This window comes from Hungatella effluvii, from assembly GCF_003201875.1.
GTDB lineage: Bacteria > Bacillota > Clostridia > Lachnospirales > Lachnospiraceae > Hungatella > Hungatella effluvii.
Genome location: NZ_QJKD01000001.1, coordinates 621,634 through 679,304, shown reverse-complemented (window position 1 = coordinate 679,304; position 57,671 = coordinate 621,634). Strand labels below are relative to the sequence as shown.

Annotated in this window: 58 protein-coding genes, 1 CRISPR repeat array and 1 riboswitch (1 of these 60 running past the window's edge); of the genes, 56 read left to right on the top strand and 2 right to left on the bottom strand. The window is 49.9% G+C overall.

The features are described from left to right. From DFR60_RS02875 to DFR60_RS02670, 39 genes are all read left to right on the top strand, one after another. On the top strand, window positions 1–1,381 hold the 3' portion of the coding sequence (locus DFR60_RS02875) for an ABC transporter substrate-binding protein (protein WP_110321530.1). It extends 278 nt beyond the left edge of the window; 1,381 of the gene's 1,659 nt are visible here — the last part of the coding sequence; its start codon lies beyond the left edge, outside the window; the stop codon is at window positions 1,379–1,381. Between the two features lie 12 nt (window positions 1,382–1,393). After that, window positions 1,394–2,362, top strand: a complete 969-nt coding sequence (locus tag DFR60_RS02870; protein WP_110321529.1) for an ABC transporter permease — start codon at window positions 1,394–1,396, stop codon at window positions 2,360–2,362. A 3-nt stretch (window positions 2,363–2,365) separates the two neighbouring features. Further along, window positions 2,366–3,220 carry an ABC transporter permease gene (locus tag DFR60_RS02865; protein WP_207729859.1) on the top strand — a complete coding sequence of 285 codons (855 nt, stop codon included), beginning with the start codon at window positions 2,366–2,368 and terminating at the stop codon, window positions 3,218–3,220. Then, window positions 3,220–4,221, top strand: a complete 1,002-nt coding sequence (locus DFR60_RS02860) for an ABC transporter ATP-binding protein (RefSeq protein ID WP_110321528.1) — start codon at window positions 3,220–3,222, stop codon at window positions 4,219–4,221. The genes DFR60_RS02865 and DFR60_RS02860 overlap by 1 nt, the downstream gene beginning before the upstream one ends. Further along, window positions 4,218–5,216 (top strand): ABC transporter ATP-binding protein, encoded by a 999-nt coding sequence (locus DFR60_RS02855; protein WP_341457901.1) that lies wholly within the window; start codon window positions 4,218–4,220, stop codon window positions 5,214–5,216. The genes DFR60_RS02860 and DFR60_RS02855 overlap by 4 nt, the downstream gene beginning before the upstream one ends. Before the next feature lie 42 nt (window positions 5,217–5,258). After that, complete coding sequence (locus DFR60_RS02850) at window positions 5,259–6,212, top strand: isocitrate lyase/PEP mutase family protein (RefSeq protein WP_110321526.1); 954 nt, start codon at window positions 5,259–5,261, stop codon at window positions 6,210–6,212. A gap of 193 nt (window positions 6,213–6,405) precedes the next feature. Then, the gene (locus DFR60_RS02845; protein ID WP_110321525.1) at window positions 6,406–7,695 is read left to right on the top strand and encodes an RNA-binding domain-containing protein; all 1,290 of its coding nucleotides are present in this window, start codon (window positions 6,406–6,408) and stop codon (window positions 7,693–7,695) included. 277 nt (window positions 7,696–7,972) lie between these two features. Next, window positions 7,973–8,082, top strand: a riboswitch (TPP riboswitch). A 78-nt stretch (window positions 8,083–8,160) separates the two neighbouring features. Then, complete coding sequence (thiM, locus tag DFR60_RS02835; RefSeq protein WP_110321622.1) at window positions 8,161–8,985, top strand: hydroxyethylthiazole kinase; 825 nt, start codon at window positions 8,161–8,163, stop codon at window positions 8,983–8,985. After that, window positions 8,969–9,631 carry a thiamine phosphate synthase gene (gene thiE / locus DFR60_RS02830; protein WP_110321524.1) on the top strand — a complete coding sequence of 221 codons (663 nt, stop codon included), beginning with the start codon at window positions 8,969–8,971 and terminating at the stop codon, window positions 9,629–9,631. Before thiM ends, thiE begins: the two co-directional genes overlap by 17 nt. Window positions 9,632–9,667: 36 nt before the next feature. After that, window positions 9,668–10,333, top strand: a complete 666-nt coding sequence (locus tag DFR60_RS02825; protein WP_110321523.1) for an HAD family hydrolase — start codon at window positions 9,668–9,670, stop codon at window positions 10,331–10,333. A 129-nt stretch (window positions 10,334–10,462) separates the two neighbouring features. Further along, the gene (gene thiD, locus DFR60_RS02820) at window positions 10,463–11,266 is read left to right on the top strand and encodes a bifunctional hydroxymethylpyrimidine kinase/phosphomethylpyrimidine kinase (RefSeq protein WP_110321522.1); all 804 of its coding nucleotides are present in this window, start codon (window positions 10,463–10,465) and stop codon (window positions 11,264–11,266) included. Beyond that, window positions 11,256–12,464 carry a putative hydroxymethylpyrimidine transporter CytX gene (gene cytX, locus DFR60_RS02815; protein ID WP_110321521.1) on the top strand — a complete coding sequence of 403 codons (1,209 nt, stop codon included), beginning with the start codon at window positions 11,256–11,258 and terminating at the stop codon, window positions 12,462–12,464. Before thiD ends, cytX begins: the two co-directional genes overlap by 11 nt. 383 nt (window positions 12,465–12,847) lie before the next feature. Then, window positions 12,848–14,302 (top strand): SLC13 family permease, encoded by a 1,455-nt coding sequence (locus DFR60_RS02810; RefSeq protein ID WP_110321520.1) that lies wholly within the window; start codon window positions 12,848–12,850, stop codon window positions 14,300–14,302. Between the two features lie 31 nt (window positions 14,303–14,333). Next, window positions 14,334–14,585, top strand: coding sequence for a 4Fe-4S dicluster domain-containing protein (locus DFR60_RS02805; protein ID WP_055659759.1), 252 nt, complete (start codon window positions 14,334–14,336; stop codon window positions 14,583–14,585). After that, window positions 14,578–16,239, top strand: a complete 1,662-nt coding sequence (locus tag DFR60_RS02800; RefSeq protein WP_110321519.1) for an FAD-dependent oxidoreductase — start codon at window positions 14,578–14,580, stop codon at window positions 16,237–16,239. Before DFR60_RS02805 ends, DFR60_RS02800 begins: the two co-directional genes overlap by 8 nt. A gap of 13 nt (window positions 16,240–16,252) precedes the next feature. Then, complete coding sequence (locus DFR60_RS02795) at window positions 16,253–17,557, top strand: L-serine ammonia-lyase, iron-sulfur-dependent, subunit alpha (protein ID WP_167437490.1); 1,305 nt, start codon at window positions 16,253–16,255, stop codon at window positions 17,555–17,557. A gap of 29 nt (window positions 17,558–17,586) precedes the next feature. Beyond that, a complete protein-coding gene (locus tag DFR60_RS02790; RefSeq protein ID WP_110321517.1) occupies window positions 17,587–18,627 on the top strand; it encodes an NAD/NADP octopine/nopaline dehydrogenase family protein in 1,041 nt (346 codons plus the stop codon). A gap of 118 nt (window positions 18,628–18,745) precedes the next feature. Beyond that, the gene (locus DFR60_RS02785) at window positions 18,746–19,681 is read left to right on the top strand and encodes a LysR family transcriptional regulator (protein ID WP_167437489.1); all 936 of its coding nucleotides are present in this window, start codon (window positions 18,746–18,748) and stop codon (window positions 19,679–19,681) included. Between the two features lie 254 nt (window positions 19,682–19,935). Next, the gene (locus DFR60_RS02780) at window positions 19,936–20,730 is read left to right on the top strand and encodes a class I SAM-dependent methyltransferase (protein ID WP_110321515.1); all 795 of its coding nucleotides are present in this window, start codon (window positions 19,936–19,938) and stop codon (window positions 20,728–20,730) included. A gap of 261 nt (window positions 20,731–20,991) precedes the next feature. Further along, window positions 20,992–21,525, top strand: coding sequence for an RNA polymerase sigma factor (locus tag DFR60_RS02775; RefSeq protein WP_110321514.1), 534 nt, complete (start codon window positions 20,992–20,994; stop codon window positions 21,523–21,525). Continuing rightward, window positions 21,522–22,301: a hypothetical protein gene (locus DFR60_RS02770; protein WP_110321513.1), complete on the top strand. Its 780-nt coding sequence runs from the start codon at window positions 21,522–21,524 to the stop codon at window positions 22,299–22,301. The genes DFR60_RS02775 and DFR60_RS02770 overlap by 4 nt, the downstream gene beginning before the upstream one ends. Beyond that, window positions 22,286–23,155 carry an ABC transporter ATP-binding protein gene (locus tag DFR60_RS02765; protein ID WP_110321512.1) on the top strand — a complete coding sequence of 290 codons (870 nt, stop codon included), beginning with the start codon at window positions 22,286–22,288 and terminating at the stop codon, window positions 23,153–23,155. Before DFR60_RS02770 ends, DFR60_RS02765 begins: the two co-directional genes overlap by 16 nt. Beyond that, window positions 23,152–24,234, top strand: a complete 1,083-nt coding sequence (locus DFR60_RS02760) for an ABC-2 transporter permease (protein ID WP_243004963.1) — start codon at window positions 23,152–23,154, stop codon at window positions 24,232–24,234. Before DFR60_RS02765 ends, DFR60_RS02760 begins: the two co-directional genes overlap by 4 nt. A 178-nt stretch (window positions 24,235–24,412) precedes the next feature. After that, entirely contained in the window at window positions 24,413–25,351 is a 939-nt protein-coding gene (locus DFR60_RS02755; RefSeq protein WP_110321511.1) for a M14 family metallopeptidase, read from the top strand. Then, complete coding sequence (locus tag DFR60_RS02750) at window positions 25,348–26,283, top strand: M14 family metallopeptidase (RefSeq protein WP_110321510.1); 936 nt, start codon at window positions 25,348–25,350, stop codon at window positions 26,281–26,283. The genes DFR60_RS02755 and DFR60_RS02750 overlap by 4 nt, the downstream gene beginning before the upstream one ends. 276 nt (window positions 26,284–26,559) lie before the next feature. After that, window positions 26,560–27,555, top strand: coding sequence for an ROK family protein (locus tag DFR60_RS02745; protein ID WP_110321509.1), 996 nt, complete (start codon window positions 26,560–26,562; stop codon window positions 27,553–27,555). Between the two features lie 24 nt (window positions 27,556–27,579). Then, entirely contained in the window at window positions 27,580–28,191 is a 612-nt protein-coding gene (locus DFR60_RS02740; RefSeq protein ID WP_110321508.1) for a sugar O-acetyltransferase, read from the top strand. Window positions 28,192–28,314: 123 nt separating this feature from the next. Beyond that, window positions 28,315–28,866 carry a hypothetical protein gene (locus tag DFR60_RS02735; RefSeq protein ID WP_110321507.1) on the top strand — a complete coding sequence of 184 codons (552 nt, stop codon included), beginning with the start codon at window positions 28,315–28,317 and terminating at the stop codon, window positions 28,864–28,866. 154 nt (window positions 28,867–29,020) lie between these two features. Then, window positions 29,021–30,229, top strand: coding sequence for a phosphoenolpyruvate hydrolase family protein (locus tag DFR60_RS02730; RefSeq protein WP_110321506.1), 1,209 nt, complete (start codon window positions 29,021–29,023; stop codon window positions 30,227–30,229). Then, complete coding sequence (locus DFR60_RS02725; protein ID WP_110321505.1) at window positions 30,216–31,073, top strand: alpha/beta fold hydrolase; 858 nt, start codon at window positions 30,216–30,218, stop codon at window positions 31,071–31,073. Before DFR60_RS02730 ends, DFR60_RS02725 begins: the two co-directional genes overlap by 14 nt. A 47-nt stretch (window positions 31,074–31,120) precedes the next feature. After that, complete coding sequence (locus tag DFR60_RS02720) at window positions 31,121–31,450, top strand: YqfO family protein (RefSeq protein WP_110321504.1); 330 nt, start codon at window positions 31,121–31,123, stop codon at window positions 31,448–31,450. Between the two features lie 42 nt (window positions 31,451–31,492). Then, window positions 31,493–31,798, top strand: a complete 306-nt coding sequence (locus tag DFR60_RS02715) for a hypothetical protein (protein WP_110321503.1) — start codon at window positions 31,493–31,495, stop codon at window positions 31,796–31,798. Window positions 31,799–31,904: 106 nt separating this feature from the next. Beyond that, the gene (locus tag DFR60_RS02705; RefSeq protein WP_110321502.1) at window positions 31,905–32,360 is read left to right on the top strand and encodes a GNAT family N-acetyltransferase; all 456 of its coding nucleotides are present in this window, start codon (window positions 31,905–31,907) and stop codon (window positions 32,358–32,360) included. 385 nt (window positions 32,361–32,745) lie between these two features. Then, window positions 32,746–33,969 (top strand): Tm-1-like ATP-binding domain-containing protein, encoded by a 1,224-nt coding sequence (locus DFR60_RS02700; protein WP_110321501.1) that lies wholly within the window; start codon window positions 32,746–32,748, stop codon window positions 33,967–33,969. Between the two features lie 19 nt (window positions 33,970–33,988). Beyond that, complete coding sequence (locus DFR60_RS02695) at window positions 33,989–34,819, top strand: phosphoenolpyruvate hydrolase family protein (protein WP_110321500.1); 831 nt, start codon at window positions 33,989–33,991, stop codon at window positions 34,817–34,819. A 68-nt stretch (window positions 34,820–34,887) separates the two neighbouring features. Beyond that, complete coding sequence (locus DFR60_RS02690; protein WP_055659806.1) at window positions 34,888–36,300, top strand: SLC13 family permease; 1,413 nt, start codon at window positions 34,888–34,890, stop codon at window positions 36,298–36,300. 10 nt (window positions 36,301–36,310) lie between these two features. Then, on the top strand, window positions 36,311–37,252 hold the full coding sequence (locus tag DFR60_RS02685; protein WP_110321499.1) for an NAD(P)/FAD-dependent oxidoreductase: 942 nt from the start codon (window positions 36,311–36,313) through the stop codon (window positions 37,250–37,252). A gap of 21 nt (window positions 37,253–37,273) precedes the next feature. Then, window positions 37,274–39,148, top strand: coding sequence for an aryl-sulfate sulfotransferase (locus DFR60_RS02680; RefSeq protein ID WP_110321498.1), 1,875 nt, complete (start codon window positions 37,274–37,276; stop codon window positions 39,146–39,148). Window positions 39,149–39,472: 324 nt separating this feature from the next. Then, complete coding sequence (locus DFR60_RS02670; protein ID WP_110321496.1) at window positions 39,473–39,991, top strand: flavin reductase; 519 nt, start codon at window positions 39,473–39,475, stop codon at window positions 39,989–39,991. Window positions 39,992–40,199: 208 nt separating this feature from the next. Beyond that, window positions 40,200–41,835: a CRISPR direct-repeat array (repeat unit 33 nt; unit sequence GTCACCTTCTGCGAGGAAGGTGTGGATTGAAAT). A 121-nt stretch (window positions 41,836–41,956) separates the two neighbouring features. Here the strand turns inward: DFR60_RS02670 and DFR60_RS02665 are convergent. Continuing rightward, entirely contained in the window at window positions 41,957–43,468 is a 1,512-nt protein-coding gene (locus DFR60_RS02665) for a DUF4454 domain-containing protein (RefSeq protein ID WP_110321495.1), read from the bottom strand. A gap of 176 nt (window positions 43,469–43,644) precedes the next feature. Between DFR60_RS02665 and spoIIIAA the strand changes: the two genes are divergently transcribed. The 13 genes from spoIIIAA (at window position 43,645) to DFR60_RS02600 (ending at window position 53,929) form a co-directional block, all read left to right on the top strand. Beyond that, window positions 43,645–44,649 carry a stage III sporulation protein AA gene (gene spoIIIAA / locus DFR60_RS02660; RefSeq protein ID WP_207659482.1) on the top strand — a complete coding sequence of 335 codons (1,005 nt, stop codon included), beginning with the start codon at window positions 43,645–43,647 and terminating at the stop codon, window positions 44,647–44,649. Further along, window positions 44,642–45,172 carry a stage III sporulation protein AB gene (locus DFR60_RS02655; protein WP_002601072.1) on the top strand — a complete coding sequence of 177 codons (531 nt, stop codon included), beginning with the start codon at window positions 44,642–44,644 and terminating at the stop codon, window positions 45,170–45,172. The genes spoIIIAA and DFR60_RS02655 overlap by 8 nt, the downstream gene beginning before the upstream one ends. Before the next feature lie 38 nt (window positions 45,173–45,210). Further along, window positions 45,211–45,405 (top strand): stage III sporulation protein AC, encoded by a 195-nt coding sequence (gene spoIIIAC / locus DFR60_RS02650; RefSeq protein WP_002601071.1) that lies wholly within the window; start codon window positions 45,211–45,213, stop codon window positions 45,403–45,405. Between the two features lie 13 nt (window positions 45,406–45,418). After that, window positions 45,419–45,805: a stage III sporulation AC/AD family protein gene (locus DFR60_RS02645; protein ID WP_002601070.1), complete on the top strand. Its 387-nt coding sequence runs from the start codon at window positions 45,419–45,421 to the stop codon at window positions 45,803–45,805. Further along, window positions 45,802–47,046 carry a stage III sporulation protein AE gene (locus DFR60_RS02640; protein ID WP_110321493.1) on the top strand — a complete coding sequence of 415 codons (1,245 nt, stop codon included), beginning with the start codon at window positions 45,802–45,804 and terminating at the stop codon, window positions 47,044–47,046. The genes DFR60_RS02645 and DFR60_RS02640 overlap by 4 nt, the downstream gene beginning before the upstream one ends. Window positions 47,047–47,051: 5 nt before the next feature. Beyond that, a complete protein-coding gene (locus tag DFR60_RS02635) occupies window positions 47,052–47,750 on the top strand; it encodes a stage III sporulation protein AF (RefSeq protein WP_110321492.1) in 699 nt (232 codons plus the stop codon). Beyond that, a complete protein-coding gene (locus DFR60_RS02630) occupies window positions 47,704–48,327 on the top strand; it encodes a SpoIIIAG-related protein (protein ID WP_110321491.1) in 624 nt (207 codons plus the stop codon). Before DFR60_RS02635 ends, DFR60_RS02630 begins: the two co-directional genes overlap by 47 nt. Window positions 48,328–48,343: 16 nt before the next feature. Beyond that, on the top strand, window positions 48,344–49,207 hold the full coding sequence (locus tag DFR60_RS02625; RefSeq protein WP_207659481.1) for a SpoIIIAH-like family protein: 864 nt from the start codon (window positions 48,344–48,346) through the stop codon (window positions 49,205–49,207). A 344-nt stretch (window positions 49,208–49,551) separates the two neighbouring features. Then, window positions 49,552–50,592, top strand: coding sequence for an ABC transporter permease (locus DFR60_RS02620; protein ID WP_110321490.1), 1,041 nt, complete (start codon window positions 49,552–49,554; stop codon window positions 50,590–50,592). Next, window positions 50,589–51,575 carry an iron chelate uptake ABC transporter family permease subunit gene (locus DFR60_RS02615; protein WP_110321489.1) on the top strand — a complete coding sequence of 329 codons (987 nt, stop codon included), beginning with the start codon at window positions 50,589–50,591 and terminating at the stop codon, window positions 51,573–51,575. The genes DFR60_RS02620 and DFR60_RS02615 overlap by 4 nt, the downstream gene beginning before the upstream one ends. Window positions 51,576–51,609: 34 nt before the next feature. Further along, window positions 51,610–52,362 (top strand): iron ABC transporter ATP-binding protein, encoded by a 753-nt coding sequence (locus DFR60_RS02610; RefSeq protein ID WP_110321488.1) that lies wholly within the window; start codon window positions 51,610–51,612, stop codon window positions 52,360–52,362. A 22-nt stretch (window positions 52,363–52,384) separates the two neighbouring features. Then, complete coding sequence (locus tag DFR60_RS02605; RefSeq protein WP_110321487.1) at window positions 52,385–53,455, top strand: siderophore ABC transporter substrate-binding protein; 1,071 nt, start codon at window positions 52,385–52,387, stop codon at window positions 53,453–53,455. 87 nt (window positions 53,456–53,542) lie between these two features. Continuing rightward, complete coding sequence (locus tag DFR60_RS02600; protein ID WP_002601061.1) at window positions 53,543–53,929, top strand: Asp23/Gls24 family envelope stress response protein; 387 nt, start codon at window positions 53,543–53,545, stop codon at window positions 53,927–53,929. A 70-nt stretch (window positions 53,930–53,999) separates the two neighbouring features. On the opposite strand, the gene DFR60_RS02595 is transcribed toward DFR60_RS02600, so the two are convergent. After that, window positions 54,000–54,869, bottom strand: a complete 870-nt coding sequence (locus tag DFR60_RS02595; protein WP_167437488.1) for a LysR family transcriptional regulator — start codon at window positions 54,867–54,869, stop codon at window positions 54,000–54,002. 167 nt (window positions 54,870–55,036) lie between these two features. Here DFR60_RS02595 and DFR60_RS02590 point away from each other — a divergent pair, with 167 nt between their 5' ends. From DFR60_RS02590 to DFR60_RS31210, 4 genes are all read left to right on the top strand, one after another. Next, a complete protein-coding gene (locus DFR60_RS02590; protein WP_110321485.1) occupies window positions 55,037–55,612 on the top strand; it encodes a UbiX family flavin prenyltransferase in 576 nt (191 codons plus the stop codon). Beyond that, window positions 55,605–56,000 carry a prenylated flavin chaperone LpdD gene (lpdD, locus tag DFR60_RS02585; RefSeq protein ID WP_243004962.1) on the top strand — a complete coding sequence of 132 codons (396 nt, stop codon included), beginning with the start codon at window positions 55,605–55,607 and terminating at the stop codon, window positions 55,998–56,000. Before DFR60_RS02590 ends, lpdD begins: the two co-directional genes overlap by 8 nt. Then, window positions 55,993–57,462, top strand: a complete 1,470-nt coding sequence (locus DFR60_RS02580; protein ID WP_110321484.1) for a UbiD family decarboxylase — start codon at window positions 55,993–55,995, stop codon at window positions 57,460–57,462. Before lpdD ends, DFR60_RS02580 begins: the two co-directional genes overlap by 8 nt. A 99-nt stretch (window positions 57,463–57,561) precedes the next feature. Beyond that, on the top strand, window positions 57,562–57,671 hold a 110-nt coding region (locus DFR60_RS31210), incomplete at its 3' end, for a DUF6783 domain-containing protein (RefSeq protein ID WP_341457906.1).

The following is a 57,671-nucleotide window of genomic DNA, read 5'->3' as shown; positions in this document are numbered from 1 at the left end:
GGGATTGGTTTATGAACCGCTGATTAAACTGGATGATGCAGGAAATCCGGTTGGTTATTTAGCCAAATCTCTGGAAGGAGATAAGGAGAATCTTACTTATACTGTAACACTTCGTGATGATGTGTATTTTTCAGATGGCTCACACCTGGATGCAGATGTTCTGTTATGGAACTTCGAGAATTTCAAGGAAAAATCCCAGACTTCCAGCACTCATTTTGGAAGCGTCGATTCATTTGAAAAAACAGGTGATTATACGGTAGTCATTCATTTGAATGAGTGGAACAGCCAGATACCGTATTCTTTAAACAGTGTACCAGGGCTTATGTATTCAAAGAAAGCGTTTGACGAGAACGGTGAAGAATGGTGTATGCAGAATCCGGTAGGAACCGGTCCTTATGTACTTGACAAGTGGGTAAATGACGATTCCAAGACCTTTAAGAAAAACGAGAACTATTGGAATAAAGATGCGACTGTATATTTAGATAGTGTAGAAACGAAGGTTATTGCCGATGAGATGAGTGCTCAGGCGGCGCTGTTAAATGGGGATATCAACGCATATTTCGGTGGAAGCACCTCTTTCCAGAACACCATGATGAAGGCCGGATTTGAAAGAGCGGCAAATAAGATGAATTACCGTATTTATTTCCTGATCTTTGCCAGTGATGTGGAAGGTTCTCCGTTAGCGGACGTAAAAGTGAGACAGGCAATCAGCTATGCTATTGATTCTCAGAGTATTGCTGAAAACGTTGATTTTGGCATTACCTTTGTGTCAAAGGAATATGCGGTAGAGGGAACTCCTTTCTATAATGACGCAGTCAAAGGATATGGATATGATGCAGTGAAGGCAAAGGAACTTCTTAAGGAAGCAGGTTATGAAAATGGGTTTACAACAACGGTTTACGCGGGAGTGGATCAGGCGCTGACCAGCTATCTTGTAGCAATCCAGGGATATTTAAAGGAAGTCGGAATTACGCTTAATATTGAAGAGCAGGAAACGGCAATCTGGACCTCCAAGGGAATTTACGATATTGACGAGGGTATGATTCTCGCAGGCCATGGATTTGGCGCGAACTTAGTTAATCAGCAGGTTTCCAACTTCTCCAAACGAGCAAGGGAAGGCGTTGGGATGCTGAAGGAATGCAAGCTGCATCCGGATGATTTAGACAATGCGATCATGAGTGCTTTGCAGGCATCTGATACGGCGGAGATGTTAAAATACGAGTTCCAGGCTCAGGAAATGATTATCGACGACTACTGTCTGGGCTATCCGGTGGTTATGAGTGAGGCGTATGTGACCATGATGAACAAGGATCTGGTAGATGCCCACTGCTTCGCCAATAATGATAACTTCCCGGATTTTACGGGTATTTACTTTAAATAAAGGAGACAGACAATGAACTCTTACATTACGTTTATTGTCAAGAAGGTTTTGTTGTCGATTGTTACCGTATTTGCCATTTCCATATTTGCTTTTCTAATCATGCAGATGACGCCCGGCGATCCGGTTCGTGCCATGCTGGGCGCGGAGGCTGATGAAGCGATTGTAGAGGCAACACGAACGGAACTCAATTTAGACAAGCCTCTTGTCGTACAGTATACACTCTGGCTGAGAAATGCACTTCGCGGTGATTTTGGGACTTCGCTTGTGCTGAATCAGGATATTGGAGAGATTCTGGCAACCCGCATCCCGGTCACATTGTCACTGACGATTCCAGCACTGATTATTTCACTGGTTCTGGGAATTCTGATCGGTGTGTTGTGTGCGGTGCACCGTGGCTCTGCCCTGGACCAGATCATGACGGTTCTAATGACCACGATGAATGGAATTCCGGTGTTCTGGATTGGTATCATGATGATGTACTTTTTCGGAGTAAAACTGGGATGGCTTCCGTTAATGGGATATACAAGCCCCTTTGAGGATTTTGGACAATATGTGGCAAAGGCAGTCATGCCTGTCACCATCATGGCTTTTGGGCCGCTGTCTTCCATTGCGAGGCAGGTCCGGACAAATATGCTGGAGGTAATAAACCAGGATTACATACGGACGGCCCGAGCCAACGGGCTGTCTGAAAGTTCAGTCAAATATAAACATGCCCTGAAGAATTCACTGATTCCGGTTATTACGTTGATTGCGCTTCAGGTTCGGTCACTGGTAGGCGGTTCTCTTCTGGGAGAGCAGGTATTTTCCATTGCGGGCATGGGACGTCTGATCATGGTATCAGTTATGAATAAGGATTACCTCGTCGTACAGGCAACAGTTTTTGTGATTTCACTTTTTGTAGTGGTCTGTAATCTGATATTGGATATTTCTTATGGCCTGGTAGATCCGAGAATCCGGTTAACCGGTGGAAAGGGGAGATAACGCTTGAAGAATACGAAAATAAAATCATTCTTAAGAACCTTTTTCAGCCGGGGAATCATCATCAAGATTTCCGTAGTGATTGCATTTGTATTCATTGCCGGCGCAGTGTTTGCTCCTGTGATTGGCCGCTACGATCCGAATGCTATCGAGTTGAACAATGCGCTTAAAGCATCAGGGAACGGCCATATTTTTGGTACTGACGCCTACGGGCGAGATGTTTTTACAAGACTTCTGTATGGCGCCAGAATTTCCCTGCTGGCCAGCGTGTTTTCCTGTCTTGCTGCGGCCATCATCGGAATGTTGCTTGGGCTGTTGGCAGGTTATTATGAAAAGGCGGCAGCGCTTATTATTATGAGGTATGTGGATATTCAGCTTTCTATTCCACCACTTCTGTTTACTATTGTCATCGGCCTGGTCGCCGGCCACGGATTGGGGGGGCTGATATTTGCTATCAGTTTTGGTCTGATTCCGGGATTTACAAGGCTTATGTATGGAATCGTGCTTTCTATTAAGGAAAGTGATTACATCGTAGCGCTTCGGCTGGCCGATATAAAGAGCTACAAGATTATATTAAAGCATTTGCTGCCAAACAGTTTTCCTTCCATGATTGTCATGTTTGCCACAAATTTAGGCTCTGCCATCATGCTGGAATCTACGCTGAGCTTTCTGGGAATCGGTATTCAGATGCCGACGGCTTCCTGGGGAAATATGGTGTCGGACGGATATTCTTACCTGTTCACCAACCCTATGCTGGCACTGCTTCCCGGTGTCTGTATCACGCTGATCGTGGTGGCCTTTAACATTATTGGTGACGGCTTAAGAGATGCGCTGGATCCTAGATTAAGGGGGAAACTGTGATGGAAGAGAACAGATTATTGGATGTAAAAGATTTAAAAGTATCTTTTTTTACTCCTTCCGGTGAGGTCAAAGCGGTCGGGGGTGTATCGTACCATGTGGACAGAGAAGAGGTCATTGCTATCGTAGGAGAGTCCGGATGCGGAAAATCCGTCACGCAGATGTCCGTAATGCAGATGATTCCTGATCCACCGGGGAAAATCCTGGGAGGAGAGGTTTGGTTTGAAGGCAAGAATCTGCTGGAGTACAAACCAAAATCAAAAGATATGAGATCGGTCCGGGGGGCACAGATATCCATGATCTTTCAGGAACCAATGACCGCGCTGAATCCTGTTTTTACAGTCGGAAACCAGCTCTCAGAGGTGATCCGCACTCATATGAAGGTCAGTAAAAAAGAAGCATGGAAGATCGGGATACAGTCTTTGGAAGCCGTAGGAATCCCGGACCCTGAAGAACGAATGAAAAACTATCCGTTTGAAATGAGCGGAGGAATGCGCCAGCGTGTGCTGATTGCGATTGCAGTGGCATGCAGGTCCAAGCTGATTATTGCGGATGAACCGACGACTGCTCTGGATGTGACGACGCAGGCTCAGGTAATGGAACTGCTGCTTAATGTTGTAAAACAGTATAAGACGTCTCTGATTGTTGTTACCCATAATCTGGGACTGGTATCCCGCTATGCGAAGCGAATTTACGTTATGTATGCGGGACGGGTTGTGGAATGCGGAACAACGGAGGACTTGCTCACCAGGCCGAGACATCCGTATACCATGGGGCTTCTTAAGGCAGTTCCAAGGCTGGACGATGACAAGGAGCAGGATCTGATACCGATTCACGGTGCGCCGCCCAACCTTGCAAAGCTGCCGGAAGGCTGTTGTTTTATGCCGCGATGCCCCTATGCATGTGATAAATGCAAAAATTCAAACTATCCGGAATTTAAGGAAGTGGGGGAGCGTGGACATTTTGCAGCATGCCATCTGGATATAAAGGAGGGCGGGGAGTGAGTAGAGAGATGAAAAAAGAGCCGATCCTTAAAGTAGAACATTTGAAGATGTATTTCCCGCTTACGAAAGGTTTTATGAAAAAAACTGGCGGCGTGGTAAAAGCCGTTGATGATATCTCCTTTTCTGTGGAAAAGGGAAAAACCCTGGGAATTGTGGGAGAGTCGGGGTGTGGTAAGACGACTACCGGCAAATGTATTTTACAGATTAACAAGCCCACAGAGGGGAAAATCCTCTATGAGGGACAGGATTTAATCACTATGGACCGGAGTCATCTAAAGGATTGCAGAAGAGATATTCAAATGATATTTCAGGATCCGTTTGGCTCGCTGGATCCACGGCAGAAGGCATTTTCCATTATCCGGGAGGTGCTGGTGGAAGAGGGCGGCTATCACGGAGCCGATGAGGTCAAGAATAAGGTGAATGAACTTCTGGTAAAGGTTGGTCTGTCAGAGGAGATGGGGGAGCGGTATCCCCACGAGATGAGCGGCGGGCAGAGACAGCGTCTGGGTATTGCGAGGGCGTTGGCCTGTGATCCTAAAATTATTATCTGCGATGAGCCGGTATCAGCTTTGGACGTCTCCATTCAGGCGCAGATTATCAACCTGTTTAAAGAATTGCAACGGGAAATGGGATTGACGTATATTTTTGTTGCCCACGATCTGGCTGTGGTCCGCCATATCGCTGACGTGATAGCGGTTATGTATCTGGGGCGGATAATGGAAATGATGGAAGCTGTTGAACTCTATAAAAATCCAATGCATCCATATTCGCAGGCGCTTTTGTCCGCGATTCCAATCGTGGATTACTATGAGGAACAGAAGAGGGAACGTATTCTGCTGAAGGGGGAGGTACCGAGTCCGATTCACGCACCTTCCGGCTGCCCGTTCCATCCGAGATGCCCTTATGCCTCTGAAAAGTGCAGGACAACACCTCCTGATCTCAAGGATGTGGGGAACGGTCACTATGTGGCATGTTATCATGTGGATAAAAACTGATTTAGGAAACTATAAATTAACAGAAGAAAAAGGAGAAGGATTATGTCAGCAAAAAAATCAATCAGACAGCTGTTGGAAGCAAAGGAATTTATCTGGGCACCGTGTATTTATGACTGCGTTTCTGCCCGTGTGGTGGAGAAGTGCGGCTACAATGCGTGCCTGATCAGCAGCTGTGAGCTGGAATTTGCCATGAATGGTATTCCTGCCGGGCTGTACAATTGGGAAGAGTATATCTGGGCTACGGAGCGTATTGCAGGTTCTACAACACTTCCGGTCATCGTGGATGGAGAAAACGGCGGTGGAACACCACTGGCGGTTTATCGCAACTGCAAGCGACTGGCGGAGGCCGGAGCCATGGCAATCTCGATTGAGGATACACTTTCCGGTGGGGTAGCGGTTGACTATTTTTATGGACATGGCCGTGGATATATGGATAGAGAGCTTTGGGCCGCCAATGTTCACGCCGCGGTAGATGCGGTTAAGGGAACCGACTGCATGATTATTGCCCGTACGGACTGCAAGGGCGGCGGTGCTGCACAGACGGGGGCGATCGCTGACAATCCATTCTGCCTGGGACTGGAAGAAGCAATTCTTCGTGCGAAGATGGGGGTGGAAGCAGGAGCAGAAATTACCATGATCCAGAATATCTGCCATGCTGGCTGTGAAGAAGAGTGCAGGAGAATTGCCAGAGAAGTTCCGGGCTACCATTTCTATCCGGACGTACACGCTACAAACGGAGTTCCGGACGCGACCCTGGAACAGATGGAGGAATGGGGATTCCAGCTTGTATCCAATCATGCTGCCATGAAGGGTGCGACAAAGGGCATGATGGAATACTTCAGTGAGAACTTTAAAAATAAAAATACAGTTTATACAGAAAATGATGAGTTCTACGATATGGGCCATATCTTTACGCCGTTCAAGATGGAGGACTGGATCGAGAGAGATAAGAAATACATCGCTTATGAAGCGGAGTTGAGAGAGAAAAACAAATAGAGTGGAGCAGTTAGGGCTTCAGGCAGAGTTTCACTTTGCCTGAGGCCTTTTTAAATAGCACATGGTGAAGAAACGATTACATTTATGATGTAAATACAAAAAGTAGACGAATTACGATAATTATCGCGATTTATCGCGATTGAAATCGCGATTTGATCGTGATATAATAAGAAAAAAGCATGGAAGGTGTATAATGGTTTTTTCAGAAAGCAGTCGATTGGAATTGAAGGAAATAATAAATAATGATTTCAAAAAAGAGATCATCGCTTTTGCTAATACGGATGGAGGAGAAATATATGTAGGAGTGGCGAAAGATGGAACTGTCGTTGGAGTAGAAAACAGTGAGAGAGACATGGAACGAATCAGCAGTATGATCCATGATGGCATTCATCCAGATCTTATTCCGTTTACAACGATAGAAACGATAAAAATTGACGCGAAACAAATGATCCATGTTACTGTTTCACGAGGTGGAAGACCTCCGTATCACCTTACCGACAAAGGTTTGAAGCCCAGTGGTGTTTATGTCAGGCATGGCGTAGTTTCTGTACCAGCGAGTGAAGAAATGATACGCGATATGATACGTCAGAGTGATGGGCTCACATATGACCATGTGCGTTCCATAAATCAGGATTTAACCTTTCAATTTGCAGAAAATTATTTTAAAGAAAAAAAAGTATCTTTTACAGAGGAGAATAAACGTACTTTGGGCCTGATAGATTCTGACGGATATTATACCAACACGGCACTGCTTTTATCGGATCAGTGCGAACACAGTATAAAATGCGCGGTATTTGAAGGAATGGATAAAACCAGATTTAAAACACGAAAGGAATTTTACGGCTCTGTATTTAAACAACTGGAAAATGTTTATGAATATATTAGTTTAATTAATAATGTCCATGCTGATTTTATTGGATTGGAACGGGTGGAGCACTTTGATTATCCTGAATATGCCATTCGTGAAGCGCTGCTGAATGCGATTGTGCACCGGGACTATGATTATTCTGGCAGTATTATCATTAATATATTTGATGACAGGATTGAGTTTGTATCAATTGGAGGCCTGGTAAAGGGAATTACACTGGCGGATATTCTGCACGGTGTATCCCAATCGAGAAATATGGTGTTGGCAAATATTTTTTACCGTCTGAAACTGGTGGAGAGTTATGGTACTGGGATACAGAGAATTATGCAAAGCTATAGCGAGAATTCTTCCCCCAGTTTTTTGGTGGAGGCGTCTTCTTTTGTAACAATCCTTCCGAATCAAAATTACAATGTACAAACCATAAGTGATATGGGGGCGGAAGATAAAGTATTGAGGCTGCTGCGTGAGAAAAAAGAAATAAACCGAAAGGATGTGGAAGAACTACTGAATTGTTCTGGATTTCCTGCGAGGAAGGTCCTTAAATCCCTGCTGAATCAGAACAAAATTGAGGTAATTGGCAATGCAAGAGCTACCAGATATATATTAAAAAAATAAATGTTTTGTCATGGCTTCAGGCAAATTTCACTTTGCCTGAAGCCTTTTTAATAACGCCTCCCGAAGAATCTGTGAGAAATTAAGACCGGCATTCGATGACGCTTTATTCAGCCATTCGGGAATCGTCAGCGTCTTCTTAACGACCTTGCTGCGGTGCTTTTTTTGATATTCAATGGTGTCCCACAGAATGTAATATGAAAATCAATCAGTAATATTCGAGAGATGTGTCAAATATTTTATACTTGAATTAATCTCCAATCGTAGTATAATGTACCTGTAATCAAAAACGGGGTGCTCGCTGAAAGCGGGCTGAGAGTAGGCTGTTTTGCCTTGACCCATTAACCTGATTTGGATAATGCCAACGTAGGGAACATAGAAAAGCATGTATTTTATGCTGCAATGATACCTGTGGGTGTTATTGCAGCTTTTTTTATAGTCCTTACCAAAGAAGAGAAGGAGAATATCATGTTAAAAGAATGTCTGGAAAATGTCAGAAAGAAGTCGCCGCTGGTTCATAACATCACAAATTACGTCACGGTAAACGACGTAGCCAACATCCTGCTGGCCTGCGGAGCAAGTCCGATTATGGCGGATGACAGGAACGATGTGGAGGACATCACCACAATCTGCGGCGGTTTAAACATTAATATCGGCACGCTGAATCAAAATACGGTTCCGTCCATGCTGCTGGCCGGAAAAAAAGCCAATGAGCTGGGCCATCAGGTCCTGCTGGATCCGGTTGGAGCGGGAGCGGGTACATTTCGGACCGAGACGGCTTTAAATCTGATGAAGGAAGTACGCTTCGATGTGATCCGCGGAAATATTTCCGAGATCAAGACACTGGCCAGAGGCTTCGGACGCACGAAAGGCGTCGATGCGGATGCGGCAGACGCTGTAACGGAGGACAATCTTTCCAGGGCTGTCACATTTGTGAAGGAAATGGCGGCTGGCCTTGGCTGCATCATCGCGGTTACCGGTGCGATTGATCTGGTATCTGACGGAAACAGCACTTACGTGATCCGCAACGGCCGGCCGGAAATGGGTCAGATTACCGGAACCGGCTGTCAGCTTTCCGGGCTTATGACCGCATATATGACGGCAAACCCGGACAATCGTCTGGAGGCAGCGGCAGCAGCTGTCTGCGCCATGGGACTTGCGGGGGAGATCGGATGGAGCCATCTGGAAAGCTATGAGGGAAATGCCACATACCGGAACCGGATTATTGACGCGATTTACCGGATGGATGGCGATACACTGGAGAAAGGAGCCAGGTATGAAATTAGACAGTAACAGCCTGCTAAACAGCAGCAGCCTTCTGCTGTATGCAGTAACAGACAGAAGCTGGCTGGGAGAGGAGACTCTGTACAGTCAGGTGGAAAAGGCGCTGAAGGGCGGCGCCACAATGATTCAGTTAAGAGAAAAGGATCTGTCGGAAGAGGCATTTCTGGATGAAGCCAGGTCCATCAAGGAGCTGTGCGGGCGTTATGGAGTGCCGTTTTTAGTCAACGACAGCGTAGAGATCGCAGCAGCCGTGGACGCAGATGGCGTCCATGTAGGGCAGAGTGATATGGAGGCCGGAGATGTCCGCCGGAGACTTGGAGAAGGAAAGATTATCGGTGTGTCGGCTCAGACCGTGGAACAGGCGCTTCTGGCGGAGAAGCACGGAGCCGATTACCTGGGGGTAGGAGCCGTATTCCACACGGGTACGAAAAAAGATGCCAGCGATGTAAGCGGTCAGACGTTAAAGAACATCTGTGCGGCGGTACATATCCCGGTTGTGGCGATCGGCGGAATTACAGCGGAAAATATGAAGCATTTGGCAGGAAGCGGTATCTGCGGCGTAGCTGTCGTAAGTGCCATCTTCGCTGAGGACGATATTGAGGAGGCCGCCAGGAGGTTGAAATGCGTGGCCGCGGCTATAACAGAAAAGGAATAAAAACCAGTATCACACAGTCAGAGAAAGGAACGACCGATGAAGGGAGTTATATTTGATATCGACGGAACACTTCTGGATTCCATGTCCATGTGGGATCATGCCGGAGAGTGGTATTTAGCCCGCCTCGGCATCAAGGCCGAACCGGGGCTTGGAAGACATCTGCTTCCCATGAGTATGGAGCAGGCGGCCGGATATATGAGGGAGCAGTACTGCCTGGCACAGACCGAAGCGGAAATTGTAAGCGGCGTGGAAGAAAACGTAAGCCGGTATTACAGGGAGGAAGTTCTTCCGAAAGCAGGGGTTCCGGAGTTTCTTACCCAGCTTGGAAAACACGGTTTTGTGATGGCTGCGGCGACCTCCAGCAGCCGGAAGGAAGTGGAGGCGGCGCTTTCCCGATGCGGTCTTAAGACGTTCTTCCGGCAGATATTTACCTGCACGGAGGTCGGGGCTGGAAAGGACCGGCCGGATATCTATTACGAGGCTCTCTCCTGTTTGGGAACAGAGAAAACGCGGACATGGGTGTTTGAGGATGCCCTCCATGCGGCAGTAACCGCGAAACATGCAGGATTTGCGGTTGCAGGAGTATATGATGAGGCCAGCGGAATGGATCAGGAAGCGTTAAAGAAGATTTCCGATTACTATCTAAAGGATTTCAATGATTTCCCCGCCTTTTACCGGATTGCTTCCGGAGACGGTGAATGAAAATGAAATAGAATGAGGCGGTGAACGTCCGTAAATATATTATGGCGGAACCGTCCCGTAAGCCAGCGGCAGATTGGGGGCACCACCTTCGGTCGCTTAACAAAAATAATGCGAATAGGAGAAAAAGAAATGAAAACAGCATTAACAATCGCTGGGACAGATCCCAGCGGAGGCGCCGGAATTCAGGCGGATTTGAAGACAATGACCGCCCACAGGGTCTACGGTATGAGCGCCATCACGGCTGTCGTAGCCCAGAATACTACCGGCGTAACAGGTATCATGGAGGTGACTCCGGAATTTTTGGCAGAGCAGCTTGACGATGTATTTACGGATATTTTCCCGGATGCGGTGAAGATCGGTATGGTTTCGTCCAGTGCTCTGATCAGAGTGATTGCAGAAAAACTGAAACAGTACCACGCGAAGAATATCGTCCTCGACCCTGTCATGGTAGCGACGGCGGGATCGAAGCTGATCAGCGACGAGGCCATATCCACGCTGAAGGAAGTTCTGATTCCGCTGGCGGATGTGATCACACCCAATATTCCGGAGATGGAAGTGTTATCCGGTATGACGATTCAGTCAGATAAGGATATGGAACGGGCTGCGAAGTCGGTAGGGGATACCTGGCACTGTGCCGTTCTCTGCAAAGGCGGCCATCAGCTTAACGATGCCAATGATCTGCTGTATGCGGATGGGGAGAATCTCTGGTTCTATGGAAAACGGATTGCCACTTCCAATACCCACGGCACCGGCTGCACGCTGTCCAGCGCCATCGCGTCTAACCTGGCAAAGGGCCGCGGACTTGCGGAATCTGTGCGCAGGGCGAAGGCGTATTTATCCGGCGCACTCGGAGATATGCTGGATTTGGGAAAGGGAAGCGGCCCCATGAACCATGCGTTTGCCATTGAGGGGGAGTATGGCGATGGAAAATAAAGGGACGAGCACGTTAAACAACGGCCTGATCTGGTTTGGAGCAGGTGTCTCCATTGCGGAGATTCTGACCGGAACGTATCTGGCTCCTTTGGGGTTTGAAAAAGGGCTGGCCGCCATTTTGCTGGGACATTTAATCGGCTGTACCATGCTGTTTTTCGCCGGTCTTATCGGAGGCATGAAACGGCTCAGCGCCATGGAGACGGTAAAACTTAGCTTCGGCAGTAAGGGCTGCCTCCTGTTTGCCGTGTTAAATGTTCTGCAGCTGGTGGGATGGACCGCGATCATGATCTATGACGGCGCGCTGGCGGCTAACAGCATTTACGGCACCGGCGCCTGGGTCTGGTGTCTCGTGATCGGGGGCCTGATCATCGTCTGGATCCTGATTGGACTTAAAAATCTGGGAAAACTCAACACGGTGGCCATGGCACTTCTGTTTATTCTGACGCTGATTCTTGGAAAGGTGATATTTTCCAGCCACGGCGGAAGCGGCATCGTATCAGAAGAAGGTATGAGCTTCGGTGCGGCGGTGGAACTGTCTGTGGCCATGCCGCTGTCCTGGCTTCCGTTAATCAGCGATTATACGAGAGAGGCGAAAAAGCCGTTTCAGGCAACGTTTGCGAGTACACTGGTCTACGGTGTGGTTAGCTGCTTCATGTATATTATAGGAATGGGAGCGGCGCTCTTTACCGGTACATACGATATCGCAGTGATTATGGTCAAAGCGGGGCTGGGCGTTGCCGGGCTGTTCATTATCGTTCTCTCCACGGTTACCACTACGTTTCTGGACGCTTTTTCCGCCGGTGTCTCCAGCACGGTAATATCCAGGGCAGTTAAGGAGAAATGGGCGGCCATCGCGGTAACAGTGATCGGTACGATCGCAGCCATCGTATACCCCATGGACAATATTACTAATTTTCTGTATCTTATTGGTTCCGTGTTCGCACCGATGATTGCGATCCAGATCGCCGATACGTTTATCCTGAAAAATGATTTCAGAACCGTACGGTTTCATGTACCCAACCTGGTGATCTGGGCATGCGGGTTTGTCCTCTACCGGATTCTGATGCGTGTGGACATTCCGGTGGGAAATACACTGCCGGATATGGCGGTTACGATTGGCATCTGTCTCGTGTATCATGCGGTCAGCAGTGCGGCAGGCAGAAAAAAGGTGAATAAGGCAGAGCTGAAGAGCGTTTAGGACAGGAAATAAAGGACAGGAAATACACCACAGGAAATAAGAGTTTATTATCTACAATATACCATTGCAGCGGCGTTTACTGCTTCTCATAAAGAGGAAGCAGAAACGCCGCTTTTTCTATGCCATTTAAGAGAAAGAGCCAGCGGTAAATAGAGTGACTTCTCAAAGTGGTAAAAATGTGAGGTTATAATTAAATCATGCTATCTGATTTTTTGATGGTTTCGTATCAATATTCGATTCTTTTCATTTGAGCAGAGGAGTGTTAGACTTTTTGTATAAATAAAAAAGGGGGGAACAGGGGGATAAAGAAGGGAACGCCGGTCAATGTACGGCCGTGTGACCGGCAGGAGGAATTACTTTAATAACGGAGGAGGAATAAAAAGATGGCTGCTGATTTAACAGCAACAGAGAAAAGCAGGAACGTAAAATACTATATTAATTCTGCGGTTTGCCTGATCATTATGTTTGGGTTCGGCTATCTGCCGCCCATAGATCCAATCACAGTTCTGGGAATGCAGATTTTGGGGATTTTCCTGGGAATGGTGTATGGATGGATCTTTGTAGGAATCGCCTGGCCGAGCCTGGCCGGCCTCATTGCGCTGATGCAGACCGGGTATATGACTGCAGGAGAAGTGATCAAGTCCAGTTTCGGTGAAGCCAACGTAGTGCTGATGTTCTTTATTTTTATTTTTTGCGGAACCTTTGCACACTACGGACTCTCGCGGATTATCGCCGTATGGAGCATTACCAGAAAAATGGTATTAGGCCGGCCCTGGGTGTTTACCTTTGTGTTCCTGATGGTCATGGCATTTCTTGGAGGTGTTACCAGTGCAACTCCCACCATTGTGATTGGATGGAGTCTGGCTTATGTAATCAGTGAGCAGTGCGGATTCAAAAAAGGCGACAGTTACCCGCTGATCCTGATTTTTGGTACTGCGTTTGTCGCTCAGATCGGTGACTGTATTATCCCATTTAAATCCATCCCACTGTTGGTGATGGGAGTTTACGAGAGCCTGGCCGGCCATTCTATACCATTGGGGCCGTATATGCTGATCGTAATCCTGGCGACAGTGCTGTGTATTATCGTTTATCTGCTTGGAGCAAAAATGATTTTTAAGCCGGATATGAGCAGTTTAATTGACCTGGATTCCCGGTCGCTCGTGGGGGACGACGGAATTAAGATGAACAGAGTGCAGAAGGTGGTCCTGTTCTTCCTGGTCATGCTGATGGTCATGATGCTGCTTCCGGGATTTTTCCCGAACTCCACATTTTTTGCCATTGCATTTCTGAAGAAAATCGGCAGTACAGGAATCTGTATTCTGCTGGTCATGCTGATGTGTCTGATCCGCATTGATGGGGCCCCCATCATTGATTTCAAAAAGATGGTAGGCAATGTCGAGTGGAATTCCATTTTGCTGCTGGCAGCTGCAATACCGGTAGCGAATGCCATGAGCAATGAAGCGAGCGGCTTTCCGGCGGCGCTGAAGGCGATTATCAATCCGCTGGCCACAAACACTTCAGCCTTCGTATTTGTCCTGCTTATCGGTCTGGCTGCGACGCTTATTACGAATGTGATGACCAACGGCCCTGTGGGAATGATCTTGATGGCAGCAGTCTTTGCCGCCACACAGAGCGTGGGAATGAACCCTACTGCCGCAGTAGTTACGGTTGTTATGTGTGTCCATATTTCGGTGCTATTCCCCAGCGGCTCTTCAACCGCGGCCTTAATTAACGGCAATGAGTGGATTGGTACCAGAAGGCTTTGGAAAATTGGCCCAATGGCCTGTATCAGCGCTTGGCTGGTCATCTCCATCGTGGCCGGGATCTTTGGTCTGTAATCAAGAATATTTATGGAAAGGAGTTTTAAATATGCCGCCTGTAATTGACAAAACAAAATGTATCAGCTGCACGACCTGTGCGCAGATATGCCCGCTGGATGTTTACGGTCCGGTTGTTAAGGGGCAGATACCGGAGGTCCTTTATCCCAACGAGTGCTGGCACTGCCGCGCCTGTGAATTTGACTGTCCGGTCGGAGCGATCTCCATGCATTATCCGCTTCCCATGATGCTGCTGCGGAGACCCAAGTGTAATACGAAGAAAGAAGGTGCCAGGAATGATTAGGGTTAATCCACCAAAACAGTGTGACATACTGATTGTCGGCGGCGGGACCGCCGGACTGATGGCAGCCATCGCGGCCGCTGAGCGGGGGGCCGGGGTCATTGTGGCAGAGAAGGCCGACACCCGCCGAAGCGGCGGAGGCGCAACCGGTAATGACCATTTCGGTTGTTATATTCCGGGATACCACGAGAGTGTGGAATCTTATATGCACGAACTGGAACTGGGAATGTGCAAAGGCGCAGATCCCAAGGTTCAGCGGGTATTCGTGGAACGTTCCTTTGAGATCGTGAAGGACTGGGAAAAATGGGGCATCAATATGCGGCCCTTTGGTGATGAGTATGTGTTTGAAGGTCACTCTCTGCCTGGTCATCCCCGCTGCTTTTTGAAAATAGATGGACGCGACCAGAAAAAGTGTCTGACAAATGAGGCACGCCGGCTCGGTGTCGTGATTGATAACCGAACCAGCGTCACCCGTTATATTTCCCGGGAGGGACGTGTGGTGGGCGCCATTGCCATAGATATATCCAGATCGGAACCGGAGATTACCCTGTATGAAGCCAAGAGTATCATCAGCGTTACCGGAACAGGTGCCCGCGTTTATCCCTCCGCTGCACCGTCCTGCTTATTCAACGTAGCGAACTGCCCGGCAGGTACAGGTACCGGACGGGTGGCATCCTACGAGATTGGCGCCGCCATGGTCAATTTCGATAAGCCCAGAGCGCATATCGGACCGCGCTACTTTGTCCGCGGAGGGAAGGGAACCTGGATCGGGGCCTGCTGCGACGCGGATGGAAATGCCGTAGGAATTGTCGGCCGGCCGGAACCGGGCGAGCAGGATATTACCACTGATATCTGTCACGAAGTCTTTGACCTGAGTAAGAAAAATGGTACCGGCCCTGTCTTTATGGACTGCACGGAAAATCCGACGGATACCATGGAGCACATGAAAGAATGCTTTTACAGTGAAGGGATCAGTTCGCTTTTGGATGCGATGGAACAGCAGGATATTCATCTGGAGGAAGATATGATTGAATGGGGGCGTTATCTGCCTCATATCCAGTACAGCGGCACCTGTATCAATGAAAAATGCGAGACCAGTACGCCTGGTTTATACAGCGCCGGCGATGAGTGCGGCAACTTCTTCTGCGGCGTCAGCGGAGCAGCGGTTACCGGCCGGATTGCAGGGGAAAATGCCTCCGAGTACGTCAAAGGCGTGGACAGATTTGCAGACATTGCCGGTGCTCCCGAGGTCCTGGAGGCTCAGAGCTTTTACAGTTCGCTGATGGAGCGTGAGGAGGGATCTCACTGGGAGGAGTTAAATCATGCCGTGCAGAACATTATGAGGGATTACGCGAGCATCGAAACGCCGCGTTCAGAAACGCTTCTCTCCAGCGGCGTGTGTTATCTGGAGGAGTTAAATCAGATTGCCCGCCGGCGGATTAAATGTGCAAACTCCCACGAGCTGATGCGTGCCCTGGAAGCATTTGATATTCTGGCCCTTGGCCGTTTAATCCTGCTGTCTGCCCTGGCACGCAGAGAGAGCAGGGGGCTGCATAAACGCGTTGACTATCCCTATACAAATCCTTTGTGGAATTCTCTGTCCATGACCATTCAAAAAATAGATGGCAGGGATCATACGGAAATGCAGAAGCTTTAAGGAGGATTCAGAAATGAATGATACGGAACTTTATAGTATTTTGCGGGCTGAAATTAAGCCCGCTCTGGGGTGTACCGGACCGATTGCGATTTGCTTCTGTGCCGCACAGGCATATGACGCCATCGGTGGTGAGATCGAATCGATCGATGCCACGCTTGACTGGTGTATGAGTGCGAAGAATGACGACGTTGCATTTCCAGGCTCCCGCATGCTGGGCGTGGAGATGGCCATCGCTCTGGGGGCGGTGTGCGGAGACCCTCATGCGGGCCTTGAAGTGCTTCATACCGTGACGCCAGAAGGAGAAGCCAGAGCCAGGAAAGTAGCGGAACGCGTGAAGGTGAATCCACAATGGAATTTACAGGAACTGGAGATTTACTGCGATATTGCGGTACATACAGATAAGGGAACCGGACGGGCCGTGGTCTCCCAGCGCAGTGACGGACTGATCTTGAAGGAGTGTAATGGTGAAATTCTGCTGGAGCTGGAGCCGGATATCTCGGCCCAGTCCGGCAGGCTGCCGATCCTGAAATATAAGGTGAAGGACTTCTATGATATGGCCGCCGGCTTAAAGGAAGAAGAACTGGCATTTTTAAAAGAGGCAGTGACCTATAATCGCCGTCTTGCTGACGCTACGCTGGAAGATCGTCTGGGAGCGGGTATCGGATACGAGCTATACCACAGCCAATACCAGAACTATATTACCAGGGCGAAGGCGTATGCGGCTGCCGGATGTGAGGCTCGCATGTCTGGTGTCAGTCACCCGGCTATGACCTGCGGAAATAAGGGGAATGTGGGAATCGCCGCATCTATGCCCCTGGTCAGCATAGCCGAAGATTTTAATCTGGAGGAGACAGACCTGCTGCGGGGGATTGCTCTCAGTTATCTGACCGCCATATCGATTATTCACCGTATAGGAAAGGCGCCTTCGATGTGTTCCTGTGAGGTGGCTGCAGCCCTGGGGGTCGCAGCTGGGGCTACTCTCATGAGAAAGGGGACTTACGAGCAGGTGGCCGCCGCCATGCAGAATACTATCCCCAATGTGTTCGGTGTCGTGTGTGACGGGGCAAAACTGGCCTGCGCCCTGCGTATTTCTTCGGGAACGGGCGTTGCGCTGGAGTGTTCCGATCTGGCGCTGAGCAATGTGAAAATTGCCAATAACCAGGGCGTTCTGGGAGCAACGATAGACGATTCTATTGAGATTATCGGAAAAACTGCCCTGTATGCAATGGTTGGCAGTGATCGGGATTTATGCCGGCTCCTTTTTGAGAAGCGCAGTATTTTTCCTCTGACAAGTTTTGAAGAACGGCAGAAACAATAATACAGAAAAAGTCATAGGGAAGTGTAAATATGAAGGAACGAATTGCAGTTGTGGGTGCTGGGGCTGCCGGGGCCGTTACGGCAGCCTGGCTAACCGGAAATGGTTATGACGTGATTCTGTGTGACAGGAAAGAACAGTGTGAAGAAGACTTTGCAGCCATTGCCCGGAAAGGAATTGTGGTAGAAGGTCCCGGTCTGATCCCGGGACTTTGCCCCGCAGTGTTGACTTACAGTATTGCAGATGCCATGGAGGCGAAGAGGGTTCTGGTATGTGTGTCCAGTGGACGGCAGGAGGAGACCGCCGCATGGATGGCGCCCTGGGTCTGCGCAGACCATAATATTCTTCTTATGCCAGGTAATCTGGGCACTGTGGTATTTCACCGGGTGTTCAGAAGGGAAGGGGTAAATCACGGCCTGCTGGCTGAGATGGCTGAGTGCCTTTGGGCCTGCCGGCGTATGGAGCCGGGCCGCTATGTGTCTGCGATGCCTCCGGGGCAGAAGCGGGCTGCAGCGTTTCCGTCATCGGATACGCTTAAGGCTCTGGATTGTTTCGGGGATCTGTTTTCTTTAACAGCCGGGGCTAATCTGGTGGAGAACTGCTTAAATTCTCCCAATATACTTACTCATCTGTCCGGTACGCTGTTGAACCTGGGGGGAATCGAGCAGAAAAAAGAAAATTTTGCACTTTTTACAGATGGTATTAATGACGCCTATATCCGATGTCTGGAACTATTGGAGGAGGAGCGAAGCTGGGTGTTGAATGCACTGGAGATGGAATGGTATGCTGCGCCGGTACGGCCATTTATGAACATGCTGAAAGAGCGCGGAACCTATCCAGAACTGGAGGCTTTTCGTAATCTTTCGGGTCCGGATGGCCTGCATCACCGGTATATTACGGAAGATGCAGGCTGCGGTGTGGCGCTGCTGGTCTCTCTGGCTGAAAAGTGCGGTGTGGAGGTGCCGGTTACTGAGGCGTTTCTGACTTTGGCCAGTAGGCTGACCGGGAAAGATTACCGCCGGACCGGGCGTACGTGGGAATGGCTGGGAAACGATGCGATGGATATTTGTTGAGAAAAAAGTTTTTTCATTGGATTATAATTTCCGGCACGTTACAGTTGTAAAGTGGAAGCAGGTTTTGATATAATGGAGTACAGGACAGTACTCAGAGTCCATCATGGAGGGGCATTATATGCAGCTGACACAACTGGAATATTTGATTGCGGTAGAAAAATATGGATCCATCTCCCGGGCAGCCCGGGAGCTATATACATCGCAGTCATCCATCAGCACATCGATCAAGACGCTGGAAACAGAACTCGGCGTGGAGCTGCTGCGGCGGGGCAGTAAGGGAGTCCATATCACGGCTGAAGGTCAGTATATTCTGGAAAATGCCAAAATTATTTGCCGGCATATGGATGATATTAAGGACGTCCGGGGAAGAGTCTCCGGAAAGATTCGGGGGAATGTAACTGTCGGCGGGGACGGATACTGCTGCATGAATATTCTGGGCAACACAGCTGTTAATTTAAAGGAACACTACCCGGATATTTCTGTGGCGCTGAAAGGAAACAACCAGAGGCAGATACTGAGTGAACTTTCTGACGGCAGTCTGGACCTTGGGATTTTTCAGATCAATCAGTTTAATGAAAAATACGTTCGGGCAAAGGTGGAGTACAGCCAGCTGACCAGTTGGGATATTCTGAAATCTCATTTGGTTGTGGGGGTGAGTGGACAGCATCCTCTATATGGGCGGGATCAGGTATCGCTGGAGGATATGATGCCTTACGAGATCGCCACCGGTTTTGTCCGGGCGGAGGACTTAGTTTACTGGTCCCTGTTTTGCGAGATGCGGAAACGGGGCTATACCAAGTCCATTACCTGCCTGGGGGATGTGGGCGTTTCCCGTCTGTATACGATTAAGCGAAATTGTATCCAGTTGGTTCCACGTGTTTCTCTGGACATGACGAATCCGTTGTTCAGCACTCCGCTATACCCGATCGAGATGGACCAGCGTTATGATCTTAAGTATCTGCTGGTGTATCGGGAAGAATCGTTTGGCCAGCCTCAGGAGCTGTTTCTGGATGAGGTCTTAAGGTATCTGGAGCCTTACCAGGATACGGAGTAAAAAAGAGCTATTCGGCTCGGAGTTTCATAAATATACAGAAAATATATAGAAATTCCCTAAAAAATATGATAAAATGAAATACGTATGGAAACAGCCGCGGCGCTTGATGACCGCGGCTGTTTCTAAGTAGTAACCAGGTTAGAATACCATGCTGGTATTGTAATAATAAATATGAAAGGAGGTAACGGTATGGAACTGAAAAATTTATTTAAGCGGAGGGCATCGTTAGGGTAGCTCTCCCAAAGGAGCAGAAGATGGATTATATAGGAAATAATAAAGCAGCCTGGGAAGAGGCATTTGACCATAAACAGGATGGTTGGGGAGAAGAGAACTATAAGCGTTTATTGAACGAGGATCTCCCGTTTTTTTGTGAGGACATGGCGGCGGAACTTCGTTCCATGGATTTTAAAGGAAAGAGCGCTGCACAGTTCTGCTGTAATAACGGGCGGGAGCTGCTGTCTCTCATGCAGCTTGGCGCGGAGAGCGGAACCGGCTTTGATATTGCGGAAAATATCATCGCACAGGCGTCTGAAACAGCTGAAAAGGCAGGCATTTCGAACTGCCGGTTTGTCTCGTGCAATATTCTGGATATTGATGAGAAGTATCACAACAGCTTTGATTTTATCCTGTTTACAATCGGAGCGATTACATGGTTTGAGGATTTGAAGCCGCTGTTTCAGAAGGTATCGGATTGCCTAAAGCCAGGCGGTATCTTATTGATCCATGATTTTCACCCAGTCATGAACATGCTGCCCATGCCGGGCGAGCCTGAATTTGACAGGGAGCATTTAAACAGAGTTGTCTATTCTTATTTCAGAAATGAACCATGGATCGAAAACGAGGGGATGGGATATATGTCTGAGCAGTATGAGTCAAAGACATTCACCAGTTTCTCCCATACCATGTCGGCCATAATCAACGCGGCCAGCGATTCGCAGATGAGGATCGTCAGGCTGAAGGAGTTCGATTATGATATCGGCTTAACTGAAGTGTATGACGGAAAGGGTTTTCCGTTGTCTTATATACTCACTGCTGAAAAATGCAGGTGATTGTTCTGAGCGGTTTGCAGTTGTCTGCCGCCGGATCATCATGTGACAGCAATGAGAAAGCGGCCGGCTCCGCTTAAGAAAGGCCGGGAGGGCGAAAGCAGAAGATGCTTTCGCCCTTTGTGTTTTTCTGAAACCTCCTCCTTCTGTTAAATTTTCCATTTTATTTAAATCCTTTCTTAAGTTTTCCGCGTTATATTATATGTAACACAAAGGAAGCCAGACAAAACCGGGCAGAAATCAGAAAAAGGGCGGTGACAGGGAGTGAATGAGAAAGAGATAATCAGGAGGATCAAACAGGGGGAAAAGGCGCTGTTTGAGACCCTGGTAAAAGAATATTATCAGGAAATCTACCATTTCTGTTTCTATAAGACGGGAGACGCGGAGAGCGCCTATGACTGCACTCAGGAGACGTTCCTCCATGTGATCCGGTTTCTGGATGGGTATACGGAGCGGAATCATTTCCGGGCCTGGATTTTTGGAATTGCGCGGAACGTGTGCAGCGATTTCTTTCGCAGCAGGAAATTCGTAACCATGGAAGAGGAGGCGCTGGAAGGCGTACAGGAGGAAGAGGAGGGATACCGCCGGGCGGAAATGCGGGACAGCGTACAGGCGGCATTAAACAGGCTTCCGGAGATGCAGAAGGATGTGATTATTCTAAGATTCTATTATGATATGAAGCTGAAGGAAATCGCCGCAGTCGTGGGGGCGGGAATCCCCACCGTGAAATCCCGATTGAAACAGGGAATGGAAAAGATGAAGCAGTTCTTAGGAAAGGACGGTGATTTACAGATATGAAATGGCTGTTTGGAGTCTCCGATGAGGAGAGAGCGATGAGAAGCGCGCTGAGGCAGCACGAGGCGCCGGATATGACAGCGCTTCAGGAGCAGAAATTACGGGTTCTTTTAAGTGAGGAGCTGGATAAGAAGCGCCTGACACCGGCTCCGGGCATGTGGCACCATATGTGGCGGCTGGCCCGGTTTATATCGCCGTCGGTCTGGATTTTACAGGCAGTATTTCTGCTTCTGGCCATATGGGTTTCGGGCAGGCAGACGGAGGAATGGTATCTCTGGAATTTGTCGGCCATGATTCCGTTTCTGGGGGTGATCTGTGTTCCGGAGCTTACAAAGAGCTTCAGCCTTGGAATGTGGGAACTGGAGCAGAGCTGTTGCTTTAATTTAAGAAAGCTGATGGCTGCCAAGATGGCGGTTCTGGGAACGGTGGACGGCGTGTTCCTGATTTTTCTGATGGCGGCTGTGGGAAGCCGGGGAACCGGATTTACGGAGGCTGTCCTCGCCCTGCTTCTGCCGTTCCAGGTGTCGAACGCGGTATATCTGGGGCTGTTTCAAGTGCTGAAACGCCACTGCAGCGGGTATGTACTCACCGCGGCGGGGATTTTTATGGCGGGAGGAATCCTGATGCTTAGGCAGTATCTTCCGGAGCTGTCTGTTACGGTTTCGGTGGGAATGGCGGCGGGTATCGGAATAGCGGGCTTCGTCCTCCTGCTTGTGAGCGGATACGGGGTAATAAAACAGATGGATAGAGAGGAGACAGTCATATGGAACTTCGGATAGACAGACTGACGAAACAGTATGGAGCGAAAATTGCGGTGGACCGCATGGATTTCACCCTGGAAGCGGGGGTGTATGGACTTTTGGGGGCCAATGGGGCGGGGAAGACTACGCTGATGCGCATGATCTGCGATATTTTGAGACCGACTTCAGGGGAGGTGCTCTACGACGGGCGGCCCATCTCGGAACAGGGGGACGCCTACCGGATGGTTCTCGGTTATCTGCCCCAGCAGTTTGGCTATTATCCGGAATTTACGGCGAATAAATTCATGATGTATATGGCGGCGCTGAAGGGGCTGGGGAAGAGCGCCGCGGCGGCAAAGACACTGGAACTTCTGGAACTGGTAGGGCTGTCCGAGGTGAAAAATAAGAAGATCAAGACATTTTCCGGCGGGATGAAACAGAGGCTGGGAATCGCACAGGCCATGCTCAATGATCCGGAGATCCTCGTTCTCGATGAGCCGACCGCGGGGCTGGATCCGAAGGAGCGGGTGCGGTTCCGAAACCTGATTAGTTCTTTTTCAAAGGATAAGATTGTGCTGCTGTCCACCCATATCGTCTCCGATATTGAATACATTGCCAATGAGATTCTCGTCATGAAAGGGGGGAAACTGGTTCATCAGGGAAAACCGGAAGAAGTGACGAAGGAGATTACGGGATTTGTCTGGGAATGCAGAGTACCGGCCAGTGAAGCGGACCGCTGGAATGAGAAATATACCATTGGTAATCTGAGAAATGACGGCGATTTTTCTATCCTGCGGGTGATTTCCGAGCGTAAGCCTGCGGGTAATGCCGTTCCGGTGAAACCAGTTCTGGAAGATTTATACCTGTACTATTTTGAGGAGGAGAATAGATGATGAAACAATTAATAAAATTCGAATTTTCTAAATTATTAAAAAAGAAGCTTGTTTTCATCGCGCTGGGGGCATTTGCCCTTATTTACGCCACCATGCTCTGGTCGTGGATCTTTGGAAATGAATGGGCCGTCACACAGGAGGGGGAGCAGATTTACGGAACTGAGGCGGAGCGGTACAACACGGAGATTGCAAACCGTTTTGCCGGTCCCCTGACCGATGAGAAGGTGCAGGCGATTCTGGCTGCGTTTCCGAGAACGGATGGGATGACGACGGGGGACGTGTCCAACAATACGTATTATCCGGTTGCGAATCTGTTTGCGGAGCGGGATGGCACGTGGAACGGCAAAACGGTGCAGGAGGTATTTCCGGAATTTGATGAGCCGCCGGTGATCGGTATGTCCAGCCGGTGGGAATCCTTCTTATACAGCATGATGTATATCGTTCTGATGTCCGGAATTCTGGTGGTCATTATCGTTTCACCTGTCTTTTCCGACGAGTATACCAGCGGGATGGACGCCTTGATTCTGACCTCGCGGTATGGGAAGAAACGGTGCGTCCTGGCAAAGGTGATATCTGCGTTCTGCTTCAGCATCACGATGGAAGCGGTAATTCTGCTGGTGGGATTTTTGCTGTTTGCCGTCGGACGCGGACTGGAGGGATGGAATACAGACATCCAGCTGAGCGAGCTGATGGTATTTTCGAGGATTGCGCAGCCGCTCAAATGCTATGAGGCGGCGCTTATAACGGCGTTTCTGGCGATGATGTCTACCATCACGGTGACCGGGCTTACTCTGCTGTTTTCAGTCCTTTGTCCGACCTCCTTCGTATCCATTATCCTGGCGGCAGTCACCTATCTGGCTCCCATGTTTTTAAATCCGGGGAGTGAGGCGGCGAGGCGCATACTGATGCTGTTTCCTGTGAACAGTATCAGCGTTTCGGGAGTCATGAGCGTGGGCGGCTTTACGGCGGCGGGGCTGACCATTCCGCTTATGATTGCAGTCGGGGGCGTTGCGGTTGTGATGGCGGCTGCCGGCGTTGGCGGATGCAGATACATTTTCTCGAGACATCAGGTCTGCTGAAAGTCATGGCCTGCGCGCTGGAGGTATGGTCCTGTTTCTGATTCCTGTGCCTTTTGCTTGACCTTTTTTTGTGCCTGCGGTATCCTTAACTGGAATTGAAAAGAAACCAGTGCCCTCCGGCGTATTTACGCCGGGAGGCATTTGATACGCGCAGCTTCCGAAAAGGGTGATGAGATAAATGATAGAGACTGTGGCATCCGTAGGGCTCGCCATTGACGAGCGGCTTACGATCTTTAAAAACAGAATACAGCCGGAGAAAATGACAGGAAATGAGAAACGGATCTGCATCGTGACCGGCATACACGGGGATGAACTGGAGGGACAGTATGTCTGCTACGAGCTGAACCGAATTTTGAGGGAACAGAAGGAACGGGTAAAGGGGATCGTGGATATTTATCCGGCCATGAATCCGCTGGGCGTGGATTCCATTACGAGAGGCGTCCCCGGATTTGATATCGACATGAACCGGATATTCCCGGGAAGTGAAGAGGGCGCGGTGACGGAGCATATCGCCACGCAGATTATGGAAGATATTTCAGGAGCGGATTTCTGTGTGGATATTCATGCCAGCAATATTTTCCTGCGTGAGATCCTGCAGGTGCGCATGAGTGAGGGGACGGCCGAACAGCTGCTTCCCTACGCAAAGCTGCTTAATACGGATTTTATCTGGGTTCACGGGGCGGCCACTGTCCTGGAATCCACTCTGGCCCACGGGCTGAATACCTGTGGCGTGCCTACGGTTGTGGTGGAAATGGGCGTGGGCATGAGGATTACGAAGAGCTACGGACTCCGGCTGACGGAGGGGATTCTGTGTCTGATGAAGCGGCTCGGCATCTGGGAAGGGGAGACGATCGCTCCGAAGGAACCCATGACCTCGGATAACAGAAAAATCGGTCTGGTTCACGCCAATACGGCGGGAATCTTCCTTCCATCGATGGAGCACCAGGGGATAGTGAGAGCGGGGGAACGGATCGGGGAGATCTTAAATCCTCTTGACGGGACTGTTCTGGAGACGGTGGTATCCCCGGTGGAGGGCATGATCTTTACACTGCGGGAATATCCTGTGGTCTCCAACGGCTCTCTGATTGCACGTGTGCTGGGAGGTGAGGGCGAATGAGGAAGGAAGTCATCTATACCCTGAAGAATTTGTATCGGGCGGATATGAATATCTACGGATATCATTTCGGAAAAGGTGAGAAATCGGCCTGCATCGTGGGAGCCTGCCGTGGAAATGAAATCCAGCAGCTCTACATCTGCTCCCAGCTGGTCAGGAAATTAAAGGAGCTGGAGGAGCGGGGAGCGATCGTAAAAAATAACGAGATTCTGGTGATCCCTTCCGTCAACCCATCCTCCATGAATATCAGCAAGCGTTTCTGGCCGACCGATGATACCGATATTAACCGCATGTATCCGGGGGACCCAGGCGGGGAGACGACGAAACGGATCGCGTCCGGTGTCTTCGATGTGGCGCGTCAGTATCACTATGGCATACAGTTTACGAGTTTCTACATACCCGGCGACTTTGTACCGCATGTGCGGATGATGGACACGGGCTACCAGAACCCGAGCCTGGCGAACCTATTCGGTCTGCCCTATGTGGTGGTCCGGAAGGTGAGTCCGTTTGATACGACGACGTTAAACTATAACTGGCAGATGAACCAGACCAATGCGTTTTCCGTGTACTCCAGTGCTACCGATAAGATTGACGAAGAGTCGGCGAAGCGGGCGGTGGCAGCGGTGCTGCGCTTCCTCACCCGGATGGGAATGGTACGCTATCAGAGCCACAGCGGTTATATCGCCACGGTGATCGAGGAGAGCGATCTCGCCAGCGTCAGGACCGACCGGGCAGGACTCTATAAACCTCGTTTCCGGCCGGGCGAAGAGGCCGCGCGGGGTGAGGTGCTGGCGGAGATCATCGACCCCTATGAAGGGGAAGTGATCAGCCAGATTCTCTCTCCGGCCGACGGAATTGTATTTTTCGCACATTCCCAGCCGCTGGTGATGGAGGGAACGATTATATTCAAGATTATTAAACGGCTGCATGAATGACGGCGGCCGCTTAAACATGGTTCTGCCGAAGATGATCATCATCAACGGAATCAGTAAATTGCAGCAGAACATAAAAATCCAAAACCACATATCAGGTTCCTCCGGATTCTGTAGAATAGGTTTTATTTTATACTGAGTATACTACAAAAAGGAATTTGACTCAAAGCAAATTTGATTGACAGATTCCTTTTTCTGTGATAACTTATTAAAGAGACTTTATAAAGAACACTTATTAAAGAAAAAATATAGAACTTCCGAGCAGAAAAGGAGGCGCGCATGGGAGCGGATGCAAAGCTGATGAAGGAATTGAATAAGCGGCAGCTTCGCCGGATTCTCCGGCAGTGTAAGGAGGCGACCAAGCCTGAGCTGGCGGACCGGACCGGGTTGAGTGTGGTCACGATCAACAGCCTTCTGGAAGATTTTCTGAAGACAGGTGAGGTTGTGCAGTCGGGGCTGGCCCCTTCCGGGGGAGGACGTCCCAGCGCACGGTACCGGTACCGGCCGGATTACCGGTATGCGGTGCTGTTGTACGGCCATCAGAGTGAAGGGAGAAATCTGATGCATCTGGCTATCGTCAATCTGATGGGCGAGTGTGTATGGCGGAAAGAAGAGTATTTTGACGAAATCCGGGTGAAAAGCTTTGAGGCGGTTCTTGACGATGTAATAGGCCGTTTCCCGGAAACAGGTCTGCTGGCGTTTGGACTCCCGGGGGAGGTTGTGGATGATGTGGTGACCATTCATGATTACCAGGCGCTCATCGGGCCGGAATTTATGGCCCATTATAAGGAGCGCTACCATCTTCCGGTAGTCTTCGAGAACGATATCAATGCCATGACCTACGGCGCCTGCAGGGAAGGGGACGTGGAAAAGACCACGGTGGCGGGAATTTATCTCCCGAGAATTTATCCGCCGGGCGCAGGACTCGTAATTCAGGGGAAGATTTATTATGGAACGTCCCACTGCGCTGGCGAGCTCGCCGGCCTTCCCGTGCCGGTTTCATGGGATTCGCTGGATTACGGGCGAGAGGGCGACGTCCTGGAGAACTTAAAGCTGCTGACCGCGGTGTATGGGTTTACGGTAGCTCCGGAAACTCTCATATTTTATGGTGATTTCTTTACAGGGGAACTTAAGGAGCGGCTGAGGGCATACAGCGAGAGGCTTCTGGAAGGGAAATTCCATATGGATATTATCTTCGCAGAAAATCTGGAACGAGATTACGAAGAAGGAATGAAGCGGCTGGCACTGGAAGCGTTGTGGGAAGAAATGGAATAGAGATAGAATGAGGAGGAAGTAAAGATGAATCAGAGAGAAAGAATGTTAAGTGAACTGCCATATAAGGCGTGGCAGGACGGACTCGAGGAGGAGCGGAAGGAGAGCAGAAAACGGGTTCACCGCTATAATAATCTGCCCCCAGAGGCGGAAAAAGAGAAAGATGCGCTGATCCGCGAAATATTCGGAAAAACGGGTGAGAATATCTTTGTGGAGGCGCCGTTCCGCTGTGATTATGGAACCCATATTGAAGCCGGAAATAATTTCTATGCGAATTTCAACTGTGTTATCCTGGATGTTGCAAAGGTGGTAATCGGCGAAAATGTCATGTTTGCCCCCAATGTGGCGGTCTATACGGCTGGTCATCCGGTTCATCCCGATTCGAGAAACAGTGGATATGAGTACGGTATCGGCGTGACGATCGGGGATAATGTCTGGATCGGCGGGAATTCCGTCATCAATCCGGGCGTCCATATCGGCAATAACGTTGTAATCGGTTCCGGCAGCGTTGTGACAAAGGATATTCCTGATAATGCGATAGCCGTGGGTAATCCCTGCCGCGTGATCCGCTACATTACGGAAGAGGACCGGAAATACTATTTCAAAGACCGGGAGTTTGACGTAGACGATTATAAATAGGCAGGATCGCCAGAGTGTGAAACTTTTGTGATCTTTCCCTGAGAATTATTTACAGTTTCCTACTATCGTGGTATGATATGGCTGATTTCTGGAGAATGATATGATACGAAAGGAGAATGCCATATGACGATGATAGAACAATTTATTGGTTACTTAACAGGCCATTTTGATAATTCGCAGCAGCTGGAACGGTTCGAAAGAGAAGGGATCACCGGTTATCCCAGGGCGGAACATAGAAATACCGTGTGCAATGACCGGATAACGGGGCTGCCGGCAGATTTTTCGGGTGTATTCGTTCTGGAGGAGAGCTATTATACGACGGATGGCAAGACGAATGCGATGCCGCATCTGTTCCTGTTTACGGAGGAAGAGGGGGGCATCAAGCTGACTTCCTACGAAATACCAGAGGGATACACGAAGGAGAACTTTACCTGCGAGAACTTAAAAGAGACGGCACTGGAAAGTCTGAAGATTTCAGAGAAGTTCACACCGATCATTTATCGTGAGGAGAACGGAGCCTTTGTCGGCAAAGGTGTCAGCATGTTTTCACCGGTGCTGAAATTTAAGCTGGAGGAGAGATTCGACAGTGAGGTGCTGGAGGTCTCGGAGACCTTCGAGGTGAATGGAAAACGGACGTTTGGCTATGACCTGCCGTTGGAATATAGAAGAGTGTAGTCTATGTTGAATATTTTCAGATGGATAGTGATCCGGGGGCGGAAGCCCCCGGTTTTTTTGTACTGACAGAGGAAGCAATCTTCTCTCAACACGTTTACATTTCCCCCGCAACGCGGTAAAATACAAGGAACATGATATACTCCCAGGAGGCAAAATGATTCCCAGAAATGAAATTCTAAAGCGCCTTCGTGCGCAGATCAACGTAAATGGACACATTATAGGTACGGTGGCAGGCTCGGGCATGACTGCCAGATATTCGGCTATGGGAGGGGCGGATTTACTTCTGGCGCTGAGCGCCGGTAAGTTCCGGATTATGGGAAGAAGCTCCTTCTCCAGCTACCTGTGTTATGGCGACAGCAACACGATTGTGATGGATATGGGCTGCAATGAACTTTTGCCGATCATAAGGGATACGCCAGTGCTTTTTGGCCTGTTTGCCAGTGATCCGATGATCAATCTCTATGATTATCTGCAAAAGATCCGTGAAAATGGTTTTTCCGGCGTTGTAAATTACCCGACGCTGTCACTGATTGACGGGAAGTTCGGGGAAGCACTGAGCGAAGAGGGGAATACCTATGAAAAGGAAGTGGAGGCCATTAAGCTGGCTCACTTTCTTGATTTATTTACCATTGCCTTTGTTGTGGACGCGGAGCAGGCCAGGAAGATGACGCTGGCCGGAGCCGATGTGATCTGCGCTCATCTGGGGCTGACCAAGGGCGGATTTCTGGGGGCGAAAAAGTATATCTCCATCAATGATGCGAGAAAGATATCGGACGAGATATTTAATGCCAGTGACGAGATTCGAAGCGATGTCATAAAGATGATCTATGCGGGACCGGCCAATACGCCGATTGATATGCTGTATCTGTACCAGAATACAAAATGTCAGGGCTACATAGGCGGTTCAACCTTCGACCGGATTCCTACGGAACGGGCGATTTTAAATACGACGAAGGCGTTCAAGAGCTACGGAAGCTTTGACGAAAAGGACCCCATGTCCAAACTTCTTAACGGAAACTGGAATCCGGGCGATTACGTGGAATTTGTGAAAAAATATATCGAAGAGCACTATATGAAGGAAATACAGCTGAGAGATTTGGCGGTGGTAGCCCACGTGTCCGGTTCTTATTTAAGTGTCAAATTTAAGAAGGAAGTTGGATGCAGCTTCACAGAGTATCTGGTGCGGTTCCGCATGAACAAGGCGAAGGAGTTGTTCGAACAGAAAAATGCCTCCTGCAAGGAGGTTGCCGCCATGGTGGGATATGAAGATTACGCCCAGTTTTCCAGAATGTTTAAGAAGTATACGGGCATTCCGCCGGTGGAATATGCAAGGAAAGGGAAGCAAGGTTATGAGCATATATAAATCAGAGGAAGGACGAAGAAAATCGCTGGAATTATACGACAGGCAGCTTGCGAAACTGCAGCTGCCATTTTCCGATATCTATGCAGATACATCCTTCGGCAAGACTCATATCATTGATACGGGAAACAAGGAGGGAAGGCCATTACTCGTTTTTCATGGCGGCAACAGTACCTCTTCCTATAATTTGCTGCTATGCCGTTTCCTCTTAGCGGATTTCCATATTTTTGCGGTTGACACAATCGGACATCCGGGAAAAAGCGATGAAGTCTGTCTGTCTCCCAGAGGATACGACTATGGGCGATGGGCAGGCGAGGTTATTGAAAAAATCGGATATGACAGGATTGCCTGTTTTGGGGGCTCGTTTGGCGGCGGTATCCTGGCAAAGCTAATATGTACGGCTCCGCAAAAAGTTGAAAAAGCCGTTTTTATTGTACCTGCCGGAATCCATAACGCGGTGCCGGTATCCTCTGTCAGAATGATGATACCTCTATTACAGTACCGCATTACGAAGAAGGAGAAGTATCTGATTAAGACTGCGCTCTATATGGCATTACACAGAGAGGTTCTTGATAAAGACACCTTAGATATATTAAAAGACAGCTTTGAACATGTAAAAACAAAAGTCGGTATGCCGACAAATATAGATAGAAGGAAACTATCGGGATATCATGCTCCAACACTTGTCATTGCTTCGAAAAAGGATTGTTTATTTCCGGCGAAAAAGGTGCTGCCCAGAGCAAAACAGCTATTTCCAAATTGTAAGGTATATGAATTAAAGGACAGCGGGCATATGCACGTTCTGCCAGAAAAAGTCAAGGGCTGGATCGTGGATTTTTTGAAATGAAGTGTCAGTATTTCACGGAAAATGCAGCTGCGTTCAGGAGGAAGCTTATGACTATCAATGTGAAAAATGTGAAAATGGAACTGTACGTGCCGGAAGCGTATGTTGAACCAATACGGGAGGCGCTGGTGCGGATCGGTGCATGCCGGGTCGGTAACTACGATCACGTGGTCTCTTACCATAGTATAAAGGGGACGTGGAGACCATTGGAAAACAGCAATCCCTTTAACGGGGCAATTGGAGAAATATGCTGCGGCACTGAAGTCAAAATGGAGGTGCGCTGTCCGGTTGAACTGGCAGAGAGTGCGGTCAATACGGTTAAAAAGATTCACCCATATGAGGAACCGGTCATAAATGTCATTCCGCTATTGGAGTTCTAACGGGGAGTCAAGCCGGAAGTATTTTCATAAAAAGGAGGAGTTGTGGGAGTCAGTAAAAAAGGAAAACGGAAAATTATGATAGACGGGAACGTGTACTGGTGGTTTGCAGAGGAGGGGGCCGGGGGCGAACCGGTGGTCCATATCTTGGCGGATGACCATTCCTTTCTTGCATATTGCAATATGTATTGTCCGGTTTTAAGAATTACAAAAGACAGCCGTAAGGGCGTACGCGATCTGGCAATACCATTTGACGTATCTGATCGGTATGCAGCATTTACGCCCAAATACATCGAGGAGTTAATCCGAATAGGAATTTCAGATAATTTCAACACTTTAGGAGGGGACTGATATCCGGCGGGGCATCATGCTGTCGCCAAACACGTGGCGGAAATGCTGGATATGCAGGTGGAAAATATCGTAAGCCAAATGAGGCTATGATGGAAGGCAGGATAAAATGGAACTGAATTATAGAAAAGCCGTGCAGGACGACGCGGAACTTCTGATTGAAATGTATAATGCGGCCTTCCATGCGGATTACATTCGCTGCGGGGAATGCCCGGCGTATGGGAAGACGAAGGAAGCGATGGAATTATCCATTGCCGGATTTCCCAAATACATTATTTTGAGTAAGGAAGTCCCTGTTGGTGTGATTTCTCTCGTGAACAGAGGAGATGGACAGTACCATCTGGGGTGTTTATGTATTATTCCGGAATATCAGGGGAAGGGAATCGGTTCACAAGCATTTCGGCATATGCTGTCTGTTTATCCTGACTGGAAGCGGATTACGCTGGAAACGCCTGCGGATAAAGAGGAGAACATTGCATTCTATACGAAAAAATGTGGATTTCATACTGGGAATAAGGAGATGGATGGAAATGTGGAGGTTATTACTTTCTATATGGAACGCTAAGAAAGATTGTGCGTATAGGAAATCAATGCGTATATGAAATAGAAGATCACTTTATATAATTGAAAAAAGATCAAATCATGAACAGAGAGGCAGCGATACCGCAAAAGTACCGCTGCCTCTCATTTTTGTCCCCAAAAGTAAAAAAGCGGGAAAACGCATCTCCAGGTGCTGCAAATCGCTTTAAATTCAAAATCTAATATAAACACAAGGAGAGTTAATAAAAACAACAACATTTAGAAATATAAACACAAGAGAAGATAAAGTAACAACATTTATTCAGAAATGAGGGAAGTGTACAATATATTTGTAGCAGGAAAGCAAAAACGGGGATAGAAATACAGCGAAAATCACGGCCGGGTTTCGCTGAAAAGAAGGAGAGGTTTACATGAAAACAATAGCAATCGCAGGAACCTTTGATACGAAAGGAAAGGAATATCTCTACGTAAAGGGGCTGGTTGAGGAGCTGGGGCTGCACGCATTAACCATACATACCGGTGTGTTTGAACCAGAGTTTACGCCGGACGTGTCCAATGCGGAGGTGGCAGCCGCGGCCGGATACGATATCCGCGCCATTGTGGAACGAAGGGACCGGGCTATGGCGACAGAGGCGCTGTCAAAAGGAATGGAGACACTGGTTTTGCAGCTGTACAGGGAAGGCAGGTTTGACGGGATTCTGTCATTTGGAGGTTCAGGGGGAACTTCCATGGTGACTCCGGCCATGCGGGCGCTGCCCATCGGAGTTCCCAAGCTTATGGTGTCAACCATGGCTTCCGGCAACGTGGAACAGTATGTGGGCACCAGCGACATTGTGATGATGCCGTCCATTGTAGATGTGGCCGGGCTGAATTCCATCTCAAAGGTGATTTTCAGAAATGCAGTCCTTGCCGTCTGCGGAATGGTGAGACTGAAAGAGGAGCTGAAGCCGGAGACAGGAGATCACAGGCCTCTGGTTGCTGCGACCATGTTCGGTGTTACGACGCCGTGTGTTGGATTTGCAAAGGAGTGTCTGGAGACGCATGGGTATGAAGTCCTGGTATTTCATGCGACCGGTACCGGGGGGCGGACGATGGAAGCACTGACGGACGCCGGATTCTTTAAGGGCGTGCTTGATCTGACCACGACGGAGTGGTGTGACGAGGTGGTGGGCGGAGTCCTGGCAGCAGGCCAGACGCGCTGTGAGGCGGCAGCCCGCGGCGGGATTCCCCAGGTGGTTTCCGTAGGGGCCATGGATATGGTGAATTTCGGGCCGTTCGATACGGTTCCGCAGAAATTTGCGGGAAGAAATCTCTATAAACATAACCCGACCGTTACCCTGATGAGGACCACGGCCGATGAAAATAGAGAGGTTGGAGAAAAGCTGTCTCAGAAGCTGAATCTGGCTTCCGGAAAGACTGCGCTGCTGCTTCCGTTAAAAGGCGTATCGGCCATCGACGCGGAGGGCCAGCCATTCTACGGACCAAAGGAAGATCAGGTGCTGTTTCAGACGCTGCGTGACGGGGTGAACCGGGACGCTGTTGAGATCATGGAACTGGATTACAACATCAACGATAAGGAATTTGCCGTATGTGCGGCTGAAAAATTAATGGAACTTATGGAAAGAGAAGCATAAGAACAAGGAGGATTTAAAAATGAACAGAATGACAAGAAGTGAGATCATGGAGAAATTCCACAAAGAGGTGGAAGAAGGAAGAATCCTGGTAGGCGTTGGCGCAGGAACCGGAATTACGGCGAAATGCAGTGAAAAGGGCGGAGCTGACATGCTGATTATCTACAATTCCGGTCGTTTCCGGATGGCTGGCCGCGGTTCCCTGTCAGGGCTGCTGGCGTATGGCGATGCCAATAAGATCGTACAGGAAATGGGCTCCGAGGTGCTTCCGGTCGTGAAAAACACTCCGGTTCTCGCCGGTGTCTGCGGTACAGATCCCTTCCGTGTGATGGACCTGTTTCTGAAACAGCTGAAGGACCAGGGATTCAACGGAGTGCAGAATTTCCCGACCGTAGGATTAATTGACGGCAAATTCAGAGCTAACCTGGAGGAGACAGGAATGGGATACGGACTGGAGGTTGACATGGTCCGTGAAGCACACAAGCTGGATATGCTCACCTGTCCATACGTCTTCGATCCGGAGCAGGCAAAAGCCATGGCGGAAGCCGGAGCGGATATACTGGTTGCCCATATGGGACTGACCACCAAGGGAAGCATCGGCGCGGAGACGGCGCTCACGCTGGACGACTGCTGCGTAAAGATCAGGGAGATTATCAAGGCGGGAAGAGAAGTGCGCCAGGATATTATGGTTATCTGCCACGGCGGCCCGATTGCAGATCCTGAGGATGCCGCCTACGTAATCAAACATGTGCCTGAAATCGACGGATTCTTCGGCGCCTCCTCCATCGAGCGCCTCGCATCAGAACGTGGAATGACCGCACAGACAGAAGCATTTAAGGCCATTGAAAAATAAAGACCAATATGCCCTGGGGCTGCACTGCCGCAGGGCATAAGCTGAATAGAAATGGAGAAGGGGAAAATATGGACAAACAGGGGATTACAGCAGATAAAAAGACTGTGTTTGATTTGAAGTTTTTTATAAAATGGGGGATCGCAATCGGAGTTCCCTGCATCCTTTACTTTGCAATTCCGCAGACGGAGGCCGTCTCACTGGAAATGAGAAAGTTTTTCGTGTGCACCGCGTGGGCGATTCTGACCTGGGCGATGAATCTGCTTCCGGTTTATATTTCCGGCCTGCTTTTAACGGTAGGAGCGATTCTTTGGGGAGTGGCCCCCGCCAATGTCGTCCTGTCACCGTGGACCGGTTCGGTCGTATGGCTGTCTCTGGGCGGTCTGACGCTTTCCGTGATCTTTGAGAAAAGCGGGCTGATGCAGCGGATCGCGTACTTTTTTATTGTAAAATCCGGCGGTTCCTATAAGGGGATCATAACGGGAATCACACTGTCCGGTATCGTGGTGGGGCTTCTGGTCCCCAATATGACCGGCCGTGTCGCCCTCTACTGTGCCCTGTGTTTTGGAATCTACAACGCGTTAAAGATACCAAAGAACAGCAATACCGGAGCCGGAATCATGTTTGCCGGTTTCGTGGCGGCAATCGCACCATCCTGGCTGTATTTATCCGCAAGCGAGAACCTTCAGCTGGTCAATTCCTACTTAAAGGAAACGGGAAACAGCGTCAGCTGGATGCAGTATTTTATCAGTAACTTTCCCGTCATGCTTTTATGGCTGATCGTTCTTCTGATCATGGTGCGGATTCTGTTTAAACAGGATGCCTCCATTGACGGCAAAGAGTATTTTAAAGAAAAACAGGAATCTCTCGGAAAAATGTCGAAAAAGGAAATCAAGTTTCTGGTTATCCTGATTTTACTCGTTATTGCGATGGTATTTTCGGGAATTGACGCAGGATGGCTCTTTATTCTGGCTGTGATCGCCTGTTTCCTTCCGGGAGTGGATGTTGCGGATATCGAGGATATGAAGCAGGTGAATTTCCCGATGGTATTCTTCGTGGCGGCAACCATGGCGATCGGAAGCATGTCAAATGCGGTTGGCGTAGCCGGTCTGGTGAGCGAGCTGATGATGCCGATTCTTCAGAATGTCGGAAATTTTGGATTGATCCTGTTTGCATGGCTGACCGGTGTGATCACTGATATGATGATGACTCCTCTGGCCGGTATGGCGGCATTTTCACCGCTCTTTATCGACATTGCGGCGAAGCTGGGACTCAGCGTGGTGGGAACCACCTTCAGTTTCGTATGGGGCGTGGAGCAGTTGTTCTTCCCCTATGAATGGGCGCTGTTCCTGATTCTGTTCAGCTATGACGTCTTTGATATGAAAAAAGCCATGAAATTCTGTACTGTCCGCACGATACTCAGCATCATTTTCCTGGCGCTTCTGATTTATCCGTACTGGATGATGACTGGATTTTTGAGATAGGAGAGGGAACATGAAAATATATGACGTGATCATTGTGGGAAGCGGACCAGCCGGGATGACGGCCGCGATTTATGCGAAGAGAGCGAATCTTGATGTTCTCCTTCTGGATAAACTGGCGCCGGGTGGGCAGATCATCAATACATATGAAATACAGAACTATCCGGGCTTCAGCTCTGTCAATGGAGCCGATCTGGCGATGCAGGTGTTTGAACACACCCAGGCTCTGGAAATTGAATTCGATTACGGCACTGTGGAGAAAATCGAGACAGAGGAACGGGAAGACGGCGGCTGCGGTACCATAAAAATAGTGACGTGTGCGGAAGGAAAAACATACCGTTCCCTGGCAGTCATTCTGGCTACGGGAACAAAGCCGCGCATGCTCCACGTGCCGAATGAACTGGATTTTGCAGGAAAATCCATTAGCTGGTGCGCCATCTGTGATGGCGCAAAATACCGGGATAAATCGGTCATCGTGATTGGCGGAGGTAATTCCGCGGTGGAGGAATCCATTTACCTGGCTGAAATGGCAAAAAAGGTGACGGTGGTAACCATGCTTGATCTCACCGCAGATCCGATGGCCTGCGATAAACTGAAGTCCCTGCCTAATGTGGAAGTCCACGAGTGGTTTGATATCAAAGAATTTCTGCCTGGAGAAGTATTTACCGGCCTGCGGGCGGTTTCCAGCAAAACGGGGGAGGAAATCGTAGCACATGGAGACGGTGCGTTCGAATATATCGGACTTCAGCCGGTAACGGAACCATTTGCCGGTCTCGGCATTCTGGAATCACACGGTTATATTGAAGCGAACGAGCGGATGGAGACGGCGGTGCCGGGAATCTTCGGTGCCGGTGATAGTAACAGCAAGCTCCTCCGGCAGATCGTGACCGCCTGCTCGGATGGCGCAGTGGCCGCTCAGTCAGCGGCGGCGTATAAGAAGAAATGTATGGGATAATGGGGAAGGAAGGGATAACAGATGATTCGATATGAGAAGAAAAACAGCCTGATTACACAGCAGGCGGAAGCGGAACAGAAGTTTCTGGAGACATTCGAGGCGGGAGCATACACGGCGTCCAGCCCGCTGGTAGTGAGAAATCCGTATCTGATCTCTCCGCTGTCGGCGATGATTCTTTTTAAGACCGCTGTAAAGCAGGAGGTCACGCTGACGGTGAAGGGGAAGGAGCCGGAAGGCGATATCAGCCATACATTTCCGGCCGATACGATCCATATTCTACCAGTTTATGGTCTGTATGCGGACTGCGAAAATACGGTGGAGCTCATTTTGTCGGGAGGAGAACGGGAGACGGTTATGATTAAAACCGAGCCGCTTCCCCCAGAAGTGCCGGTTCCCACATTCTGCAAGGGCAGCGGGGCGCATATGGGAGACAATGTGATTTTTCTGACACAGACATCCAAGGCCGATGCGCTGGCATGTGATTACCGCGGGGACGTAAGGTGGTATCTGACGGTAAACGTCTGCTTTGATATGAAGCGTCTTGCGAACGGCCATCTGCTTGTCGGTACGGACCGGCTGATCAAGCTGCCGTATTACGTGAGTGGTGTGTACGAGATGGGGGTACACGGAAAAATATACCGGGAATACAGGCTTCCGGGCGGTTATCACCATGATACCTTTGAGATGGAAGACGGCAATATCCTGATGCTGTCTCAGATTCCGGACCGGGATACTGTAGAAGATGTGCTGGTCCTTGTCAACCGCCAGACGGGAGCAATCGTGAGAACCTGGGACTACAGGGAGATTCTGCCTTACGACTGCCAGACGACCTGGTCCGGATCGGCCTCCGCACACGACTGGTTCCATAATAATGCGGTATGGTACGATAAGAAGACGGATTCCATCACGCTTTCCGGCCGGCATCAGGATGCGGTGATCAATATAGACTTCAAAACAGGAGCCCTCAACTGGATTCTGGGAGATCCGGAGGGCTGGCCGGAAGAGTACGTGGAGAAGTATTTCTTCCGGCCGATCAGTGAACCGTTTGAGTGGTCTTACGAGCAGCACGGCGTGGTGGTGTGCCCGGACGGAGATATTATGATGTTCGATAACGGTCACTATCGTTCCAAGTTAAAGGCTCATTACAGCAAGGCGAAGGACAGCTATTCCAGAGGCGTGCGCTACCATATCGACAGAGAGGCACGGACTATCGAACAGGTATGGCAGTATGGAAAGGAGAGAGGCGCGGACTTCTTTTCACCATATATCTGTAATGTGGAATATTACGATGAAGGCCGCTATATGGTACATTCCGGGGGAATTGCCTATAAGGATGGAGAACCGTTAGAGGGGCTGGGGAGCATGGATGGAACCGGTGAGGGCTGTACACTGAATGCAATTACCTGTGAACTGGTAAATGATGAGGTAGTCTATGAGCTGCACGTACCTTCCAATGTATTCCGTGCCGAGAAGCTGCCGATGTATTATGCCGGTGAGACGGCGGAACTGGGAGCAGGGAAAACACTTGGTTCCATGAGCAGAACAGGAGAATTTGAGACAGAGATTCCAGCTGTCTGTACGGGGGATTTGATTCCGGAGCATTACGAGGCTTCCGTTACGGAGGAGGAGGACCGCATTCTGTTTAATGCTACCTTTGAGAAGGGGGAGCTGGCCATGCTCCTGCTGGAAGAGGAAGACGGCAAAGCGCACCGCTATTATATCAACACGTCGGCTGCGAAGAATTTCGAGGCAATGTGTGTCGGAACATTTCTGAAGAATGATCCCAGAAATGTTGATGTGTATGTCAATAAATGCGGGATGAGTAAAAATGTGAAGGTTCGTGTGCTGCTGGAAGACAAAATCTATGAGACAGGTGTCGAAATCCGTATGGAATAGCAGATCTGCAGAACGGGGAAGAGAAGAAGAGCCGGGATGACAAGCGGGCAGGGCCGCTGTGTTCGGAGCATGGAAATGCGAAGGATACAGCGGCTTTTTGCTGCGAAGTCTGGAGAATTGGAGGTTGATTCCCGTGAGCTGCGAGCCAAGTGCCATGCTTACATGAGCATTTGGCGACTGCTGCGAGGGTCAAATACACTACAGGGAGTATTTGACTTTAGTGAAGAAAATGATAAAATATATATATTCAGCAGTTCTGGAGAGAAGAGATGAATCATAGCAATTGTAGAATGAAACCAGCATTGAGAAAAGGAGAAAAATGTTATGGGATTTAAAAAGATAGCAGTGGAAGAACTGAATTTTAATCCATTTACAAAGATTGGCACTGAGTGGATGCTGATCACGGCGGGCGATGAGAATAATTTTAATACAATGACGGCCAGCTGGGGCGGAATGGGAATTATGTGGAACAAGAATGTGATTACTGCTTATATCCGGCCTCAGCGCTATACGAAAGAATTTGTCGATGCCAATGAGCTGTTTACCGTATCTTTTTATGATAAGGAGTACAGAAAGGCGTTGAACATCTGCGGAACAAAGTCCGGACGTGACTGCGATAAAGTGAAGGAGGCAGGTCTGACGCCCTATTTTATCGACGGTACCACAGCATTCGAGGAAGCAAATATGATTTTTGTCCTGCGGAAACTGTACTCCGATCCCATGCCGGCTGAAAATTTATTGGATCAGGAAATAGATCAGAAATGTTATCCGAATAAAGACTATCATACTATGTATGTGTCGGAGATTGTGAAAGTGCTTGTGGCAGACTGCCAGGCTGTCTAATTGTGAAGGGATTTTTAGAAGATGGGGAGATAAGGAAGTGAAATGCTGGTGCGAATCTCAAGTAAACATGAAAATACTGGGGGATTCGCACTGGGAAAATGAGGGAGTATGAAGCAGAAGGAAGATAACTATTGATTTTTCTGAAAAATATTGTACAATATAGTTAAATATGTGGGTGGGTAGTGGGGGAATGTTGTGGAGAATTGCTGTCACCTTCTGCGAGGAAGGTGTGGATTGAAATCACGGTCAGGGATAGGTCTATGGTCGGCAGCTCCGTCACCTTCTGCGAGGAAGGTGTGGATTGAAATTTCCGAAACTCTGGATAACGTTCCGTCTCCGGTGTCACCTTCTGCGAGGAAGGTGTGGATTGAAATGCATATTCCAAAGACATACAGATCCATACTCATCGTCACCTTCTGCGAGGAAGGTGTGGATTGAAATGCTTAATTTTTGTAATCGGTCTATTAGCTCTTGTGTCACCTTCTGCGAGGAAGGTGTGGATTGAAATTCCTTAATCCCGCAAAAGTGCTTGCACTTGTATGGTCACCTTCTGCGAGGAAGGTGTGGATTGAAATCTTTCCCGGTGCTGATGCATAGCGTTTTGAAAAGTCACCTTCTGCGAGGAAGGTGTGGATTGAAATTGCTCAGACTCCTAATTCTGGATTTGCTATTTTAGTCACCTTCTGCGAGGAAGGTGTGGATTGAAATGGTTGCCTGGGTACATCTGGAGCGTAATCCAGCGTCACCTTCTGCGAGGAAGGTGTGGATTGAAATCTTACGCTCCGATCCCTCATAATAATTGGTCAAGTCACCTTCTGCGAGGAAGGTGTGGATTGAAATCTCATGATGGCACAGTACATAAAATAGGAAAAGGTCACCTTCTGCGAGGAAGGTGTGGATTGAAATGAGGAAGTTATCAGTAATTTTGAAAAACTTGGTGTCACCTTCTGCGAGGAAGGTGTGGATTGAAATACTTGTTGCCCGGTCGTGTCCGGTGATGTCTCCCTCGTCACCTTCTGCGAGGAAGGTGTGGATTGAAATTTCCGTACTGAGCCCAGATTTCTTTCATTCTCCGGTCACCTTCTGCGAGGAAGGTGTGGATTGAAATTGCTTATTGAGGATATCCATTTCTTTTTCCGGAGTCACCTTCTGCGAGGAAGGTGTGGATTGAAATCCGTGTATCGTACAGATTCCGAGGGGCTTCTTCCGTCACCTTCTGCGAGGAAGGTGTGGATTGAAATAAAAACATCCATTACATAATTCCCACTTTATTTTGTCACCTTCTGCGAGGAAGGTGTGGATTGAAATAATGTATTCGCCTCCTTTCCTGTACCCGTTGAGAACGTCACCTTCTGCGAGGAAGGTGTGGATTGAAATTCTGCATAATCACAGGGTATTGACCGACCAGCAAGTCACCTTCTGCGAGGAAGGTGTGGATTGAAATATACGATGAAAGTTGAGGTGATGACTGGTGAATGGTCACCTTCTGCGAGGAAGGTGTGGATTGAAATCCTAATGGCTGCAGCACGTTTTTAAACAGCAGTGTCACCTTCTGCGAGGAAGGTGTGGATTGAAATGATTAATAATAAGAAAAAACATGGTTTAGATACCGTCACCTTCTGCGAGGAAGGTGTGGATTGAAATAGGATATATGTATCGGGCCTGCCCGGTATGATTTGTCACCTTCTGCGAGGAAGGTGTGGATTGAAATAAAAGAAAGATATGACCAAATCGTACACAAACAGGTCACCTTCTGCGAGGAAGGTGTGGATTGAAATTGAATTGTTGGCAATACATGACTATATGTCTCCGTCACCTTCTGCGAGGAAGGTGTGGCTTGAAATTTCGAGGAATATATGGATTGAAATAACCATATCCCCCCTTCCAATCTCTCATCACAACAAAAAGAACCTTCAGAAAGCAAATGCTTCTAAAGGTTCTCTTTTTCTGATAACAATATCCTCTCTAATCCCCAAGATAATAAACCGCCGTAAAATACCCCTTACTATTATAATAAAGCGCATTCCCAAGTACGCTGCTGTCAGCCAGCGCCTCCGTCTCCCAGCCACTCTCTGATGTACCAGCACAGATCTCCGTCTGAGTTTTCGATGCTTCTGCCAGGCTGGTATAAGCGCCTGTCACGGCCCCTTTCAGAATGTAAATGTCCCCCTCATATACCGTCTTCATCACAGTGTCTGCGCTGGTCTGCCACAAAGTATAGGTTCCATTTTCCAGATCTGCGATGACTCCTGTTTCACTGCCGTGTGAGGAAGGCGTTGTTCCCTTGTCATACATTAGATAGCCGTATGAATTCGAGTCCCCTGCGTTGGGATCCAGGGAAAGTAATTGGCTTTCGCCGGTCAGCGCGTTTAAAACCACTTCGGCTTCCCCGCCGTTTTGTACTGCAGAAAACTGTTCCTGCGTCATGGAGGCGGGAACAGAGATCGTGCCGGGAGCGCTGTAGTACACGCCCATATCTTTCGCCTTCGTCAGGTCTGCGGACAGCCCGGTTTCCCTGCCGGTATGCAGGTACGAGAGGTAAGGCGCAAGCGGAAGGCGGTCCCATTCGCCTGCATAATCGATTCCGTCTATGATATTTCTTTTGTCAAAAGGTTCCTCTTCCAGTCCCCGAATCAGCGTAATATTCTTTTTCTCGATATCAGAAAGCAGGGAATCCGAGAATTTGTCCGGATCCAGGAGGCCGTGATACCAGGCTTTATCGGAAAAATACTGGCTTAAGACCTCGGAATCAAATTTCCGTCCATGCGCCGCATAAATTTCATTTCTGAGCAGCCACAGGTCCTCGGTCGGGTATAAGTACAAATCAGCTTTGCTTAAATAACGGGTGAATACCTCCGGCCTGCTGAATGAACGCTGGAAGGAATAGTAATCCCCCTCCAGACGAGCGTCGCCGTCAACTGTAATATGTGGAACCGCGTCATTTAAATAGAAGGTAATGCGGCACGTTCCTTTACCCTGGGCTGCGTCGTGGAATTCAGGTATGATGCTGTAATCCATTTTTCCATTGTCCGTATCAACGGCCGCTTGAGCAATCCCATTCCAGAAGCTTTCATATTGGTTATCCTGAGACAGGAAGTCGCAGGTCAGACGGTTGGAATCCATCCAATCCTGTGTGAGTGTAAAGGATATGGCGGACCGCACGTCGCCTGCCTTAAAATACCTGCTGGATATCAGCTCAGTGTCGGCATCCAGGTTTTTCAATGCTTTTATATCAAATTTTAGAGCAGCTGCCCCAGAGGAAGAACCATCCGGTGAAATCGGACTCTGGTCCTCTGCACCGGAGGATTTCTCTGGCGGGGAAGCGTTTTCTGCCTGATCGCCTTCCTGCGTTTCTTCCTGATTGGCGTAGGGCTCCTGCGTGAAATCTGCCGTATTGTTCGAAGCCCGGTCCATATGGCAGGCAGAGGATAAGATACTAATTACAATGACACATCCCAGCAACAGCTTTTTCTTCATTCACGTTCTTCCTTTCCATTGTGAAGCACCGTGCCTGTACGGCCCGGCGGCTTATGTTCCATTCGTTGTCCTGATATTCTGTACCGCTATCATACCATATGCCTCTGAAAATGAAAATAATTCCCCGTCATAATTTGTCCCCCTTCACATATATTGAGGTAAGAGGAGGGATGAAGGTGGAGAAAAAAGACGAGCTCATAAAAATCTTTTCGAAGAATATAAGAGAGATTCTAAGCCGGGTTGCCGTCGACTTTGATGAAGTGCAGGAGATCCGCCTGCGGGTGGCGGCGCCGCTTTTGATGGTCTATAAGAATGAAGAGTACTACATAAGCCGTTTGGGACAGCTGAGCCGGGACTGCCGGGATGCCTATCTGGTGAGCCGGGGCGAGTTAAAGGAAACCATGGAATACATGAGCAATTATTCCCTGTATGCATTTGAGGAAGAGATGAAGCAGGGATTTCTTACCATCCAGGGGGGCCACCGCATCGGCGTTGCGGGTAAAACCATTTTGGACGAGTCGGGAATCAAGACGATGAAGTTTATTTCCTTTATCAATGTAAGACTGTCTCATCAGGTGAAGGGATGTGCTTCCCCGGTTCTTCCGTATCTCTATGACAAGGAAGAAATTCTGCACACTCTGATCATTTCGCCGCCGCGGTGCGGGAAGACGACGCTGCTCCGTGATCTGATCCGGCAGATTTCCAACGGGACAAAGGATCACGCAGGCATGACGGTCGGAGTGGTGGACGAACGGTCGGAAATCGGCGCCTGCTACCAGGGAATGCCCCAGAATGAGCTGGGAATCCGCACCGATATTCTCGACTGCTGTCCGAAGGCCAGAGGCATGATGATGCTGATCCGTACCATGTCGCCGCGGGTGATAGCTGTCGATGAGATCGGAAGCAGGGAAGACTTAGAGGCCATGGAGTACGTTATGAACTGCGGATGCAAGCTGATTGCCACGGTGCACGGCAGTTCCATCGATGATCTGAAGCAGAAGCCGGTGCTACGAAGACTGGTGGATGAGCGGATTTTTGAGCGGTATATCGTGCTGAATAATAAAGGAAAGATTGGCAATATCGATCAGATCTACGATTCCCGCGGGACTCAGCTTTATAAGGCGGAAGTCCACCGCATGGGAAAAAGATGGAACAGCGAGGAGTGCATGGCGTATGGATAACACGGGAATCAGAATTCTGGGAGCCGTTCTCGTCGTGATTTCCTGCTCCGGCATGGGATTTTTTATGGCGGGGCAGTGGGGAGAACGGCTGAAAACCATGGAACACTTAAGAAAAATGATCTTCCTGCTGAAAGGCGAGATTGTATACGCCCGCTCCGCGCTCCCTGAAAGCTTCGATCGGACGGGGAAGAAGGGCGGAGGAGAGATCGGCGACCTGTTTATCCGGGTGGCCGAGCGGATGGAGGGACAGCGGGGGGAGCCATTTTACGATATCTGGCAGGAGGAGATCGATAAGCTTCCCAAAGCCTTCTGTCTTTCGAAAGAGGACAGGCAGAGTTTGAAAGGGCTGGGCGAGCATCTTGGATATCTGGACCTGGAGATGCAGGAGAGGACGATTCTCCTCTATCTGGAGCAGTTGGATCTATCTATCGGTTATCTGAGGGAACATAAGCAGGAACGGAGCCGTCTCTATACCAGCCTTGGTATTATGGGCGGCATCTTCATAACGATTATGATGTATTAGCACGCCGGACGGCGATGTTTGACTATAAGGAGGATAGCATGGGGGTCAATCTGATATTTAAAATAGCGGCGGTTGGAATCCTGGTTTCCGTCATCTGCCAGGTACTTAAGCACAGCGGGCGGGAAGAACAGGCATTTTTGACGAGTCTCGCTGGTTTAATCCTGGTGCTGTTCTGGCTGGTGCCTTACATTTATCAGCTGTTTGAAACCATTAAAAATCTGTTTGCATTGTAGGGGTAATGAGAATATGACGGTAGTGACCATAGCCGTAGTCGGAATCACGGCAGTCCTTCTGGCCGTTGCGCTGAAGGGCATGAAAGGGGAGTACGGAACCTATCTGGTGATGGCGGCCGGATTTTTCATCTTTTTTTACGGAGTCGGAAAGCTGACCACAATTCTGGATACCATCAAACAGGTTCAGTCTTATATCAGGATCAACAGCGTCTATCTGTCCACCCTGATTAAAATGATCGGGATCACCTACGTGGCGGAATTCGCCGCCGGAATCTGCAAGGATGCGGGATACGGCGCAGTGGGCACACAGATCGAAATCTTCGGCAAACTGTCGGTGCTTGCCGTTAGCATGCCCATTCTCTTAGCGCTCATCGAGACTCTACAGGTATTTCTGTCATGACGGGGCATCTGTATAAAACAGCCGTATTTCTGGCCCTGGTGGTGGCCCTGACGGGAACGGGAGGCCTGTCTTTCGCAGGTGGGCTGTCCACGGTCATGATCAGCTGTGCGGCGGAGCACGGCGGCGGGTCTCCTGCCGATTCCGGGGAGACAGTGGACGAAGCGGAGACGAAAGAGGTCTCCATGGATTTGGAACAGTATGACTTAACGGAGATTCAGGATTATATTAACTCTCAGGGGACGAGCGGCTGGAACTTGTCCTTTAAACAGATGATGAAGGACATCATGGCGGGCAGGCTGGGGGATGTGATGGAGCAGATTGGGGAGGGGCTCCGCGATGCGCTGTTTTCGGAGGTCAGAAATAACGGCCATATGATGGGCCAGATCATAATTCTGGGAATTATCGGCGCTGTGTTTGCCAACTTCTCCAATGTTTTTACAGGAAGTCAGATATCGGAAACAGGATTCTTTGTCACCTACCTGTTATTGTTTACTTATCTGGCGGCCAGCTTTTTTACGAGTATTACCATTGCAGGAAATGTGGTCAATCAGATTCTGGGATTTATGAAGGCGTTGATGCCGGCCTATTTTCTGGCGGCGGCATTTGCGGGAGGGAGCGTTTCGGCGGTCGCATCCTACGAATTTACGCTGTTTGCCATCACGGTGGTTCAGACGATTACCGCCTCCGTCCTTCTGCCCATGGTGAAGGTCTATGCGCTTCTCGTCATGGCCGGCCATATTGCAAAGGAGGACATCCTGTCGAAGCTGACGGAGCTCTTAAGCGACGTGATTACCTGGAGCCTTAAGACCATGGTGGGGATCGTGCTGGGATTTCACCTGATCCAGGGGCTGGTGCTCCCCTATGTGGATTCCATGAAAACGGGGGCGGTCCAGAAGCTGATCGGAATCATACCGGGAGTGGGGCAGGGAGCCAGCGCTGTGACGCAGATGGTCATCGGTTCGGGTGTCTTGGTAAAGAACACCATGGGGGCCGCCGGAGTGGTGATCCTGGTGATTATCACCCTGATTCCCATGATGAAGCTGGTGATTCTCATGCTCCTGTATCAGTGTGTGGCGGCCGTCCTCCAGCCGGTATGCGATAAAAGGATTGTATCCTGTATTTCGGATATGGCCAAGGGACACAGAATCCTGCTGTCCATCGCGGCTTCGGCTATCGTGCTGTTCGTGGTGACCATCGCGGTGGTGTGCGCTTCCACTAATGTAACGTATTACGCAGGGTGATTGACATGGAAGGTTTATATGAGTGGATCAGAAATATCACATATTATCTGATCTTTATGACAGTGGTAACCAATCTTCTTCCCGATAAGAAGTATGAAAAATATTTCCGGCTGTTTGCGGGCATGGTGCTCATTCTGCTGGTGTTAAAACCATTTACAGGCGGCCTGCGGCTGGATGACAAGCTGGCCTATTACTTCGAGTCCATCAGCTTTCAGAAGGAGGCGTCGGAACTCTCGGCCCAGCTCACCGACATGGAAGGTGTGAGGCTTGCGAGCATGGTGAGCCAGTACGAGGAGGCGGTGGAAAATGACCTGCGCACCATGGCGGAATCGTCGGGATTCGTCTGCAGGAAGGCCGAGGCCGGGATCGACGGGGATGAGAAGAAGGAGACCTTCGGCCACGTGGTATCTGTCAGTCTCCGGCTGGCTCCTGACAGCTCCGGGCAGGCGGATCAGGGCGGAAGTAGTTCCGGTATCCAGCCGGTGGAACCGGTAGATCCTGTGGAACCCATCGAACCGGTGGAACGGATCCGCGTGGAACTGAACGGCGGGAGCGAGGAGGTGTCGGAGACAGTCGGTGCATCGGCGGGGCAGCCTGATAAGCGGCAGGAAGAAAATTCTGCTTTGGCTGGTCTGAGACGGCGCATTTCTGAATATTATGATTTGGAGGAACAGGACATTGAAATTCAACTGGAAAATAGGTAAGGATAAATGGCTGATTCTGCTGGCAGTGGGACTTCTGCTCCTGGTCCTCACGATTCCTTCCGGTCCGGAGACGGAAAAGATGATGTTAAAAGACGCCGCTTCGGGGACAGAAGCCTCCTTACAGGAAGGGCTGGTGACAGAAGCGGGGGAACCGGTCGCCGCGGCCGCAAATGCGGACCGCACCTATGAACAGCAGCTGGAGCAGCGGGTGAAGCAGATTCTAAAGACCGTGGATGGAGTCGGGACCGTTGACGTGATGATCGTGCTCAAGTCTTCCGAGGAGAAGGTGCTGCGTGTGGACAAAAATACCTCCAGCTCCAGCACTGAGGAACAGGACAGCGGCGGCGGAACGAGGAAGAGCAGCAGCGCGGAACAGCAGGAAAGTACAATTTTGACCGGAACCGGGGAAAATACGGCGCCGATCGTGGAAAAAGAGATCCGTCCCGAAATCGAAGGAATCATCATCAGCGCCCAGGGCGGAGGCAGTCCAACTGTAAAAGCTGAAATTTCAGGCGCGATGGAAGCATTATTTGACTTGCCGCCACATAAAATAAAAGTATTAAAGAGGGTGGAATAAAGAAGGAGTGTTAGGAATGAGAAGCTTAAAAGATATCAGAGAATCCAAAGTCCCGAGAACCTCAAAGAAAATGAATATGAAGAAACTGTTCAGAAGAAATCAGATTATCATCACAACGCTGGCGGTCATGATCGCAGCTGCCGGATACCTAAACTACGCCGGGAAGCAGGAAATGGCGTCGGGAACTGATGTGTACGAGGCCGGTGTGACGGATATTTCCGATGAGGACATTCTGGCCGAGAACCAGGCGCTGACAGGCGACCCGGGAAATTACCAGGAGATTGCAAGCCTTGACAATGACCCTAACGACGAGAGTCTGGCGGCTCAGGAGACAGATGGCTCCGGCAGCGCAGTGGCCAGCAATCAGGAAGGCGTGGCGGGAGACGCAGCAGCGGACACCACCAATGTAGCCGACAATTCGGCGGCGGAAGGCGGACAGCTGGCAGCCAATGAGACGACAGGCGATTTAGAAACCGGTTTGGAAAATCCGGGTGAAGCGGTCTTAACCAGCGGTATGAATGTATCCGACTACATAGCGAACGTGCAGCTGAGCAGAGAGCAGGTCCGTGCCAAGAACAAAGAGACCCTGATGAACTTAATCAACAATGAGAACATCGAAGAAGCTGCCAAACAGGAAGCGATTCAGGAAATGATCGACATGACCGCAGTATCCGAGAAAGAGAATGCCGCAGAGACTCTTCTGATGGCAAAGGGCTTCTCCGATCCGGTTGTAAGCATTACTAGCGGCAAGGTTGACGTCGTCATCAACGCTTCCAGCATTACCGATCCGCAGCGCGCCCAGATTGAGGACATCGTAAAGCGCAAAACGGAAGTGGGAGCAGAGAATATTGTGATCACACTGATGAAGCTGGAAGAATAGAGGAAATGAAGCACCCAGGCGCGAATAAATCTGAAAGAATGAACGAGGATGCGAAAAAGCCGCATATGGCTTTTTCACGTCCTTGTTTCTTTTTTCCATCTATTTCCAGACTCCGGATTTCGCTGTTTTTTCCGCCTGCTATTGAGAAAAGTTTGTGCATTTTATGGAGTTGCCTATGGCTAACTCCCTGTGTTATGATATTAGGGCAGCGCGCGGTGTGAGATACATGTAAGTCCAGTATGCATGTGATGTGATATCTTGCGAGTTGTATTTTTTTGCCTTTCTGGTTAGTTTAAGCTAACTAAAACCCTGTACATCATTTGATTTGAGAGGAGGAACCCAAAATGAAACCAAAGACTCTAACCATCCTTCTGGCGGCAGCACTGGTCATTCTGTCGGCGGTATCACTGTTTCTGGGTGTCATGGATATAAGCCTCGGAGGCGTGCTGCGCGGGGATTTTGAACAGGTGGAGATCCTGTTGATATCCCGGCTGCCCCGTCTTCTGGCGATACTCTGTACCGGAGTCGGTATGAGTATTTCCGGCCTGATCATGCAGCAGCTCTGTATGAATAAATTCGTTTCCCCGACCACCGGTGCGACGATTTCCTCGGCGCAGTTCGGTATTCTGCTGGCGCTTTTGTTTATGCCGTCATCCTCGCTGTGGGGACGGGCCGTCTTCGCTTTTATCGCGGCGATCGCGGGGACGTGGATATTCGTCTGCTTCATTCAGAGAATCCAGTTTAAGGACGTGGTCATGGTTCCGTTAGTGGGAATCATGTTCGGCAATGTGATCGGAGGCATGACCAGTTATCTGGCCTATAAATACGACATGACACAGGCCCTTTCCTCCTGGCTGGTGGGACATTTTTCCCTGGTAATCAGAGGACGCTATGAACTGGTGTATTTAACACTTCCGCTGGTGCTTCTGGCCTTTTTATTTGCCAATCATTTCAATATTGTTGGAATGGGGAAGAATTTCTCAAAAAATCTGGGTGTCAACTACAATGTCGTGCTCTTTCTGGGACTGAGCATCGCCGCCATGATTACAGCCAGCATTGTGGTCGTCGTCGGAAGCGTTTCCTATATCGGACTGATCGTGCCCAACCTGGTGGCGATGTTTAAAGGCGACCGGATACGGGGGACTCTGCTGGATACCGCCCTGTTTGGAGCGCTGTTTGTTCTGGTCTGCGACATGATCGGCCGGACCGTGATCACCCCCTATGAGCTGCCGATAGAATTGATTATCGGTGTCATAGGAAGTGTGATTTTCGTAGGTATGCTGATCTACCGGTTAAATCACGGCCGGAAAAGCATCACCCTTCCCTTCGGGAAAAGGAGAGCCGCGGCGGTACCTTCGCCGCAGACGGGAGGAACGGAGGCATGAAGCAGGAAAAAATGAGCAGAAGGACCGGAAACATCAACGGAAAGAAGCTGGTGATCCTATCGCTGCTGGCAGCGGCCGCCGCCGTGCTCTATCTCTTTCTGAATGTGAATATGAAATATTTCAGCTACGCCATGAGCCTGCGGATTCCAAAGCTGGCGGTCATGCTGATCACGGCGTTCTGCATCGGCGGGGCTTCCGTCATCTTCCAGTCGGTGATCAACAATACCATCGTGACGCCGTGCCTGCTGGGGATGAACTCCCTCTATACGCTGATCCATACGGCGGTTGTGTTCTTTTTCGGCTCCACCAGTCTTCTGGCCCGCAATACGAACCTTTCCTTTGCGGTGGATCTGGTACTTATGGCGATCATCGCCACCATCATTTACAGCTACTTATTTAAGAAGACAAGCCATAATGTGCTGTATGTCCTGCTGGCCGGAACGGTGCTGTCCACCTTTTTCACCAGTATGCAGACGACGCTGACGCGCATCATGGATCCCAACGAGTACGACAGCCTTCTGGCGTCGCTGGTCGCCAGCTTTACGAATGTAAACACGGAAATTATATTCTTTTCCCTGATCCTGATTGCAGCTCTGCTTTTTGTCCTGCGCCGGGAACTGGCGCTGCTGGATGTCATTACACTGGGAAAGGCGCAGGCGATTAATCTGGGGGTGGACTATGACCGCACCGTGCGCAGACTGCTTCTGGGGGTGACACTGTTTATCGCCATAGCGACCGCCATGGTAGGCCCGATATCCTTCCTGGGCCTGATTATCGCCAATTTATCGAGACAGCTGTTTAAGACGTTCCGCCACAGCTACTTAATCGCCGGCTCGGCATTAATCGGTATGGTGATACTGGCAGGCGGCCAATTGCTTGTGGAGCAGGTATTTGCCTACGGCATCCCGGTCAGCGTATTTATTACTGTCGGAGGCGGAATCTATTTTCTCTATCTGCTGCTGCGAACAAGCCGTTCCGCATAGGGTGTGAAAAAAACAATATAAGGAGGTCATAACGATGTTTGTCAAAGAACTTTTGAAAAAATACAATGGAAAAACCGTAGTGGACGGCGTCTCCTTCGAACTGCCGAAGGGAAAGGTGATCTCGCTGATCGGCCCCAACGGAGCCGGAAAATCAACGGTTATGGGAATGATCTCCAGGCTGATCGCACAGGATGACGGTTCGGTGGATTTCGAGGGAAAGGACATTTCCAAATGGAAGAGCCGGGAGCTGGCCAGGCGGCTGGCTATCCTGACTCAGAGCAACCACGTCCAGATGAAACTGACAGTCCGGGAGCTGGTGGCCTTCGGCCGCTTTCCCTACAGCGGCAATCGGATTACAGATGAGGATGAGGAAATCATCGAAAAGGCCATCGCCTACATGGAACTGGAGGAATTTGAGGACCGGTTCATCGACGAACTGTCCGGCGGCCAGCGCCAGCGTGCCTACATAGCCATGGTCATTGCGCAGGATACGGAGTACGTCCTGTTAGATGAGCCGACCAATAACCTGGACATTTACCACGCCACCAACATGATGAAAATCGTCCGGAGGCTGTGTGATGAACTGGGAAAAACCGTGATTCTCGTGCTGCATGAAATCAATTACGCGGCATTTTATTCTGATTACATCTGCGCATTCGTGGATGGAAAAATATCAAAATTCGGTACGGTGGAGGAAGTGATGACAAAGGAAAATCTCTCCGAAATCTACCGCGTGGACTTCGAGATTCTGGAAATAGAAGGAAAACCACTGTCGATCTATTACTAACCCAAAAAAGGAGATACTAACTATGAAAAAAATGACATTACTGACACTTGCAATGGCAGCAGCCCTTTCCATGACAGCCTGCGGGCAGGGCGCCGGACAGGCAGGAACGACAGGCGGACAGGCCGGCGAGACGACTTCTTCCGAAGCCGCATCCACAGATACAGAGTCCCAGTCCGGCTCTGGGGAAGGTGAAAATGAAGATGCACAGGCCTCGGAGACACCGGAATCCGTCACCGTGACGACGCTGAATGGAAACGGCGAAAAGGTGGAGCTGGAGGTTCCCTATAATCCGGAGCGCGTGGCCATTCTGGATATGGCGGTGCTTGATATGATGGATAACTGGGATCTGGGCGCCCAGATCGTGGGAATGCCGAAATCCTCCAAAATCGATTATCTGATGGAGTATAACAACAACGAGGATATCGTAAATCTTGGCACCTTAAAGGAAGTGGACATGGAGGCGCTCATGGCCAGCGAGCCGGATGTGATCTTCATCGGAGGCCGTTTAAGCGCGCAGTATGACGAACTGTCGAAGATCGCTCCTGTCGTATACACTGCGGTGGATTATGAGGAAGGCGTGATTCAGAGTGTGAAAAATAACGCGGCCATGATCGCTTCCATCTTCGGTGAGGAAGAGCGGGCGGCGGAAGAACTGGCCGGATTCGATGCACGTGTGGAGACGCTCCGCCAGGCGGCCGAGGGAAAGACAGCAGTCATCGGAATGGTGACCAGCAGCAATTTCAACACATTGGGTGATGGAAGCCGCTGCTCCCTGATCGGCAATGAAGTCGGCTTCACCAATCTGGCCAACGACGTGGATTCCACGCACGGCAATGAATCCTCCTTCGAGCTTCTCGTTTCCTTAAACCCGGATTACATCTTTGTCCTGGACCGCGATTCCGCAATCAACACGGAAGGCGCCAAGCTCGCGGCGGAAGTGATGGATAATGAGCTGGTGAAGAAGACGGAAGCATACAAAAACGGACATATCGTCTATCTGACACCAACCGTATGGTACCTGGCGGAAGGCGGCATTACAGCCACCGATGTGATGTTAAGTGACTTAGAAGCGGGTATTCTGGGCCAGGAATAGAAAAATGTTTTGCAAACTGTGGCTGTCTTTGTTATAATAGTCTATAATCCAAGTAACACATCGAATTGAAAACAGGAGGGAATCATTGTGGCAGAGACAGAGAACAGAAATACTCATAAAGTATATGAAAAAGATAAAATCGGCGAAGTACAGATTGCGGATGAAGTAGTAGCCATCATAGCAGGCCTTGCGGCGACAGAAGTAGACGGCGTGGATTCCATGGCCGGCAACATTACCAATGAACTGGTTGGAAAGCTGGGCATGAAGAATTTATCCAAGGGCGTTAAAGTCGAAGTAACGGAAGAGCACGTATCCGTTGACTTATCCTTAAACATCAAGTACGGCTTCAGCATTCCGGAAGTATGTGAAAAGGTGCAGGACAAGGTAAAGAGTGCGATTGAGAACATGACAGGGCTTACCGTGCTGGATGTGAACATCAAGATCGCCGGCGTGTCGATGGAAGAAAACCGGTAAGAACGTGAAAAGAGAGAGGAAGCTGCGCAGAGTGAGAATTCTGCACAGCTTCCTTTTTTGTTAAAATGGTTCAGGCGGAAAAGTATTTCCAGAGTGTCCTGCCGCAGAGCGGGAGTTTCTTCGGGGACACGCAGGCCAGGACGACATCGGCGGCGACCGGCTCCTGCAGCGGGATCACTGCGACATTTTCATGGCGGAATACATCGAGATTGCTGTAAGGAAGCAGGCTCACTGCCTCTCCGGCGGCGACTGCGCTGACAATGGATTCTATCTTGGCTGTCCGGGTGACAGCGGGCTGGAATCCTTTTTTTTGGCAGGCCGTGAGGCACAGGCGGTAGATGCTGCTGCTGGGATGCATCAGAATAAACGATTCTCCGGACAGCTCTTCTAAGGGAACGGCTGGTCTGCCTGCCAGCGGATGGCCAGCGGGAGTCAGAAGCACCAGCCGGTCGTGAGCCAGCAGATGGCATGTGCTCTGCACGCCGGTAAGCAGTTCCGGGCGGCCGATGATCAGATCATAGCTGCCCTGGCGGAAGCCCTGCCGCAGCGGTTCATCCTCCACCTCGTCGATCATGAGGGTGATCTCCGGGTGAGACTCGGCAAACTGCCTCAGAACGGGATTCAACCGGTACTGATGCAGGATGGGAAGGGCTCCCAAATGCAGGATGGATCTCCGGCTGTCCTGATATGGAGCAAGATGCTGCTTCATTCCCTGAACGCCTTTTAACAGCTTGACCGCATCGGGATAGAGGATGCGCCCGGCATCCGTTAAGGAGGCGTGGCGGCGGCTTCTGTCAAACAGCTGGACGTCCAGCTCCAGTTCCAGATTCCGTATCTGTTTGGACAGGGTGGACTGGGCGATATGAAGGCTTTCCGCCGCGTCAAAGAATGTGGCGCTTTCCACGATCGCCACAAAGTACTGCAGTTGTTCCAATGTCATATTCCGCCTCCGTTCAATCATTCCGTTATGGAAACAATGATACCATAAAATGAATTGATTGTACAGGCGATTTCCGGTACAGTGAAGGGGAAGGCAAGGGCAGCGTTACAGTTCACAGCCCAACGGCCCTCTAAACGGCAATAGAGACAGCAAAAGGAGGAACTCTCATGGATCTGATTATCGGAGTGACAGGGGCAAGCGGAACTATATACGCGGTAAAGCTGCTGGTGGCATTAAAAAAGACAGAGTCAGTGACGACCCATGTGATATTCAGCGATTACGCCCGGGTAAATCTGGAGATTGAAACAGGATATACAATAGAAGATATCCTTTCCCTGGCGGACCACAGCTATGATAACCGCGACTTGGCGGCCTGCATCTCCAGCGGTTCCTATCCGGCGGATGGCGTGATTATCCTGCCGTGCAGCATGAAGACGCTGTCGGGAATCGCTAATGGATACGCGGACAACTTAATCACCCGCGTATGTGACGTCGCCTTAAAGGAACGACGGCGGCTGGTGATCTGCCCCCGTGAGACGCCGCTTAATACCATTCATTTAAAACATATGTATGAGCTGTCGCAGATGGGGGCTGTCATAGCGCCGCCTATGCCGGCATTTTATAACCTTCCGGAGACCGTGGAGGATATTGTAAATCACCAGATTATGAAGATTCTGGACCAGTTCAGGATTCCCTGTGAAGGCGCGAAACGATGGGGAGAGAAGGTGCAGGACCGTGTTTGAGGAACTGATGGATTTTACCATGACAGGCCACGGAGTCTCCGTGCAGTTTAAGGTGCTCCGGATGGGAACCGACTGTCTGGTGCTGGCAGCGGGCGGTGATACGGGACATATTGGAGCCGTTGCCTTCGGGGACAGAGGCGGATGCCTGTCAAATGCCAGAGAGGGCCACAGGGAAGGCGTGGTGACGGAACTGATTTATCGGGAACTGGAATCCGTGGTTTCCGGGGGACTGGCCGTGCTGGCCGGCATCCATGTGGACGGAATCACGAAGGAACAGATCACCGGCGTCGTAGCGCTGTGCGAAGAAGGCGCTCACCGGATCGCCGCCGGTTTGAGAGAGAATCAGCAAGAGCAGAAGGAAGAAAAAGGAGGAAATCAGAATGGTTGAAGATTTACGGAGTGCGGTGGAGGAACTGAAAAAGTACGAGAATCAGATCGCCTTTACAGATACAGAGGTGGATTCCTACGCGGAAGTCGCGGGAATTTACCGCTATGTCGGGGCGGGCGGTACGGTAAAGCGTCCGACAAAGGAGGGACCGGCGCTCCTCTTCCGTAATATCAAAGGCTTCCCGGATAAGCAGGTGCTGATCGGCCTTTTAGCTTCCAGAAAACGTGTGGGCTGTCTGCTGGACTGTCCGCCGGATAAGCTGGGCTTTCTCTTAAAGGATGCGGCCGCGAATCCCATTATGCCGGAGTTTACGGCAGGCGGAGACGTGCCGTGCCAGGAGGAAATCCATTATGCATCGGAGGAGGGCTTCGATATTCGGAAGCTTCTCCCGGCCCCTCAGAATACGGAGGAGGATGCCGGTCCTTATATCACCATGGGAATGTGCTACGCCTCCGATCCGGTTACGGGGGAAGGGGATGTGACCATTCACCGTCTCTGCCTGCAGTCGGCGGATGAGATGACCATGTTTTTTACCCCTGGGGTGCGCCACCTGGACGCATTTCGGGAAAAGGCGGAACGGGAAGGCGTGAATCTGCCGATCAGCATCAGCATCGGCGTGGATCCGGCCATTGAGATCGCTTCCTGCTTCGAACCGCCCACAACGCCTTTGGGTTTTAATGAGCTGTCCATCGCAGGCGCGCTCCGCAAAAAGCCGGTCCGCATGGCAAAATGCCGGACCATTGACGAGTACGCCATCGCCAACGCGGAGTTTGTCATCGAGGGCGAGCTGGTGGCCGGAAAACGGATGCGGGAAGACATCAACACCAACACGGGAAAGGCCATGCCGGAGTTCCCGGGATATACCGGCCACGTGTCGGGCGAGCTTCCGGTAATAAAGATCAAAGCGGTTACCCATCGGAAAAATCCAATCATCCAGACGTGCATCGGACCCAGCGAGGAACACGTGAGCATGGCGGGAATCCCGACGGAGGCCAGCATCCTGACCATGGAAGAGAAGGCGCTTGCCGGGCGCGTGAAAAATGTTTACGCCCACCGCTCCGGCGGCGGTAAGTACATGGCGGTCATACAGTTCGCCAAACAGGTTCCCAGCGACGAGGGAAGGCAGCGTCAGGCGGCGCTCATTGCCCTCACCGCATTTCCCGAGCTGAAGCATGTGATCGTGGTGGATGAGGATGTGGATATTTTCGATTCAGACGATGTGCTGTGGGCGCTCAACACCCGTTATCAGGGAGACGTGGATACCATCACGATTCCGGGAGTCCGCTGCCATCCGCTGGACCCGACCGAGGGGCCGGAATACAATCCAATGCTTAAGGACCGGGGAATCAGCTGTAAGACCATCTTTGACTGTACCGTTCCATATGGACTGAAGGACCGGTTCCAGCGATCGAAATTTAAAGAAGTGAATATGGAGGACTACGAGATCCGGCCGCTGGTATAAGGGCTCCGGAGACGAGCTGAACAGTAACCTAACGGCCTCCCTGCAGTAACAACAGTGGACATTTTCCCGTTTTGAGTATAACATAGTGTTAGAACGTGTTTGAAAATTGCTTTCTGCCATCTGCACGCCCCACTTCGCGGTATATTTAGCCCCAATTCAGTCAGCGTAGCCCACTACGCCTCCTTCATCGGGGCCAAATCTCCCACAAA

Bases quoted from the DNA above. Each gene is read 5' to 3' on its own strand.
- DFR60_RS02870 (WP_110321529.1), top strand. From the start codon at position 1,394: ATGAACTCTTACATTACGTTTATTGTCAAGAAGGTTTTGTTGTCGATT.
- DFR60_RS02860 (WP_110321528.1), top strand. From the start codon at position 3,220: ATGGAAGAGAACAGATTATTGGATGTAAAAGATTTAAAAGTATCTTTT.
- DFR60_RS02850 (WP_110321526.1), top strand. From the start codon at position 5,259: ATGTCAGCAAAAAAATCAATCAGACAGCTGTTGGAAGCAAAGGAATTT.
- DFR60_RS02845 (WP_110321525.1), top strand. From the start codon at position 6,406: ATGGTTTTTTCAGAAAGCAGTCGATTGGAATTGAAGGAAATAATAAAT.
- thiM (WP_110321622.1), top strand. From the start codon at position 8,161: ATGTTAAAAGAATGTCTGGAAAATGTCAGAAAGAAGTCGCCGCTGGTT.
- thiE (WP_110321524.1), top strand. From the start codon at position 8,969: ATGAAATTAGACAGTAACAGCCTGCTAAACAGCAGCAGCCTTCTGCTG.
- DFR60_RS02825 (WP_110321523.1), top strand. From the start codon at position 9,668: ATGAAGGGAGTTATATTTGATATCGACGGAACACTTCTGGATTCCATG.
- thiD (WP_110321522.1), top strand. From the start codon at position 10,463: ATGAAAACAGCATTAACAATCGCTGGGACAGATCCCAGCGGAGGCGCC.
- cytX (WP_110321521.1), top strand. From the start codon at position 11,256: ATGGAAAATAAAGGGACGAGCACGTTAAACAACGGCCTGATCTGGTTT.
- DFR60_RS02810 (WP_110321520.1), top strand. From the start codon at position 12,848: ATGGCTGCTGATTTAACAGCAACAGAGAAAAGCAGGAACGTAAAATAC.
- DFR60_RS02805 (WP_055659759.1), top strand. From the start codon at position 14,334: ATGCCGCCTGTAATTGACAAAACAAAATGTATCAGCTGCACGACCTGT.
- DFR60_RS02800 (WP_110321519.1), top strand. From the start codon at position 14,578: ATGATTAGGGTTAATCCACCAAAACAGTGTGACATACTGATTGTCGGC.
- DFR60_RS02795 (WP_167437490.1), top strand. From the start codon at position 16,253: ATGAATGATACGGAACTTTATAGTATTTTGCGGGCTGAAATTAAGCCC.
- DFR60_RS02790 (WP_110321517.1), top strand. From the start codon at position 17,587: ATGAAGGAACGAATTGCAGTTGTGGGTGCTGGGGCTGCCGGGGCCGTT.
- DFR60_RS02785 (WP_167437489.1), top strand. From the start codon at position 18,746: ATGCAGCTGACACAACTGGAATATTTGATTGCGGTAGAAAAATATGGA.
- DFR60_RS02780 (WP_110321515.1), top strand. From the start codon at position 19,936: ATGGATTATATAGGAAATAATAAAGCAGCCTGGGAAGAGGCATTTGAC.
- DFR60_RS02770 (WP_110321513.1), top strand. From the start codon at position 21,522: ATGAAATGGCTGTTTGGAGTCTCCGATGAGGAGAGAGCGATGAGAAGC.
- DFR60_RS02765 (WP_110321512.1), top strand. From the start codon at position 22,286: ATGGAACTTCGGATAGACAGACTGACGAAACAGTATGGAGCGAAAATT.
- DFR60_RS02760 (WP_243004963.1), top strand. From the start codon at position 23,152: ATGATGAAACAATTAATAAAATTCGAATTTTCTAAATTATTAAAAAAG.
- DFR60_RS02755 (WP_110321511.1), top strand. From the start codon at position 24,413: ATGATAGAGACTGTGGCATCCGTAGGGCTCGCCATTGACGAGCGGCTT.
- DFR60_RS02750 (WP_110321510.1), top strand. From the start codon at position 25,348: ATGAGGAAGGAAGTCATCTATACCCTGAAGAATTTGTATCGGGCGGAT.
- DFR60_RS02745 (WP_110321509.1), top strand. From the start codon at position 26,560: ATGGGAGCGGATGCAAAGCTGATGAAGGAATTGAATAAGCGGCAGCTT.
- DFR60_RS02740 (WP_110321508.1), top strand. From the start codon at position 27,580: ATGAATCAGAGAGAAAGAATGTTAAGTGAACTGCCATATAAGGCGTGG.
- DFR60_RS02735 (WP_110321507.1), top strand. From the start codon at position 28,315: ATGACGATGATAGAACAATTTATTGGTTACTTAACAGGCCATTTTGAT.
- DFR60_RS02730 (WP_110321506.1), top strand. From the start codon at position 29,021: ATGATTCCCAGAAATGAAATTCTAAAGCGCCTTCGTGCGCAGATCAAC.
- DFR60_RS02725 (WP_110321505.1), top strand. From the start codon at position 30,216: ATGAGCATATATAAATCAGAGGAAGGACGAAGAAAATCGCTGGAATTA.
- DFR60_RS02720 (WP_110321504.1), top strand. From the start codon at position 31,121: ATGACTATCAATGTGAAAAATGTGAAAATGGAACTGTACGTGCCGGAA.
- DFR60_RS02705 (WP_110321502.1), top strand. From the start codon at position 31,905: ATGGAACTGAATTATAGAAAAGCCGTGCAGGACGACGCGGAACTTCTG.
- DFR60_RS02700 (WP_110321501.1), top strand. From the start codon at position 32,746: ATGAAAACAATAGCAATCGCAGGAACCTTTGATACGAAAGGAAAGGAA.
- DFR60_RS02695 (WP_110321500.1), top strand. From the start codon at position 33,989: ATGAACAGAATGACAAGAAGTGAGATCATGGAGAAATTCCACAAAGAG.
- DFR60_RS02690 (WP_055659806.1), top strand. From the start codon at position 34,888: ATGGACAAACAGGGGATTACAGCAGATAAAAAGACTGTGTTTGATTTG.
- DFR60_RS02685 (WP_110321499.1), top strand. From the start codon at position 36,311: ATGAAAATATATGACGTGATCATTGTGGGAAGCGGACCAGCCGGGATG.
- DFR60_RS02680 (WP_110321498.1), top strand. From the start codon at position 37,274: ATGATTCGATATGAGAAGAAAAACAGCCTGATTACACAGCAGGCGGAA.
- DFR60_RS02670 (WP_110321496.1), top strand. From the start codon at position 39,473: ATGGGATTTAAAAAGATAGCAGTGGAAGAACTGAATTTTAATCCATTT.
- DFR60_RS02665 (WP_110321495.1), bottom strand. From the start codon at position 43,468: ATGAAGAAAAAGCTGTTGCTGGGATGTGTCATTGTAATTAGTATCTTA.
- DFR60_RS02655 (WP_002601072.1), top strand. From the start codon at position 44,642: ATGGATAACACGGGAATCAGAATTCTGGGAGCCGTTCTCGTCGTGATT.
- spoIIIAC (WP_002601071.1), top strand. From the start codon at position 45,211: ATGGGGGTCAATCTGATATTTAAAATAGCGGCGGTTGGAATCCTGGTT.
- DFR60_RS02645 (WP_002601070.1), top strand. From the start codon at position 45,419: ATGACGGTAGTGACCATAGCCGTAGTCGGAATCACGGCAGTCCTTCTG.
- DFR60_RS02640 (WP_110321493.1), top strand. From the start codon at position 45,802: ATGACGGGGCATCTGTATAAAACAGCCGTATTTCTGGCCCTGGTGGTG.
- DFR60_RS02635 (WP_110321492.1), top strand. From the start codon at position 47,052: ATGGAAGGTTTATATGAGTGGATCAGAAATATCACATATTATCTGATC.
- DFR60_RS02630 (WP_110321491.1), top strand. From the start codon at position 47,704: ATGATTTGGAGGAACAGGACATTGAAATTCAACTGGAAAATAGGTAAG.
- DFR60_RS02625 (WP_207659481.1), top strand. From the start codon at position 48,344: ATGAGAAGCTTAAAAGATATCAGAGAATCCAAAGTCCCGAGAACCTCA.
- DFR60_RS02620 (WP_110321490.1), top strand. From the start codon at position 49,552: ATGAAACCAAAGACTCTAACCATCCTTCTGGCGGCAGCACTGGTCATT.
- DFR60_RS02615 (WP_110321489.1), top strand. From the start codon at position 50,589: ATGAAGCAGGAAAAAATGAGCAGAAGGACCGGAAACATCAACGGAAAG.
- DFR60_RS02610 (WP_110321488.1), top strand. From the start codon at position 51,610: ATGTTTGTCAAAGAACTTTTGAAAAAATACAATGGAAAAACCGTAGTG.
- DFR60_RS02605 (WP_110321487.1), top strand. From the start codon at position 52,385: ATGAAAAAAATGACATTACTGACACTTGCAATGGCAGCAGCCCTTTCC.
- DFR60_RS02595 (WP_167437488.1), bottom strand. From the start codon at position 54,869: ATGACATTGGAACAACTGCAGTACTTTGTGGCGATCGTGGAAAGCGCC.
- DFR60_RS02590 (WP_110321485.1), top strand. From the start codon at position 55,037: ATGGATCTGATTATCGGAGTGACAGGGGCAAGCGGAACTATATACGCG.
- DFR60_RS02580 (WP_110321484.1), top strand. From the start codon at position 55,993: ATGGTTGAAGATTTACGGAGTGCGGTGGAGGAACTGAAAAAGTACGAG.